Origin of the sequence: Luteibacter sp., assembly GCF_009912395.1 — a bacterium.
Lineage (GTDB): Bacteria > Pseudomonadota > Gammaproteobacteria > Xanthomonadales > Rhodanobacteraceae > Luteibacter.
In genome coordinates this window covers 110104-167774 of the sequence record NZ_WNDO01000005.1, presented here as the reverse complement: position 1 = coordinate 167774, position 57671 = coordinate 110104, and the positions used below count along the sequence as shown (strand labels likewise).

The 57671-nt window shown below is 63.4% G+C and carries 48 protein-coding genes and 1 pseudogene (2 of these 49 only partly in view); 24 read left to right on the top strand and 25 right to left on the bottom strand.

Annotation, left to right across the window (positions count from 1 at the left end; genetic code table 11):
• The 8 genes from rfbF to GAK28_RS07380 form a co-directional block, all read left to right on the top strand.
• Positions 1-427, top strand: the 3' portion of a protein-coding gene (gene rfbF, locus GAK28_RS07415; protein WP_291776685.1) for a glucose-1-phosphate cytidylyltransferase. It extends 341 nt beyond the left edge of the window; 427 of the gene's 768 nt are visible here — the last part of the coding sequence; its start codon lies beyond the left edge, outside the window; it ends in the stop codon at positions 425-427.
• A gap of 2 nt (positions 428-429) precedes the next feature.
• On the top strand, positions 430-1485 hold the full coding sequence (locus GAK28_RS07410; RefSeq protein ID WP_291776683.1) for a lysylphosphatidylglycerol synthase transmembrane domain-containing protein: 1056 nt from the start codon (positions 430-432) through the stop codon (positions 1483-1485).
• Positions 1482-2816, top strand: coding sequence for an NAD(P)/FAD-dependent oxidoreductase (locus tag GAK28_RS07405; RefSeq protein ID WP_291776681.1), 1335 nt, complete (start codon positions 1482-1484; stop codon positions 2814-2816). Before GAK28_RS07410 ends, GAK28_RS07405 begins: the two co-directional genes overlap by 4 nt.
• Positions 2817-2822: 6 nt before the next feature.
• Entirely contained in the window at positions 2823-4790 is a 1968-nt protein-coding gene (locus tag GAK28_RS07400; RefSeq protein ID WP_291776680.1) for a hypothetical protein, read from the top strand.
• A 108-nt stretch (positions 4791-4898) separates the two neighbouring features.
• A complete protein-coding gene (locus GAK28_RS07395; protein ID WP_291776679.1) occupies positions 4899-5726 on the top strand; it encodes a hypothetical protein in 828 nt (275 codons plus the stop codon).
• A gap of 88 nt (positions 5727-5814) precedes the next feature.
• Entirely contained in the window at positions 5815-6873 is a 1059-nt protein-coding gene (locus tag GAK28_RS07390) for a hypothetical protein (RefSeq protein WP_291776677.1), read from the top strand.
• A 71-nt stretch (positions 6874-6944) separates the two neighbouring features.
• Positions 6945-7829 carry a class I SAM-dependent methyltransferase gene (locus GAK28_RS07385; protein ID WP_291776674.1) on the top strand — a complete coding sequence of 295 codons (885 nt, stop codon included), beginning with the start codon at positions 6945-6947 and terminating at the stop codon, positions 7827-7829.
• A gap of 79 nt (positions 7830-7908) precedes the next feature.
• Complete coding sequence (locus GAK28_RS07380; RefSeq protein ID WP_291776672.1) at positions 7909-9321, top strand: mannose-1-phosphate guanylyltransferase/mannose-6-phosphate isomerase; 1413 nt, start codon at positions 7909-7911, stop codon at positions 9319-9321.
• Positions 9322-9378: 57 nt separating this feature from the next.
• Here the strand turns inward: GAK28_RS07380 and GAK28_RS07375 are convergent, their stop codons facing one another.
• The 8 genes from GAK28_RS07375 to GAK28_RS07340 form a co-directional block, all read right to left on the bottom strand.
• Positions 9379-10731 (bottom strand): phosphomannomutase, encoded by a 1353-nt coding sequence (locus tag GAK28_RS07375; protein WP_291776670.1) that lies wholly within the window; start codon positions 10729-10731, stop codon positions 9379-9381.
• Positions 10732-10749: 18 nt separating this feature from the next.
• Complete coding sequence (locus GAK28_RS07370) at positions 10750-11667, bottom strand: NAD-dependent epimerase/dehydratase family protein (RefSeq protein ID WP_291776669.1); 918 nt, start codon at positions 11665-11667, stop codon at positions 10750-10752.
• Entirely contained in the window at positions 11651-12685 is a 1035-nt protein-coding gene (gene gmd, locus GAK28_RS07365; protein ID WP_291776667.1) for a GDP-mannose 4,6-dehydratase, read from the bottom strand. Before gmd ends, GAK28_RS07370 begins: the two co-directional genes overlap by 17 nt.
• Before the next feature lie 97 nt (positions 12686-12782).
• On the bottom strand, positions 12783-15998 hold the full coding sequence (locus GAK28_RS07360; RefSeq protein ID WP_291776665.1) for a glycosyltransferase family 1 protein: 3216 nt from the start codon (positions 15996-15998) through the stop codon (positions 12783-12785).
• A gap of 164 nt (positions 15999-16162) precedes the next feature.
• Positions 16163-17536: an FkbM family methyltransferase gene (locus GAK28_RS07355; protein WP_291776663.1), complete on the bottom strand. Its 1374-nt coding sequence runs from the start codon at positions 17534-17536 to the stop codon at positions 16163-16165.
• Positions 17537-17571: 35 nt separating this feature from the next.
• Positions 17572-18801: an ABC transporter ATP-binding protein gene (locus GAK28_RS07350; RefSeq protein ID WP_291776662.1), complete on the bottom strand. Its 1230-nt coding sequence runs from the start codon at positions 18799-18801 to the stop codon at positions 17572-17574.
• Positions 18798-19592: an ABC transporter permease gene (locus GAK28_RS07345; protein ID WP_291776660.1), complete on the bottom strand. Its 795-nt coding sequence runs from the start codon at positions 19590-19592 to the stop codon at positions 18798-18800. Before GAK28_RS07345 ends, GAK28_RS07350 begins: the two co-directional genes overlap by 4 nt.
• Before the next feature lie 42 nt (positions 19593-19634).
• Complete coding sequence (locus GAK28_RS07340; RefSeq protein ID WP_291776658.1) at positions 19635-20804, bottom strand: PLP-dependent aspartate aminotransferase family protein; 1170 nt, start codon at positions 20802-20804, stop codon at positions 19635-19637.
• A gap of 207 nt (positions 20805-21011) precedes the next feature.
• Between GAK28_RS07340 and rfbB the strand changes: the two genes are divergently transcribed.
• Genes rfbB through rfbD form a run of 4 tightly spaced genes read left to right on the top strand, consistent with a single transcriptional unit; the run spans position 21012 to position 24386 of the window.
• Positions 21012-22055 carry a dTDP-glucose 4,6-dehydratase gene (gene rfbB, locus GAK28_RS07335; RefSeq protein ID WP_291776657.1) on the top strand — a complete coding sequence of 348 codons (1044 nt, stop codon included), beginning with the start codon at positions 21012-21014 and terminating at the stop codon, positions 22053-22055.
• On the top strand, positions 22052-22939 hold the full coding sequence (gene rfbA, locus GAK28_RS07330) for a glucose-1-phosphate thymidylyltransferase RfbA (protein ID WP_291776655.1): 888 nt from the start codon (positions 22052-22054) through the stop codon (positions 22937-22939). The genes rfbB and rfbA overlap by 4 nt, the downstream gene beginning before the upstream one ends.
• Positions 22936-23493: a dTDP-4-dehydrorhamnose 3,5-epimerase gene (gene rfbC, locus GAK28_RS07325; protein ID WP_291776653.1), complete on the top strand. Its 558-nt coding sequence runs from the start codon at positions 22936-22938 to the stop codon at positions 23491-23493. The genes rfbA and rfbC overlap by 4 nt, the downstream gene beginning before the upstream one ends.
• On the top strand, positions 23490-24386 hold the full coding sequence (gene rfbD / locus GAK28_RS07320) for a dTDP-4-dehydrorhamnose reductase (protein ID WP_291776652.1): 897 nt from the start codon (positions 23490-23492) through the stop codon (positions 24384-24386). The genes rfbC and rfbD overlap by 4 nt, the downstream gene beginning before the upstream one ends.
• Before the next feature lie 20 nt (positions 24387-24406).
• Here the strand turns inward: rfbD and glmS are convergent, their stop codons facing one another.
• The 5 genes from glmS to GAK28_RS07295 form a co-directional block, all read right to left on the bottom strand.
• A complete protein-coding gene (gene glmS / locus GAK28_RS07315) occupies positions 24407-26236 on the bottom strand; it encodes a glutamine--fructose-6-phosphate transaminase (isomerizing) (protein ID WP_291776650.1) in 1830 nt (609 codons plus the stop codon).
• A gap of 15 nt (positions 26237-26251) precedes the next feature.
• Positions 26252-27622, bottom strand: coding sequence for a pyridoxal-phosphate dependent enzyme (locus tag GAK28_RS07310; RefSeq protein ID WP_291776648.1), 1371 nt, complete (start codon positions 27620-27622; stop codon positions 26252-26254).
• Between the two features lie 216 nt (positions 27623-27838).
• A complete protein-coding gene (locus GAK28_RS07305; protein WP_291776646.1) occupies positions 27839-28186 on the bottom strand; it encodes a YdcH family protein in 348 nt (115 codons plus the stop codon).
• A gap of 215 nt (positions 28187-28401) precedes the next feature.
• On the bottom strand, positions 28402-29073 hold the full coding sequence (locus tag GAK28_RS07300; protein ID WP_291776645.1) for a DUF4398 domain-containing protein: 672 nt from the start codon (positions 29071-29073) through the stop codon (positions 28402-28404).
• A gap of 1 nt (position 29074) precedes the next feature.
• Positions 29075-29602 carry a DUF4398 domain-containing protein gene (locus GAK28_RS07295; protein WP_291776643.1) on the bottom strand — a complete coding sequence of 176 codons (528 nt, stop codon included), beginning with the start codon at positions 29600-29602 and terminating at the stop codon, positions 29075-29077.
• Between the two features lie 94 nt (positions 29603-29696).
• Here GAK28_RS07295 and GAK28_RS07290 point away from each other — a divergent pair, with 94 nt between their 5' ends.
• Complete coding sequence (locus GAK28_RS07290) at positions 29697-30806, top strand: PilT/PilU family type 4a pilus ATPase (RefSeq protein WP_291776641.1); 1110 nt, start codon at positions 29697-29699, stop codon at positions 30804-30806.
• A 33-nt stretch (positions 30807-30839) separates the two neighbouring features.
• Here the strand turns inward: GAK28_RS07290 and maiA are convergent, their stop codons facing one another.
• The gene (gene maiA, locus GAK28_RS07285) at positions 30840-31484 is read right to left on the bottom strand and encodes a maleylacetoacetate isomerase (protein ID WP_291776639.1); all 645 of its coding nucleotides are present in this window, start codon (positions 31482-31484) and stop codon (positions 30840-30842) included.
• A 141-nt stretch (positions 31485-31625) separates the two neighbouring features.
• Here maiA and GAK28_RS07280 point away from each other — a divergent pair, with 141 nt between their 5' ends.
• Both GAK28_RS07280 and GAK28_RS07275 read left to right on the top strand, forming a co-directional pair.
• A complete protein-coding gene (locus GAK28_RS07280) occupies positions 31626-32807 on the top strand; it encodes a phosphoglycerate kinase (protein WP_291776637.1) in 1182 nt (393 codons plus the stop codon).
• Positions 32807-33439: an HAD hydrolase-like protein gene (locus GAK28_RS07275; protein ID WP_291776635.1), complete on the top strand. Its 633-nt coding sequence runs from the start codon at positions 32807-32809 to the stop codon at positions 33437-33439. Before GAK28_RS07280 ends, GAK28_RS07275 begins: the two co-directional genes overlap by 1 nt.
• Before the next feature lie 24 nt (positions 33440-33463).
• Here the strand turns inward: GAK28_RS07275 and GAK28_RS07270 are convergent, their stop codons facing one another.
• Positions 33464-35533 (bottom strand): acyltransferase family protein, encoded by a 2070-nt coding sequence (locus tag GAK28_RS07270; RefSeq protein WP_291776633.1) that lies wholly within the window; start codon positions 35531-35533, stop codon positions 33464-33466.
• Between the two features lie 83 nt (positions 35534-35616).
• On the bottom strand, positions 35617-37629 hold the full coding sequence (gene tkt, locus GAK28_RS07265; RefSeq protein ID WP_291776631.1) for a transketolase: 2013 nt from the start codon (positions 37627-37629) through the stop codon (positions 35617-35619).
• A 224-nt stretch (positions 37630-37853) separates the two neighbouring features.
• Between tkt and GAK28_RS07260 the strand changes: the two genes are divergently transcribed.
• Both GAK28_RS07260 and GAK28_RS07255 read left to right on the top strand, forming a co-directional pair.
• The gene (locus GAK28_RS07260; RefSeq protein WP_291776629.1) at positions 37854-38582 is read left to right on the top strand and encodes a porin family protein; all 729 of its coding nucleotides are present in this window, start codon (positions 37854-37856) and stop codon (positions 38580-38582) included.
• A gap of 239 nt (positions 38583-38821) precedes the next feature.
• Entirely contained in the window at positions 38822-39412 is a 591-nt protein-coding gene (locus GAK28_RS07255) for a porin family protein (RefSeq protein ID WP_291776627.1), read from the top strand.
• 68 nt (positions 39413-39480) lie between these two features.
• Here the strand turns inward: GAK28_RS07255 and GAK28_RS07250 are convergent, their stop codons facing one another.
• The 4 genes and pseudogenes from GAK28_RS07250 to GAK28_RS07235 form a co-directional block, all read right to left on the bottom strand.
• Positions 39481-40914 (bottom strand): reprolysin-like metallopeptidase, encoded by a 1434-nt coding sequence (locus GAK28_RS07250; protein WP_291776624.1) that lies wholly within the window; start codon positions 40912-40914, stop codon positions 39481-39483.
• Positions 40915-41074: 160 nt separating this feature from the next.
• On the bottom strand, positions 41075-42100 hold the full coding sequence (locus GAK28_RS07245) for a class I fructose-bisphosphate aldolase (protein ID WP_291776622.1): 1026 nt from the start codon (positions 42098-42100) through the stop codon (positions 41075-41077).
• A 610-nt stretch (positions 42101-42710) separates the two neighbouring features.
• Positions 42711-44174 (bottom strand): annotated as a pseudogene (pyk, locus tag GAK28_RS07240) (pyruvate kinase); the annotation flags it as partial.
• Between the two features lie 40 nt (positions 44175-44214).
• Complete coding sequence (locus GAK28_RS07235; protein WP_291776620.1) at positions 44215-45036, bottom strand: S1/P1 nuclease; 822 nt, start codon at positions 45034-45036, stop codon at positions 44215-44217.
• A gap of 175 nt (positions 45037-45211) precedes the next feature.
• Between GAK28_RS07235 and gap the strand changes: the two genes are divergently transcribed.
• Both gap and GAK28_RS07225 read left to right on the top strand, forming a co-directional pair.
• Entirely contained in the window at positions 45212-46228 is a 1017-nt protein-coding gene (gene gap, locus GAK28_RS07230; protein ID WP_291776618.1) for a type I glyceraldehyde-3-phosphate dehydrogenase, read from the top strand.
• A gap of 86 nt (positions 46229-46314) precedes the next feature.
• Complete coding sequence (locus tag GAK28_RS07225; protein WP_291776616.1) at positions 46315-47208, top strand: hypothetical protein; 894 nt, start codon at positions 46315-46317, stop codon at positions 47206-47208.
• Positions 47209-47248: 40 nt separating this feature from the next.
• Here the strand turns inward: GAK28_RS07225 and GAK28_RS07220 are convergent, their stop codons facing one another.
• The 3 genes from GAK28_RS07220 to hppD form a co-directional block, all read right to left on the bottom strand.
• Entirely contained in the window at positions 47249-48229 is a 981-nt protein-coding gene (locus GAK28_RS07220; RefSeq protein ID WP_291776614.1) for a fumarylacetoacetate hydrolase family protein, read from the bottom strand.
• 13 nt (positions 48230-48242) lie between these two features.
• Positions 48243-49553: a homogentisate 1,2-dioxygenase gene (gene hmgA, locus GAK28_RS07215; protein ID WP_291776612.1), complete on the bottom strand. Its 1311-nt coding sequence runs from the start codon at positions 49551-49553 to the stop codon at positions 48243-48245.
• A gap of 88 nt (positions 49554-49641) precedes the next feature.
• A complete protein-coding gene (hppD, locus tag GAK28_RS07210; RefSeq protein ID WP_291776610.1) occupies positions 49642-50730 on the bottom strand; it encodes a 4-hydroxyphenylpyruvate dioxygenase in 1089 nt (362 codons plus the stop codon).
• Positions 50731-50823: 93 nt separating this feature from the next.
• On the opposite strand from hppD, the gene GAK28_RS07205 reads away from it, so the two are divergent.
• Positions 50824-51273, top strand: a complete 450-nt coding sequence (locus GAK28_RS07205; RefSeq protein ID WP_291776609.1) for a MarR family transcriptional regulator — start codon at positions 50824-50826, stop codon at positions 51271-51273.
• Positions 51274-51360: 87 nt separating this feature from the next.
• Here the strand turns inward: GAK28_RS07205 and GAK28_RS07200 are convergent, their stop codons facing one another.
• A complete protein-coding gene (locus GAK28_RS07200) occupies positions 51361-52866 on the bottom strand; it encodes an oligopeptide:H+ symporter (RefSeq protein WP_291776607.1) in 1506 nt (501 codons plus the stop codon).
• Positions 52867-52957: 91 nt separating this feature from the next.
• Positions 52958-53806 carry a tryptophan 2,3-dioxygenase family protein gene (locus GAK28_RS07195; RefSeq protein ID WP_291776605.1) on the bottom strand — a complete coding sequence of 283 codons (849 nt, stop codon included), beginning with the start codon at positions 53804-53806 and terminating at the stop codon, positions 52958-52960.
• 229 nt (positions 53807-54035) lie between these two features.
• Here GAK28_RS07195 and pdhA point away from each other — a divergent pair, with 229 nt between their 5' ends.
• The 4 genes from pdhA to GAK28_RS07175 all read left to right on the top strand — a co-directional run.
• Positions 54036-55112: a pyruvate dehydrogenase (acetyl-transferring) E1 component subunit alpha gene (pdhA, locus tag GAK28_RS07190; protein WP_291776603.1), complete on the top strand. Its 1077-nt coding sequence runs from the start codon at positions 54036-54038 to the stop codon at positions 55110-55112.
• 12 nt (positions 55113-55124) lie between these two features.
• The gene (locus tag GAK28_RS07185; protein WP_291776602.1) at positions 55125-56105 is read left to right on the top strand and encodes an alpha-ketoacid dehydrogenase subunit beta; all 981 of its coding nucleotides are present in this window, start codon (positions 55125-55127) and stop codon (positions 56103-56105) included.
• A 12-nt stretch (positions 56106-56117) separates the two neighbouring features.
• A complete protein-coding gene (locus GAK28_RS07180) occupies positions 56118-57506 on the top strand; it encodes a dihydrolipoamide acetyltransferase family protein (protein WP_291776600.1) in 1389 nt (462 codons plus the stop codon).
• A 115-nt stretch (positions 57507-57621) separates the two neighbouring features.
• Positions 57622-57671, top strand: the beginning of a protein-coding gene (locus tag GAK28_RS07175; RefSeq protein WP_291776598.1) for a DUF1456 family protein. It continues 415 nt past the right edge of the window; 50 of the gene's 465 nt are visible here — the first part of the coding sequence; the start codon lies at positions 57622-57624; the stop codon falls past the right edge of the window.

Below are 57671 nucleotides of genomic sequence, written 5' to 3'. Positions count from 1 at the left end.
CGAGTACCTCGGCGAAGAAACCTTCTGCCTCACGTATGGTGACGGCCTGTCGGACATCGATATCTCGGCCGAACTGGCCTTCCATCGAAATCATGGCAAGCTCGCAACCGTCGCGGCGGTGCAGCCGCCGGGCCGATTCGGCGTGCTCAACATGGGCGCAAGTGCCAACGTTACAAGCTTCGAAGAGAAGCCCCAGGATGAGATCGGCTGGATCAACGGCGGCTTCTTCGTCCTCGAACCTAAAGCCCTGGACTACATCGCTGGCGACGATACGTCATTTGAACGAGCGCCCTTGGCCAACCTTGCCCGGGATGGCGAACTCATGGCATTCCAGCATCACGGCTTCTGGCAGCCGTGCGACACGCTGCGCGACAAGCGGGAACTGCAATCCTTGTGGGACGCCGACAAGGCACCCTGGAAGCCCTGAGGATGTCGAGCGAAACCCTTATCGAAACCTCAGGCACCAAGAAAAAAGGCGGCTGGCTCCGCCTGGTAATTGGCTGTGCGCTTTCTGCCGTCTGCTTATACTTCGTATTCCGCAACATTCGATTCAATGAAGTCGAGCGCGCCCTGGAAACGTTCCACTGGCCGTACCTGGTGGTGGGCGTCTTATCGCTCGCCATCGGTTACACCGCACGTATCCACCGCTGGAAAATGCTGTTGGAAGCCTGCGGCCCCAAGGTAAGCACCGCGGCTTGCGCAAGCCCGTTCCTTGCGTCCATCGCCCTGAATAACGTACTACCCTTCCGCCTGGGTGACGTTGTTCGAGCGCTGGTTTTTCCAGCTGCCCTGGGTGTCACGAAAACAGGCGCGACCGCTACGCTGGTACTGGAGCGTCTTGTCGACCTGCTCACCCTGCTGATCTGCCTTGCCCTGGCCGGCTCGTTTTTCCCAAAGGGCGCCCTTCCGGCCTCGGTTGTGGATATCGTCCTTGTATTGGCGGTACTCGGCAGCATCGCACTGCTCGGGTTGATCCTGTTCACGGGCCTGGTGGTGAAATCCATCCGTTGGCTGGAAAAAAGCCTGACGAACAAGGCACCCCCAAAGGTTCTGAATCTGCTCCACGCTCTGGGAGACCTTGGCGAAGCCCTTCAGGCCATATCGCGGTTAAGGACGATTTTTGCGGCACTGGCCATTTCCTTTGTAGCCTGGGCTGGCGAGCTTGGCCTATACCTCGCCTTGATGCAGGGCATTGGCATGCCGTTCTCCCTGCCTGGCGGCCTGTTGCTGATGTCCATGGCCACCATCGCCACGCTCGTGCCTTCGTCACCTGGCTACGTGGGCCCCTATCATCTCGCGGCCTTCACGGCGGCCCATCTCATGGGTGGATCGTCCTCGCAGGCCATGACGCTCGCCGTCCTGTGCCATCTCGGCGTATGGCTTCCAACGACGATCGCAGGTGCGACCGTCATGATTTTCAACCGTAACCTGTTCAAGGCGGCGCGCACACAAGCATCGCGCGACGTCTCCGGAGACATGCCATGACGCACCCCACTACCGCATATGACACCGCTATCGTCGGTGCCGGCTTCACTGGCCTGGTCGCTGGCCTGAGGCTTGCCCAGGCGGGCAAGAAAGTCATCGTCCTCGAATCCGATTCGTCGGCAGGCGGGCTTGCGGGTACGTTCGACTTCGACGATGGCGTGCGCATCGAGAAGTTCTACCACCACTGGTTCAATAACGATGCCTTCGTTCCGAAGCTCGTCGAAGAACTGGGGTTGAGCGATCTCATCCTGACGCTCCCATCGCGTACCGGCATGTACTACAACGGTCGTCTATGGCGACTCTCGACCCCACTGGACGTCCTTCGTTTTAGCCCGCTCCCGTTCGTTGATCGCCTTCGGCTCGGCTGGCTCGTGTTCCAGGTGCGCAAGGTCAAAGACTGGAAGGAAATCGAGCACCTGACCATCCGCGAGTGGCTTGAGCCACTTTGCGGAAAGAAAGTTTTCGAACTGGTCTGGGAACCGCTGATCCGCTCGAAGTTTTCCGTGTTCGCGGAAGACATCAACGCCGTATGGTTCTGGAAGAAGTTGGTACTCCGCGGCAGCACGCGCGATACCAAGGGCGGCGAACAGCTCGCCTATTTCCGGGGCGGTTTCGGCAGACTCGCAGAAGCCATCGCCGATCGCATCGTGTCGCTGGGCGGCGAGATTCGCTACAACACGCCGGTCACGGGTGCCGTTACCGAAGGCAATCGCATCCAGGCGCTGCAGACACCTAACGACGACGTCCAGGCAAGCAATTTCCTGCTGACACCGTCGTTCAAGATCATCGCCAGGATCCTCAAGGATGCGCCGCGCGCCTGGATCGACTCGCTGGAACGGGTCAATTATCTCGGAAACGTGTGCCTGGTGATGGAGCTCACCCACAGCCTTTCCGACACGTACTGGATCAACGTCAACGATCCGGGCTTCCCCTTCGTCGGTGTTATCGAACACACCAACCTGGACGACAGCTCGCACTACGCCGGCAGGCATATCGTTTTTCTTTCTCGCTACCTCGCCACCTCCGATGCCACGTGGTCCATGTCGGATGACGAATACCTGGCCTTTGCGTTGCCGCATCTCGAGCGCATGTTCCCGAAGTTCCGCCGGGACTGGATCAAGGAATTCCGTATCTGGCGTGCGGACTATGCGCAGCCGGTGACCGAGCGAGGCTATTCGAAGTACGTCCCGGCAGAAGAAACCCCGTACGAAAATGCCTTGATCTCAACGATGGCGCAAATCTATCCGGAAGACCGTGGTACCAATTACGCCATTCGGGAAGGTCAGCGCATGGCTGAACGACTGGGCGCACCTGCTCCCGGCGGCCATTGATTACCCATGGCCACCCTCGATGGACGGCTGCGAGAGAAATTCTCGCGGGGAGGTGGATGGCTCACGGTAAGCGCCTTGCTTGCCGTGGTCGTCTTCATATTCATTCGGGCCGTACCTTACGGATATAGCTCCAGTCCGGACGTGGCGCACCATTACGCCTTGATTCGATGGCTCCACGATCACTGGGGCGTCGGATCAGGTGCCGCACCCGTCCTTGGAGAAATGGCGATCTACCCAAGGTACGCGCATGTCCTTGCGGCCTGCGTCGCCGCGTTTGTCCATTCACCATTCATTGGCATGCAGGTCGTCGCCACGATGTCCCTCGTGGCGTGCTGGGCCGCCGTGGGCGCACTGTCAAGGCTCCTGCCCGGCAAGAGTTCCTGGCTGTTCGTCGGGAGCCTGCTTGCCCTCCTGGCCGTCAATCGCGTCTATCCCAGGCTCGATCTGTTCGGCCATGAGATCGTCGTAAATTACTTTCTGCCCCAATTGGCTGGACAAGCCTTCTTCATGCTGGTCGTCGCAGGATGTGCCTTCGTAGAGCGTGCCCGTGGGAGTAGCTTCTCCCTGCCACTCATCGCCGTCCTACTGGCCATCCTCGCCGCCGGGATACACCTGCTCCCGGCCCTTGAGGGCGTCGCGTACGGGCTGATGCTTCTGGGAATGTACGCAATCTCTGATCCCGGCAAGGCATGGAAGCGCCTCCCCGCGCTCGTGATCGTTACCATCCTGGCCGGCCTGGCCATTTATTGCCACCCGGCCTTCATGGCGATGAGAACGATCAGCGACAACAACGGTTATCTCCCCCTGTCATTCCTGACATCGTTACCCCGCCTGGCCGCCATGGCGACGATCGTCGCCCTGATGTCCGCGACGCTACTCTACGTATCCTTGCCTTACAGCCGTTTGCACGCGAGCAAGGTCGCCGTCGCTGCCAGGCATGTGGGTTGCGCTGGAGGAGCCATTGCCGCTCTATGTCTCATGCAACTCGTTGCGAGCCGATTCGGTATCGGCTCCGAATACGCATGCCGTAAGTATGCATTCGGTTTATCCACCTTTCTTCTTCTCCAAATATCACTGCTGATCGTCATAATCCGGTCTGGCCGGAACGCTGCATCCCACACGACCCAGCGTCCACTCCTGGGCTGGCTACAGCCGGCAATCATTCTTGCAGCCATGTGGGTGCTGACGTTTTCGCATAGCCATCGCGAAGTGACGGCACCTGAATTCCTAGCCGTGGAGAGCGCCGCCAGCGTGGCGCGTGCCACGGGGGCCGTTGATGGCACCATGCATGCCTATGCTCGCGGTTTGGTGGTCGGAGACATGAGCAACGTCGCCAATTACCTGGTCTCGCTTGCCGTTTTCTCATCGCCCCGCGACGGCAATGGCTACGCCCCGCTTTACGACCACGACTTCCCTGAACCATCCAGGGTCGGAGCCATCTTCAGCTCCACGACTCATCCCAGCGTATGGTCGGATCCTTCATGTATCCGAACGCGATTAGGCGACGGCTTCGTCGTAAGCGACGGCCAGTGCATCATGGCCAAATTCTCGGATGTCTGTCGTCAAACCCTTGATTTTTCTTCATCAGGGCACCTTCCAGAGACCATGATGACCGGTGTCAGTTCGGCGGGCGATACCGGCCGCTGGACCGATGGCAAGCACGCGACTCTTCGTTGTCGCTATCCATCCCAAGGCATGGTGTTTCCGCGCAGCCTTCGCCTGTCTGTCTCGCCCTTCAGTCCTTCAGGCCACTCACAACACCTCGCCATCAGCGTGAACGGTGTGCCCGTCGGAACCTGGAGTCTGACGACGGCGACACAGATCGACATCGCCATTCCAGAGAGCGCTCGCAGTACGTCGGATACATTGACGCTCTCACTCGATTTGCCCGATGCCCTTTCACCCCGTGATGCCGGCATAAGTTCCGATTCGCGCAATCTCGGCGTCATGCTCGACAAGCTCGAATTCCGTTGATACCGGTTGAGAACAACCGGCGACCCTTCATGAAAATGGCTGACCATGCGACCTGGCGATACTGACTCATCCGAGAGCATCAAGGATAAAGGGCTCCGAAAGGACGCCGTGCATATTCATCCGTGGATCTCTCCCCTTGCGAATAAATGGGCGCTTATACTTGGCTTCGCCGGTCTAGCCCTGATATTTCTCACCGGTGCACTACTCAAGCCAACTCGCGTGGGAGATGGCTCGGAGTACTACGCGCTTTACTATGCCATCAAGGTTGGGCACCACCCCTTCATGACCGAGCCGGCCTATGTGGCCTACGACAAGCTCGTCGCTAGCGGCACCCTGCGTGATGCCGTTGCAACGCAAACGATGAGGGATGCCTTCCCCCCGCTTATCCAGAAAAGCGGCGCGGACTACAATCATTTCTGGTTCTATCCCGCGCTTGCCGTGGTAGCCGGCGGCTGGCTCTCTCTTTTTGGCGCCGGGGCACACCTCGCGTTCATCTTCCTCCACGCATTGCTTTTCGGAGCCCTGATCTACGTCTCGGCCCGCGCCTACGGGCGTATCGGTGCCTTCGCCGCCGCTGTTGTCACCATCGGCTCGCCGATGATCTGGTTCGTAGACAAGGTTCACACTGAGTTCCTGACGTATTGTTGCGTAGCGATTGCCGCCGTGGTGTTTTCCCGGCGATCCTATTTCGTCGCCGCGCTAATGCTGGCGATCGCCTCCACGCAGAACATCAGTATCGGCGCCACGTCGGTATTCTTGCTAGCAATCGCAGCATGGAAAGTCCGAAAGGAGCCCATAAAATTTTCGAATGTCGTCCTTGCCGTCACCACGCTGGCATTGATCGCGCTACATCCGCTGTACTTCTTTACCCGCATCGGAGTCATCGATCCCCAGCTTCTGGCGGGGGGGAGCCTCCATCGGATCGAATATCGGTAGCACACTGATTTGGGTAATCGATCCCGATGTCGGCCTTTTTCCCAACTGGCCCCTGGGCCTGGTGATACTGGCGCTCGGCGCATCGGTCATGCGCAAGTCGCGCCCCGCGCCGATCACCCTGGCATTCGTCGGCGTCTTCGTGGTGACCAATCTTTTCGCCGCGTCCTCGACCACCAACCTGAATTCCGGTGCCACTGTCCACGTAGCACGGTATGCCACCTGGTATATCGGCCTGTTCGTTCCCTTGCTTGCGTTCGCACTCTCCCGATTCCGTCCTGCCTCCAGGATCGTCCGGGGAATTGGCCTGGTGCTACTCATCCTTGCTACGACCGCCACCGCCATGCACTTCAAGCCCAGCCGGCATGAGGTGTACATGAAACCGACGGCGCTCTCCAGGCTAATCCAGGTCCGCGCGCCATACTTCTACGATCCGCCGCCGCAGATCTTCACGGACCGATTCACAGGCGAGCCCCTGTCCTATCATCCGGTTACCTTCGCCGTCATCGGCCCGGATTGCGCAAAGATCCTGGTCGTCCAGTGGCAGCACATGGCCATCACGCCGTCGGTAAACAAGCGCTGCGACTATGATTTGAGCGCGTTGCCTACTCGCGTATTCAATCCGGAGAAATGGCAGGGCCATATCCCAGACGGTCGTCGTTTCGTCTATCTGCACCTGACCACGGCCGAGCGTGAAGCAGCCCGACTGATGATTCGCCCGGGCGTGCATTACAAACTGGACGCCGCCGACTTCAATTCAGCCAACTTCCTCGGCGCAGGCTGGTTCCCCCGAGAAGAGAACGGCACATGGACCGACGGAGCCATGGCGAAATTGGCCGGTCCCGTCCCCCAATGCACCGGACATGGTTTCCGCTTCCACCTGCGATTCATCCCACATGTCACCGACCGGAATCCACAGATGCGGGTATCCATTCGTTCCGGCGCACGTCAGTTGGGCGATATGACGATTGTGAAGCCTGAGGCGTCATTGCTGGAAACGGATGTGCCCTGTGACGCGGTAGCAAACGGCCGTATCGATTTCGATATCGGCATCGAAGGCTACATGTCGCCAAAAGACGCAGGTATCTCCGGCGACGGGCGCGCCATCGGCATCCATGCGAGCGAGTTCTGGATCGACGCTCTGCCATAAGTTAGCCGCAATGGCGGCTCATACTTGCACTTGAGTTATCCGTTCCATTTTCCGTATCGAGGATAAATGCAATGGCCCTACCGCTTGAGTCTATCTTTTCGCATATCGACCGCCCCCTGTCGCTTCCGTCTTCCCAGACGGAAGCGACCCTCAGGACGTATCTCGGAGGCTTCTCACTCGACGGTGCGCCGCGATCTGAGCTGACCAACTACCTGGACGAAGATTTCAGGCGATTCGTTCATACATTGGAATTAGTTCCCGATACACGCGGTCGCCTTCTGGAGATCGGCGCGAATCCCTATTTCACGACGATCCTCCTGAAGAAGTTCCGCAAGCACGAGGTCCATTGCACGAACTACTTCGGCATCGATGGCGGTGGCGGCACCCAAACCTGCAAGCATGTCGATACAGGGGAAACCTTCGCCTTCGATTTCCTCAATGGAAACGTCGATGTCGAAGACATTCCTTTCGAAGGCTCGTTCGATGTCATTCTCTTTTGCGAGGTAATCGAACACCTCGTCTCGGACCCGCTAGGGGCACTCCGGCGCATCAAGGACAAGCTCACGCCGGGGGGAGCCCTGGTGCTGACCACGCCGAACATGAATCGCCTGGAGAACGTGGCCAAGATGCTGGCCGGGCAAAACATGTACGACCCCATCTCCGGCTACGGTGTCTACGGCCGGCACAACAGGGAGTACAATAAGCATGAACTGTTCCTCATGCTGGACCACCTTGGCTTCGACCTTGAGATCCTTTTTTCCTCGGATGTCCATGCGAACCACTCGGATCTCTACTTTCCCGTCGATCGCATTGCACCATTGATCGCCACGATCCCCAACCGGGACTACGATCTCGGGCAATACATCTTCCTACGAGCCAGAAACAACAGGCCGGCAAAGCCCGGCAAGCCACGCTGGCTGTACAGAAGCTATCCTGAGGCCGATCTTGTTGACTGAACAGCAGATTCCGGGCCACGTCCTATGGACTGGTCCCGGGATATAATTGCTGGGTTAATGTCCTCCTGGAGCGGATTTCATGATTGTCCCGGTCATACTCAGCGGCGGTAGCGGTACCCGTCTGTGGCCCATTTCGCGCAAGAACCGCCCAAAACAGTTCCTCGCTCTCGTAGGGGACGACACGCTATTCCAGCAGACGGTCAAACGTACCCGCCAGTTGGACGACGCCGGCACCCCCATCGTGGTCTGCAGCGAAGATCATCGTTTCACGGTGGCCGAACAGATCCAGGAGCTGGGCATCGACGGCGCCGCGATCCTGCTGGAGCCCGCCGCAAGAAACACGGCTCCCGCCATCGCCCTGGCGGCCATGCAGGCGGCTTCGCATGACTCCGAGGCCATCATCCTTGTGCTTCCTGCCGACCACCTCATCGGTGACGAAGGCAGCTTTGTCGACGCTGTCCGTCGTGCCACACCGCTGGCGACCGATGGATGGTTGGTCACCTTCGGTATCCGTCCGGAAGCCCCCGAGACCGGTTTCGGCTACATCAAGCGTGCGGAAGCCGTATCCGCCGACGGATACAAAGTCGCCCAGTTCGTCGAAAAACCCAACGCGGAAACCGCCCAGGCCTACGTCACCAGCGGTGATTTCGATTGGAACTCCGGCATGTTCCTATTCAAGGCGAGCCGGTACCTGGAAGAACTGCAAAAGCACTCGCCCTCGATCCACGATGCGGCACGCAAGGTCTTCACTACGGCGCAGCCGGATCTCGATTTTGTACGCTTCGACAAGGACGCCATGGTGGCCGTCCCCGAAGATTCCATTGACTATGCCGTGATGGAGAAGACCGCTCATGCAGCCGTTGTGCCGGTCAGTTGCCGCTGGAGCGACATTGGCTCATGGTCCGCTCTCTGGGAGGCCTCCGCGAAGGATGACGATGGCAACGCGACGCAAGGTGACGTCATTGCCCACGACACGCGCAACAGCCTGGTACGTTCCCATGATCGCCATCTGATAGCCACGGTGGGACTGGACGATGTGGTTGTCATTACCAGTCCCGACGCCACGCTCGTCGCTTCACGCGACAAAGTGCAGCATGTCAAGAAGATCGTGGACACGTTGAATCGTACGGGGCGTAGCGAACATCTCGCTCATCGGCAGGTCTACCGCCCGTGGGGCAGCTACGATTCCATCGACATGGGAGAGCGCTTCCAGGTCAAGCGTATCGTGGTCAAGCCGGGCTCCGTGCTCAGCCTTCAGATGCACCACCATCGCGCCGAACACTGGATCGTCGTTTCGGGTACGGCCGAAGTCACCTGCGGCGAAAAGGTATTCCTGCTCACCGAAAACCAGAGCACGTACATTCCTCTCGGCGTGACCCATCGCCTGCGCAACGTCGGCAAGGTCCCCCTCGAACTCATTGAAGTACAGTCCGGAAGCTATCTGGGCGAAGACGATATCGTGCGCTTCGAGGATGTTTACGGACGCGCCTGATTTCGGGCATAAAAAAAGGCGGCCCAACGGGCCGCCTTTTTTTCACCTCATCGGGGATCAGGCAGGCTCGCCACCGATGAGTTCCCGCAGTTCGGCGGTACGAGCACGCATGAGCTCCTCATCGCCACGCGCTTCGACATTAAGACGAAGCAATGGTTCGGTATTGGATGAGCGCAGGTTGAAACGCCACGTCCCGAACGACATGCTGACACCGTCGATGTTCTCTTCGGTCTGCGCCTGAGGACGATAGCGCTCGACGACGCGAGCCACTGTCGCCACCGCGTCCTGAACCCGGAAATTGATCTCGCCGCTGCAGGGGTAGGCAGCCATTCGTGCCGCCAGCATGGCTTCCAGCGAGACGCCCGACCTGGCGACTCGCTCCGCGACCAACAGCCAAGGAATCATTCCCGAATCGCAGTAGGCAAAATCGCGGAAGTAATGGTGGGCGCTCATTTCGCCGCCGTATACGGCGTCTTCGGCCCGCATGCGCTCCTTGATGAAGGCATGCCCGGTCTTGCTTTCCACCGCGATGCCACCGGCCGCCGCGACCATGTCCACCGTATTCCAGGTCAGTCGAGGATCGTGGATGACCCGGGCACCCGGATGCTTTTCGAGCAACTGGGCGGCCAGCAGACCGACGATATAGTAGCCCTCGATAAAGCCACCTTTCGCGTCGAAAAGGAAGCAACGATCGAAATCACCATCCCAGGCGATTCCCATGTCCGCTCCCGATGCGATGACCGCCCTTGCGGTCGCGTCGCGATTTTCCGGAAGAAGCGGATTGGGAATACCGTTGGGAAAGGTACCGTCCGGCTCGTGGTTGACCCGAACGAAAGTAAACGGCAGATGTTTCTCCAGCAGATCGACGACTGCACCGGCGCCACCGTTGCCCGCGTTCACGACGATCTTGAGGGGGCGCAGTTGCGTCGGGTCGATATATCCCAGCAAGTGCTCGATATAGGCGGTCTTGTCGTGGTCGATGCGTATCTCGCCTCGCGAGAGCGTCGGCGCCTCGAACGCGTTGTCCTCTACCATACGCTCGATATCGCGCAGACCCGAATCGCCGCTGATCGGCCGGGCGTTCTCGCGAACCAGCTTCATGCCGTTGTAGTCGATCGGATTATGGCTGGCCGTCACCATGATGCCGCCTGCCACGCCGCGATGGGCGGTCTGAAAGTAGACCTCCTCCGTTCCGCACAGGCCGATGTCGATGACGTTGCGCCCCTCGTCGGCGAGGCCCCGAGCGATTTCCGCGGCGAAGGTCGGGCTGTCGATGCGAATATCGTAGCCAACTACCACATCGCCCGCATCCACCGTCCGGGCGAAAGCGCGACCGATGCGATAGGCGATATCGGCATTCAGTTCATCGGGCACGCGACCACGGATGTCGTAGGCCTTGAAACACTTCATGGATCTATCCTTGGCGCGTCAACGCGCGGGCGAAGGGGTCGCGTACATCCACTCCAAGGTGGTACGCAGAGGAATGATGTCGAGAGGACCGATCAGGCCGCGCAGGCGACGATTGTCTCCCGTGAGTCGGGCGACCTCGTTGCCGCGAACGAACGCCGGATTCACCTTGACCTCGATCTCGTAACCCGCGATCTCCTGCATCATCTCGATCACCTGCATCAATGACACAGAGGTGCCCGAGCACAGGTTGACGGCAAGACCGGCGGCATCGGCTCCCAGAAGCCTGGCGTATGCGTCGGCGACGAAACGCACATCCTGAAAATCGCGGGCGACATCGATATTGCCCAACTCGATGACTTTCTCGCGCCGCTGGAAGTGCGAAACGATCTTCGGCAGCAGGAAGTTCTCGGCCTGACCCACACCGGTGTAGTTGAACGGACGAGCCAGCGTGATGGGGAGTCGATCCATCCACAGACGGGCCATGTACTCCATGGCGAGCTTGCTCACCGCGTAATCATTCGCCGGCGACGCCGCGACGGCTTCGTCGAGCAACTCGACGTCGCTGTTTCCGTAGATATTGGCGCTACTGGCCAACAGCACAGCTCGCGGTCGCGAGCCCTGAGCGGCCAATGCTTCCAGCAGATTGCGCGTACCCACGACGTTGGTGCGGTACATCTCTTCCGCGTCGCCGTGCGCGACGAAAGCGATGGCGGCCAGGTGGACGACGGTATCCGGCGCCACCTGGTCGATCGCTTGACGCACCGCCGCGCGATCCAGGAGATCGACGCCAGGCGCGTCGGGATCGCCGGGCCGCGTGGACAGGCCGAACACCTCGTGCCCCGCCGCCCGGAGGGCGGCGGTGACATACTTGCCGGTGAATCCCCGCTGCCCCGTGACCAGCACGCGGCCGGGGGGATGATCAGAACGAAGCGTCACGTTCGTTCCGGCGAAGATCGGCCTCGACCATCATCTGGCAAAGCTGTTCGAGTGAGGTTTCCGGCTTCCAGCCGAGCTTGGCGTGGGCCTTCGCGGGATCGCCGATCAGCAATTCCACTTCCGCGGGGCGATAGAACTTGGCGTTGATACGGACCAGGATCTTACCGGTCTGCTTGCAGGTGCCGGTTTCGTTTTCGTCCTTGCCCTTCCATTCGATTTCGATACCGGTCGCCTTGAAGGCCAGCGTCACGAAGTCGCGAACGGTTTCCGTCCGATTGGTGGCCAGCACGAACGTGTCCGGCTCATCGGCCTGCAGCATGCGCCACATGCCTTCGACGTACTCCTTGGCGAAACCCCAGTCACGCTTGGCGTCCAGATTGCCCAGTTCGAGCACGTCCTGTTTGCCCAGCTTGATCTTGGCTACCGCGTCGGTAATCTTGCGAGTCACGAACTCACGTCCGCGCAGCGGCGATTCGTGATTGAAGAGGATGCCGCTGGAACCGAAGATGCCGTAGGACTCGCGATAGTTCACGGTGATCCAGTGGGCGTAAAGCTTGGCCACGCCGTACGGGCTACGCGGATAGAACGGCGTGTCTTCCTTCTGGGGAACGGCCTGCACCTTGCCAAACATCTCGGACGTCGACGCCTGGTAGAAGCGGATTTTCGGGTTGACGATCCGAATGGCCTCGAGCAGATGCAGGGCCCCCACGCCGGTGATGGCCGCGGTAGTCGCAGGCTGATCGAACGACACGCCGACGAAGCTCTGGGCAGCGAGGTTATAAACCTCGGTGGCTCCCGTCTGTTGCAGCAGACGAATCGCCGAGCCGCCATCGGTCAGGTCGAATTCGACCAGCTCGAGGTTCGGATGGTTCTGGATACCCAGCTCTTCGATACGCCAGAAGTTGACCGAGCTCGTGCGCCGATAGGTACCGTAGACGCGGTAGCCCTTCTCGAGGAGCAGTTCCGCGAGGTAGGCGCCGTCCTGGCCCGAAATTCCGGTGATCAATGCTGTTTTCATCAGTATCCGTCGCTGCAAATAATTGATTTTTCTGAGTCACTATTGTCCATGACGGCTTTAAGCGACTCAAGTCCAGTACGTAGGTAGGTGCCGCCGATCAAGTCGCTGATATTTCAACGCTTTCGAACGTAACGGAGGCGCCTGCGTCCACCATGATCCGGATTCGAAGGTCGCGTACGTCCTCGTGAACCCCGACGGCGACGCGACCGATCAGCCCCTCCCCGGCGGTCAATGCGGCGGAGGCCATTCGCCAGGCTCCGCCATGGGCCTCGACGTCCACCCACGCCGAGCCGCCCCCTTCCCTGCTTCCCATGATGACGATTTCATAGTTGCCGGCGCTCATGGCGAACGTCGGGGTGCCATAGAGCAGCCCTGGCACCTGGCTGGAGGAACGCCGCCCCCTGGCCAAAGAACCGACCGTGGCCTCGGCTCGGTAATCGGAGGCCGCGAAACGACGCACGCTCCCTGGTGACCAGGAGTCGTGCCATTGCCCGCCGACGGCGACGTCTGCCAGTTGGCGGGCGCTTTGTGCCCAGGTCAACCAGGGTAGCCCGGAGGACTGGGGATGGGCGCCCTTGGCGAAAAGCTCCAGCCAACGCTCGATCGCATCCGCCATCGGTGCCGCGTCCGTGCCCGAGAAATAGTGGGCATGCTCGCCCGCTACTTCCTGGAAAACCGGAAGGTCGCGGGCGATGATCGGTCGCCCGTACTGGGCCGCCTCGATCAACGGCAGACCGAACCCTTCGCCCTCCGATGGCGCCAGGAGGGCGGATGCCGTCTGGTACATGGCGATGAGCTGGGAGTCGTCGGCCCGTTCGAGCCAGAAGAGCCGCCTGCCCGCCTCGTCATGCTTGCGCAGTCGGTTGACCAATTCGTCCACCCGCCAGCCAGGCTTGCCGATCAGGACCAGGTTGACCTCGTGCCCACGAGCCCAGAGCGCTTCGAAAGCCTCCACGGTCTGCGCGTGCCCTTTGCGAGGTTCGATGGTTCCCACCATGAGGAAGGTGGGCTTGCCGCCAAGATCGAAAGGCAGCACGCCATCGACATCTTCCTGCGATGCGGTCGGCACGAGGTCCGCACCGAGATGGAACCAGCCGATCCGCAATGGCCGGCCGCGCACGGGCATGGCCTGGGGCAGCCAATGCCGGAACTCCTCAGCGACTGTCCTCGAAATGCAGATGATGCCATCGGATAGCTCCGCGATGGCTTCATACCAAAGGCGAAACGTCGGCAACCCCGCTTGATCGAAGCAATCAGGGCGGAGCAGCGGCAGCAGGTCGTAAACGACGAAATGAATATCGACGCCACGGCTGCGCATCCGCACGTAGGTATCCCTGAGATAGGGCACCAGGTGAGCGGCGAGATCCAGCCCAACGAATACGTCGCCCGGTCTGAACTGGACCGGCGCATCCTCAGGCAACCTGATATCCGGATGGAATCGCTGCACGCAATACGAACGCGCGTAGCGGAACACGCCATCCGGTTGAATGTAGATCGGCTCCACCCGATAACCTTCCGGCGGAGTGGCGAGCAGCTCGGCGACGATATGCCTGACGACGCGCTGGATGCCCGTTTTCGCATCCTCCGTCACCAGGTGGGATATGTCGACATAGAGCGTGCGCAGGTGGCACCGTGGCGCTTCGTTGGCTGCGATCGCCATGGCCAGTCGGGTCACTTCCTCGGGCGACCAGCGCGACACCCCTGGCAACGACACCACGTCGGCGACCAGCGTCCCCGTCGAGCGGGTTACGCCGGACACGGCCAGGGACCATGCGACATCGCCATACCCCAGCACCTCCGAGGGAATATCGACAAACCCTGAGGTATCCGCCGCGGCGAGAACGTCCAAGGCACGATACCCACCCCATCGGTAGAGCATCGACGCCAGAAGAGCCGGCTCAGCGGAAGCCAGGGCCTTGAAGACCTGTGAGACACGATCGGAGGCCAGCACAAGCGTGGCGGGAACGTCTCGGACCATGGCCAGCAGGTCCGCACCGTCCAAGGAGTCTGAAAGATGCACGACGACATCGTCGAAGGCGGCGGCATGGAAGGCGGCCAGCGCGGCGCCACGTACACCATCGGAAGCTCCGGAGGAGCGCGATTTGCAGAACAGCTCGACGCGTCCAGGAACATAGCCCAGCGCCTGAGCGACGCAAGCCGGATCCACCGGTGATTCGGCAAGGAGCGCCACCACCGATGCGCTTCGTGTCGGAAGCTCCTGCTCCGGTGCACGGGATCGATGTCGTATCGCGTCTTCCATGGCGTCCCAGGCTTTTTCCGCCGATGCCTCCCAGGAAAAACGCGTGGCCTGGACGGATGCATGTTCGCGCATGCGCTCCCGGAACGGCTCGTCGGTGAGACCCTGCAGCACCTTCGCCGTGATCGCCGAGATGTCCCTGGGATCGAAAAGAGCTTCCTCGACGCCAATGACTTCCGGAAGACTGGTCGTGGAGGAACCGATGACTACCGCTCCACAGGCCATGGCCTCGAGTGCCGGAAGGCCGAATCCTTCATGGGTGGACGGAAAGACATAGAGCGAACAGGCATTGTAAAGACGCACCAGTTCCGCATCCGACACGAACCCCGTGAACACCAGTTCGTCGGCCGACAGACCCACCGCGTCGCGCACCCTGACCAATTCGTCGAACTCGACCGTATCGATATTGCCTACCATCACGAGCTGATGGCCGGCGCGAACGGCGGACGGAAGTGCGGCATAGGCCTTCACCAACGCCACCAGGTTCTTTCGCGGATCGAAGCCACCCGCATACATGGCAAACGATTTTCCGATGCCGTATTTATGCCCCACGGCGGACGTGGTGACGGGAACCGGCGACTTGCGGAAATCGGATCCTACGGCGGCCGAGATGTTCACCACATCGTCCGGATTGGTGTCCAACATGCGAATCGCTTCTCCGCGCGCCGATTCGGAAATCGCCAGGAGGAGATCGCAGCGACGCAGATGATCGACCTTGCGCATGTACCATGCCGACTGTCCTTCCTTCACGAGATAGGTATCGGGAAGCAATAGCGGTATGAGGTCGAACAGGATCGCGACCTGCAGCGCACCGGAGCGCTCCGCCACCGAGGTGACGACGGAGTCGACAAACCCATCGACCATGCTCGCGGTCAGGACGACGTCCGCCTGAAGCGATTCGAGGAAGGCCTCCCTCAAACGTTCGGCCACCCGCGAGCGTTCGTGGTTCTCCGCATACATCGATGCCGTCGGCGACAGTCCTTCCCAGGCGACGATCCGCTCGGGAGGCACGATCCCCGTGAACATATCGCGGATGTTGCCGACCGATTCCGGCATGGCCCCGTTTACCGCGATCCACAACTCGTGGTCCCGGCTCTGGCGAGCCAGCGCGGTGGTCAGGGAAAGGCAATAACGCCCCACACCCCGGATGCGACCATCCGGGGACTGACATGCCTGCAGATCGACTACAACTCGCATATACCTCCAAGGACGATAAGCACTTACCGACGTTGCCGGTTGATGGCTCGACGCAACATTTTTTCCACGGCGGCGGCTTCTTCCGAAGGCGCCAATGGCACGGCGACCGGGTTCGCCACCGATTGCGGAAACAGGAATATCCGGACACGGCGTCCGATGCGCGAGTCCGGATGGACAAGTACGCGTGCCGCCGATCGCACGACGGGAATATCAAGCGCCTTCCGGGCAGCCGGTCGCAAGGCACGCGCGATCCGCGCCACGGAAGGGCGGGCCACGGACCAGAGGATTCTCACGGCACGGCCGATGACGATCCGCACCCAGCGCATGGGAGCCGTGATGCGCCACGAGGTGCTGGAAATCAGCGACGCGATATGGCGGTCGCGCTCTTCGCAGGCGACCCTCAGCGCTTCCGTCGTCCTGATCAGCTCGTGTTGCCGGCGCAGCAGTTCATCGACCTGCTCATTCTCCGTCGCGGATGAGGACGAAGCGGCACGTCGGTAAGCTTCCGCGCGGCTTTGTTCCGCTTGGCGCAGGCGCGATTCCGTGTCCGCGAGAGAGGCCGCCAGCGCATCGCGTTCCTGGGTGACGGCCACCCGTTCGGCATGCTCGGTCTCTCGCCACTGCCCATGCTGCGCATCGAGGTGATTCAGGTGCTGGGCCAACGACGCGGAAGTACTACGTGCCTCCGCCGCGTCGACGAGGGCGGCCCGGAGTCTTACGTGCGCCTCGTTCAGTCCATCGTGCGCCTGGCCATCCTCGACGCGCACGAAGTCGTCGAAGACATTGGGTGGCAATGCGAAGGACGGAAGCAACTCACGTCGTTCTTCGGCAACGTAGTATCGATTCAGACCGTCGTTGTAGGCGTGAATGTAGCCACGATCCACCAGTAGCGACTCCCACTGCTCATGTACGCTGACCTGGCTGTTGGGCAGGGTCGCTTCCACGACGACGATCCAGGGGCGAACCGTTGCAAGGGAGCAGGATGCCAGCGCGGTGCGCTCCGCACCCTCGCAGTCGACCTTGAGGAAGTGCACCTCGCCGACGCGGTACTCGTCGAAGATGTGGTCGAGAGTCATCGTGGGAACGCTATGGGCGATGACCTCGCGCCCTTCACTTCGATGTCGCTCCGCAAACGCCGGGTCGGTTGTGGACAGGCCGGTGCCCTCGACTTCGAACAGGTCGAGGACACCCTCGGACTCGGCAACCGCCAGGTTGAGGTTGATATCGTGCGGCCGATCGGCGGCGAGCATGTCGAACCAGTGCTTCACCGGTTCGATATTGATGCCTCGCCAACCACGCAGCGAAAAAGCCTTGGTCACGGAATCCTTGACCGGGTGCTGCGCACCCACGTCCACATAGAAACCGTGCTCGACGTGCCCGAGGGCACGTCGAAGCATCACATCTTCGAAATTCTGGGCGTAACTCACGAATGTCATGGGCAGGGCGTCACATCGATATGGGGTGGCAGCCACGCGTTACCCACGAAATGCGGATGGGAGTGATTGGCCACGGTAAAGATCAGGGCCAGATCACGCCATTCGTAATTGTCCACCAGGTGCGTATCGGTACTGACGAGTGCCGTCGAGATCGAGTACGTACCGGGACCGAGGTTCATGGGGAATCGCGCGACATATCGGACCGCCTGCCCGGCCCGCGCGTTTTCAACAACTTGCTTCGTATGGTGCGTATTGGTTCCGAATATGGATTGTCCGAGCCGATCCTTGATCAGATACCCCATGACCAGCCTCGGGATATCCGCATGGAGTCGTACATCGATATGCAATTCGACGGGCTGCCCCACGTCGATGAATTCGATGGGCTCGCCGCTTTCCGAATGGATGCGGATCGACTCCACAACCGCCTCAAGCGTGCCGCTGGTCGTCTGCAACTGCCCGGATTCCAGGCGTTCGACCTTCATCGTGCTGTTTTCGCGCTCGGCGATGAGCGCGTTATAGGCATCCATGACCTCGACCGGATCACCGTCCTTCAAGACACGACCGGACTGCAGGAGAATGGCGCGATCGCACATGTTCTGGATCGCGCCGCTGTCGTGGGACACGATCATCAGACTCGTGCCCTGCTCACGAAATTCCTTGATGCGCTTGAAACATTTATGCTGGAAATAGGCGTCGCCCACCGACAACGCCTCGTCGACGATCAGGATATCGGGACGAAATGCCGTAGCCACACTGAACGCCACGCGCATCTGCATGCCGCTGGAATACGTGCGAACGTACTCGTCGAAGTAATCGCCGATTTCCGCGAACGCCTCGATCTCGGGCATCGCCCGATCGATCTGCTCGCGGGTGAACCCCATGAGTCCGGCGGCGTGGTACACATTCTGACGACCGGTGAGATCCGGGCTGAATCCCATGCCAAGTTCGAGAATGGCCGCGATACGCCCATGCACCGATACCGTGCCCTCGCTGGGCATGAGCGTGCGAGTGATCAGTTTCAGCAGGGTGCTCTTGCCCGCGCCGTTCTGGCCGACGATGCCGATAGCTTCACCGCGGCCCACCGAAAACGAGATGTCCCGGATGACCCAATGCTCTGCCTTCGGTGTTACGTGGGCGCCGAACCAGGAGGCGAAACGCTTTAATTCGCTACCGTAGTCGCGAAAGGCCTTGCCGAGCGACTTAACTTCAAGAACGGCATCGATCATAGAACGTCGACCATCTCAGGAGCGGCCTTGCGGAACATCATGAACGCCAGGGCCAACAGCACCAACGAGCCCAGGGCCGTCCAGCCGAGCGCCACCAGATCGGGCGTGCGGTCGAAGAGCATGACGTCCTGGAAGCCGCCCACGATGTAATACATCGGATTCGCCGCGATGATTTGGCCGAACCCATGAGGGAGGATGCTGGGCATATAGACGATGGGCGTAATCCAGAACCACAGCTGCAGCACCACGGCCATGACTTGGCCGACGTCGCGAACAAATACGTTGATCACGCCCAGCAATAAACCGAGGCCCAGTGAAAAAGCCACGTTAACCGCCACGAGCAGCGGCAGCCACAACAGGCCGGACGACGGAAAATGACCGACCAGGGCGAAAATGGCCACGGTCGCCACGAAGAGCAAAGCGTTGCTGACCAAGGCCGACCCTATGGCGATGAACGGCAAACAGGCACGCGGGAAGAATATCTTCTTCATCAGGTTGCCGTTGTCCACGAACAGGGTGAGCGACCGCTGCACGACTTCGACAAACAACGACCACGCCAGCATGCCCGACATCAGGTAGATGGAATAGGCGTACTGATTGGTGATGCCAGGCAGTTTGGCGCCCATGACGCGGGACAGCACCAGCGAGTAGATCGCTACCTGGGCCAGCGGCTGCAGGACCATCCATGCCGCACCCAACCGGCTCCGGGCAAAGCGTGCCTTGAGGTCGTTCTTCACCGACGACAGGATGAAATGGCGGTATCGCCATACAGAACGCAGCAATTCGTTCATGCCTGTCCTCCCGGCAGGACCATGCCGTCCATAACCGGGAGATCAGCGAGCAAGCGCATGAGTGAGTTCCGTCCTCAAGTCCTCGATATCCTCCACGCCCACCGACAGACGGATCAGCCCGTCGCTGATGCCCAGACGTTTGCGCGTAGCGGGAGGGATCGACGCATGCGTCATGATCCCCGGGTGTTCGATCAGGCTTTCGACACCGCCCAGGGATTCCGCGAGAGCGAAGATCTCGCAGCGCTCGAGCATCTTGCGAGCAGCACGAATGCCGCCCTTCACTTCGGCGGAAATGATGCCGCCAAAACCGTCCATCTGTCGGCGAGCCAGGGCGTGCTGGGGGTGGGACTTCAGGCCCGGGTAGATCACCCGCTCGATGGCCGAGTGCTTCTCGAGCCAGCGCGCGATGTCCAGCGCCGACTCGCAGTGGGCCTTCATGCGCAGGTGCAGGGTCTTCAGGCCGCGCATGGCCAGGAACGAGTCGAACGGGCCGGCGACGGCACCCACGGAATTCTGCAGAAATGCCATGCGCTCGGCCATGTCGGCATTCGCGGCCACGACGATGCCACCGACCATATCGGAATGGCCGTTGAGGTACTTGGTGGCCGAATGCAGCACGAGATCCGCGCCGAATTCGATCGGGCGCTGGAGCATCGGCGAGCAGAAGGTGTTGTCCACCACCAGGATCAGGCCATGCTTCTTCGCAAACGCCGACAGCTTCGCCAGATCCACCAGCTTGAGCATCGGGTTGGTGGGCGTCTCGGCCCAGATCATCCGCGTGTTCGGCTTCAACGCGGCCTTGAGGGCCGCGGTGTCATTCAGATCGACGAAGGAGAAATCCAGCCCTGCCGACTGTCGGCGCACCCGCTCGAACAGCCGATAGGTACCGCCGTAGAGGTCGTCCATGGCGATGACGTGGCTGCCGGTCTCCAGCATGTCCAACACCGTGGCGGCGCCTGCCAGGCCAGAACCGAACGCAAAGCCCGCCACGCCGCCTTCCAGATCGGCGACGCAACGCTCGTAGGCCATGCGCGTCGGATTTTGCGTGCGCGAGTACTCGTACCCCTTGTGCTTGCCGGGACTGGCCTGCACATACGTCGACGTGGCATAAATCGGGGTCATGATGGCCCCCGTCGAAGGATCGGGATGCTGGCCCGCGTGAATGGCTCGGGTACCGAGACCCATGACTCGCGCAGCTTTCTTGGAAGTCATTGATTTACCTTTAATTAGGTCCACCGACCCAAGAAGGATTCGGCGATAAAGCGCCCATATTAGCGCCTTGCGTCATTTCCGGCTCCGGCGACTGAAAATGCTGTTCATAATGCTCTTCCGCACACATGTACGGTGCCCGAGGCTCTTGGCCCATAATGAACGGATCGCCCGCGGCCTCCAGAGGCACCGGGCATGCCAAGGCCCATCATGTCGACATTACTGGTTACCGGCGGAGCCGGATTCATTGGCGGCAACTTCGTCCTTCGGGCGATTGCCGCAGGTCAACGCGTCATCAATCTCGATAAGCTGACCTACGCCGGGAACTTGGCCACCCTGGCGCCCGTGGCCGGACATCGGCAGCACGTCTTCGTGCATGGCGATATCGGTGACCGCGATACCTTGCGCGGCCTGTTCGACAGCCATCGACCCGACGCCGTAGTGAATTTTGCCGCCGAATCCCACGTGGATCGCTCCATCGACGGGCCGGCCGCATTCATACAGACCAACGTCAGCGGCACCCTGGGCCTGCTCGAGGAGGCCCGCGACTACTGGCGCACCCTGGAAGGTAAGGCAGCCACGACGTTTCGCTTCCTGCACGTGTCCACCGACGAAGTCTACGGATCGCTCGGCGCCGAAGGCCGGTTCTCGGAAACCACGCCCTACGCGCCCAACTCGCCCTATTCGGCATCCAAGGCCGCGTCCGACCACCTCGTGCGTGCCTTTCACCATACCTATGGGCTGCCGACGGTCACCACGAACTGCTCGAACAACTACGGCCCTTATCAGTTTCCCGAGAAGCTCATCCCACTCGTGATCCAGAAGGCCCTCGCCGGCGAGGAACTGCCGGTGTATGGCGACGGCCAGAACGTTCGCGACTGGCTGTTCGTCGAGGATCACTGCGAGGCCATCGAGCACGCCCTTGCCAGGGGCATACCCGGCGAGACCTACTGCGTCGGTGGCGACAGCGAACGCAGCAACATCGATGTGGTCCGTACGCTGTGCGCGCTCATCGACGAACGGGTTCCCACGAACACGCCGCGCGAGACCCTGATCCGCTTCGTCCGCGACCGCCCCGGACACGACCGGCGCTACGCCATCGACGCCGGCAAGGCTCGTCGCGAACTGGGTTGGGCACCTCGCCACGACTTCACGGGCGGACTGGCCCGTACCGTCGACTGGTACCTGGACAACCAATCCTGGGTAAACGGCATCCTCGACGGCAGTTACCGACTGGAGCGACTGGGTCAATGAAGCAACGCAAGGGCATCATCCTCGCAGGCGGTTCGGGGACCCGGCTGTATCCCATCACGCAGGGCATCAGCAAGCAGCTTTTGCCCGTCTACGACAAGCCGATGATCTACTACCCGCTGGGCACGCTCATGCTGGCGGGCATCCGGGACATCCTGGTCATCAACACCCCCCATGAGCAGCCGATGTTCCAGCGCCTGCTCGGCGATGGATCGCAGTGGGGCATCCACATCACCTACGCCGTGCAGCCATCGCCCGATGGCCTGGCCCAGGCCTTCATCATCGGCAGGGATTTTCTCGACGGCGCGCCGAGCTGCCTGGTACTGGGTGACAACATCTTTTACGGCGAGGGCCTTACCGAGCGCATGCGCCATGCCGATGCGCGCGCCTTGGGCTCCACTGTCTTCGGCTACTGGGTGCGCGACCCCCAGCGCTACGGTGTAGCCAGCTTCGATGCGAACGGAAAAGTCGTGGACATCGAGGAAAAGCCCGCCGTTCCACGTTCGAACTATGCCGTGACCGGCCTCTACTTCTATGACGGCCACGCGCCGTCCTATGCCGCCGAACTGTCACCCTCAGCACGCGGCGAACTGGAAATCACCGACCTCAACCGACGCTACCTCGGCATGGGGCAATTGCACCTGGAACAGTTGGGTCGTGGCCACGCGTGGCTCGACACGGGCACCCACGAATCGCTCATGGAAGCCGGTAACTTCATCCAGACCATCGAGAACCGTCAGGGCCTGAAGGTCTGCTGTCCCGAGGAAATCGCCTTCGATCATGGCTGGATCGACCGTGAGCAGTTGCTCCGCCTCGCCGCACCGTTGTCCAAGGTCGGCTACGGTCAATACCTCCTGCGCCTTGCCCAAGCATCTTCCTCCACATGAAATTCATACCCACCGATCTGCCCGATATCGTCATCGTCGAACCCACCGTCCACGGTGACGATCGCGGCTATTTCTACGAAAGCTTCCACCAGGCAAAATTCGCTGCGCATGGCATCCACGCAAGCTTCGTTCAGACCAATGTCTCGCGCTCCCGGCGCGGGGTGCTTCGTGGCCTCCACTACCAGTGGCCGAATCCGCAAGGCAAGCTCGTCAGCGTATCCGAAGGCGAGGTCTACGACGTCGCCGTAGACATCAGGGCCGGCTCGCCGACCCTTGGCCGGCATGTCGCCGTGATGCTATCCGCCGCGAACAGGCGTCACCTCTGGATTCCGCCGGGCTATGCACACGGATTCTGCGTCATGTCCGAGATGGCGACCTTTTCCTACCAGTGCACCACCCTCTACGACCATTCGGCAGATGTCGCCATTCGCTGGAATGACGCCACCTTCGCCATCGACTGGCCGGTGTCCGCGCCGGAACTTTCGGCAAAGGATCGGGGCGCCCCGCTCCTTGCGGAACTGCCGCCCGACCGCCTGCCCATCTGGCAACCATGACGATCCTGCTACTCGGCGCCGACGGACAGCTTGGCTGGCATCTGAGGACCGAGCTCGCGTCGCTCGGGCCCCTCCGAGCCGTGACCCGACAGGGACGGGGCGACGATCTCGCATGCGATCTCTCCCTGCCCGGGGAGGTGACCGCCCTGCTCCAGGCACACCGTCCATCGCTCATCGTGAACGCGGCGGCTTATACCGCCGTCGATGCCGCCGAAACGGACGAGGCGACGGCGACGCAGGTGAACGGTGAGCTTCCCGGGCTACTGGGTCGCCTCGCCGCAGGCTGGGGCGGGAGAGTGATCCACTACTCGACCGACTACGTTTTCGATGGCCAATCCCGCAGGCCCTATCGCGAAAGCGATCCGGTGGCTCCCCTCAATGCCTACGGCCGGAGCAAACTGGCCGGCGAGCAGGCCCTCGCTTCCAGTGGTGCGGACCATGTCATCCTGCGGACCGCCTGGGTTTACAGCCTGCGTGGACGCAATTTCCTGACCACCATGTTGCGCCTTGCCGGCGAACGCGATCACTTGCGCGTGGTGGATGACCAGTTCGGATGCCCCACCAGCGCCTCGTTCATCGCACGGGCGACGCGTCGCGTCGCGGAAAACGAAATGCACGGCAAGGCCGACGCCAGTGGCGTTTACCACCTCGTTTGCGGCAACCAAACCACATGGCATGGGTTTGCCAGCGCCATCATGGAAGGAGCCGCACGGAGAAACCTGCTTACCGCGATGCCTCGCGTCGAACGCGTCGCTACGAGCGTCTATCCGACGCCAGCGCGGCGCCCCCCCTATTCGGTGCTCGATTCCCATCGCTTCACGAGCACCTTCGATTTTCAGATGCCCGACTGGCGCGATGAACTCGACCGGGTGCTGGATGCCGCGGAGCGCTGAACGCGCTCCGCGGCCCTCACTTATTCCACCGTCACCGACTTCGCGAGGTTGCGCGGCTGATCGACATCCGTGCCGCGCTGCACGGCAACGTGGTACGCCAGCAACTGAAGCGGGATGGTGAAAACGGCAGGTGCGATGAGGTCGCCACCGCCGTCCACGCGAACCATGGCGACATGCTGCGTGCCATCGTCCATCTCTGCCCGCTCGTCGGCGAACACAATGAGCTCACCGCCGCGCGCACGAACCTCCTGGAGATTCGACTTCAGCTTGTCGAGCAACGGACCATTCGGCGCCACCGCGACGATCGGCATGTTCTCGTCCACCAGCGCCAAGGGGCCATGCTTGAGCTCACCCGCCGGATAGGCCTCGGCATGGATATAGGAGATTTCCTTCAACTTGAGGGAACCTTCCAAGGCCACCGGATACTGCGCGCCACGCCCAAGGAACAGGGCATGCGCCTTGCTGATGAAGTGGTCGGCGATGGCCAGGATCTGCGGTTCGCTCTTCAGGGCGTTCTCGATGTAGCGCGGGAGCGACTGGAGCTCCTGGCAGTGCTCCAGGTACTTCGCATGATCAAGACCACGACGACGACCAAGATCCAGCGCCAGCAGCGCGAAAGCGGCAAGCTGGGTCGTGAAAGCCTTGGTCGACGCCACACCGATTTCCGGACCCGCCCGCGTCATGAGACGAAGGTCGGATTCACGCACCACCGAGGATTCGGGCACGTTGCAGATCGCGAAGGTCGCGAGGTAACCGCGACGACGCGACTCACGCATGGCCGCCAGCGTGTCGGCCGTTTCGCCCGATTGCGATACCGCTACAAATAGCGTGTTTTCCGGGACCACCACCTCGCGATAGCGATATTCGCTGGCCACTTCGACCACGACCGGAATCCGGGCAAGCTCCTCGATCCAGTATTTGGCGACCATGCCTGCGTGATAGCTCGTGCCGCAGGCCACGATATGGATGCCACGAGTCTTGTCCAGGATCGGATCGGCGTCGATACCGAAGATGTTCGGCAGCACGCCATGGGGACCGATGCGCCCTTCCAGCGTGTCCGCAACGGCGCGCGGCTGCTCGAAGATTTCCTTCTGCATGTAGTGGCGATACTCGCCGCGCTCGACGGAGTCGGCGCTGATCTCGCTTTCGTGGGCCGCACGATCGACCGGGGTGCCATGGATATCGAACACCTCGACACCGTTACGGGTGATCTCGACGATGTCGTCTTCTTCCAGGTACATCATCCGGTTGGTCACCTTGATGAGCGCCTGGGCGTCGGAACCGAGGAAGTGCTCGCCGATACCGATGCCGACCAGAAGCGGACAACCGCGCCGCGCACCGACAATGCGCTCGGGCTCGTCAAGGCTCATCACGGCGATGGCATAGGCGCCTTCCAATTCGCGCACGGCGGCGGTCACCGTCTCGCGCAACGACTTGCCGGCCTGGACATGCTCATCGATGACGGCGCCCATCACCTCGGTATCGGTTTCCGAATGGAAGGTGCGTCCCTTGGCCTTCAGCGCGTCGCGCAAGGAAGCGTGGTTTTCGATGATGCCGTTGTGGACGATGGCGATGCGGCCCTGCACATGTGGGTGCGCGTTCGCCTCGCTGGGCACGCCATGGGTCGCCCAGCGGGTGTGGGCGATGCCGGTGCCGCCCGGCACCGGATCGGCGTCGTAGAGCGCTTCCATCTCGCGGACCTTGCCCTTGGCCCGCACGCGACGGATCTCGCCGCCATCGGCGATGGCCATGCCGGCCGAGTCGTAGCCCCGGTACTCCAGGGCCTTGAGACCGGCGATCAGGATGGGCGCGATGTCACGCTGCGCGACGGCGGCGACGATTCCACACATGGCGATGTGTCCTTTTTAGTTGACTTTGCGGCGCAGGTAATTGAGCAGGTCGATACGCGTAATGAGACCCAGGAACTGCTCGCCGTCGACGACGATGGCGACATGCCCCTTCTCGAAGACGGGCAGGAGGGACTCGATGGGCGACGTGACCTGGAGCATTTCCGGCGAGGCGATCATCGCCGTGGACACCGGATCGCGGAACCTCGCCTCGTCGGCGTGCACATGCAGCAGCACGTCGGATTCGTCGAGGATGCCGACGATACGATCGCCCTCCATGACCGGAAGCTGCGACACGTCATAAAGCTTCATGCGGTTATAAGCCGTGACGAGCATGTCATCCGGCTTGATCACGACGGTGTCGCGTTGGGCATAGGGGCGCAGGATGAGATCGCGAAGATCGCCATAACGCTCGCGCTCAAGGAAGCCGTTGTCGAGCATCCAGTAGTCGTTGTACATCTTCGACAAGTACTTGTTGCCCGTATCGCAAACCAGCGTCACCACGCGCTTGGGCGTGGTCTGCTCCTTGCAGTACTTCAGCGCGGCGGCCAGCAGGGTGCCCGTGGACGAGCCACCGAGCACGCCTTCCTTGCCGAGCAACTCGCGCGCAGCCATGAAGCTCTCCTTGTCGGAGATCGCATAGGCCTTCTTCACGAGCGAGAAGTCGCTGATCGACGGCAGGAAGTCCTCGCCGATGCCCTCGACCATCCACGATCCCGACTTCTCGGAAAGGATGCCCTCGTTGATGTACTGGGCGAGGATCGACCCCACCGGATCGGCGAGCACGATTTCCGTGTTGGGCGAATGCTGCTTCAGGTACGCCGTGAGTCCGCTCATGGTGCCGGACGAACCGCAACCCACCACGATCGCATCGACCTTGCCGTCGAGCTGTTCGAGAATCTCCGGACCCGTCGTGAGTACATGGGCCAGGGGGTTGTCCGGGTTGCCGAACTGGTTGATGAAATAGGCACCCGGCGTTTCGCGCGCGATACGCTCGGCCATGTCCTGGTAATACTCCGGATGACCCTTGGCCACGTCGGAACGAGTAAGCACCACTTCGGCACCCATCGCCTTGAGGTTGAAGATCTTCTCGCGACTCATCTTGTCGGGCACGACGAGGATGAGGCGGTAGCCCTTCTGCTGCGCAACCAAGGCGAGGCCCAGACCGGTGTTGCCGGCGGTGCCTTCGACGAGCGTGTCGCCCGGCTTGATCTTTCCGGCGCGCTCTGCGCCCTCGATCATCGACATGCCGATGCGATCCTTCACCGAACCGCCCGGATTGGCGCTTTCCAGTTTCAGGAACAGTTCGCAACAGCCGGTATCCAGGCGCTGGGCGCGCACCATCGGGGTGCGACCGATCAGGTCGAGGATGCTGTCATGAACACTCATGGATACTCCATTGCTTGGTTTGTCGGGGCCCCTTCGACCCCGCGCTCAGGGCGCACATGATAAGCGGTCGCGCGTCCTTGCGATGCCGGGCTTCCGGCCGAAGCGAAAAGCCCTAGCAAAGACCGCGATACCCCCGTCAGGTTCCTGCTGCGCACGCACAATAAAAAGGGCGCGTTTCCGCGCCCTTTCCTCGCATTGCTGTACTGCGGAATACATTCAGTGTCGCGGTGCGCTCCAGGAATCCCACATTCTCTGGAGTTGATTCTTCGCCTGCAGCTTCTCCAGCTTCATCCGCGTCAGTTCCTCGTCGCCGAGGGCTAGACACCCCCGACCTGCGTTATCGAGCTTGTCGTTGAGTTCCTGGTGACGGAAATAGAGACGACGGGTGTCCGGATCCTTGTGGATGAACTTTTCGACGTCGTCACGCTGCTGGTTTTCGAACATAGCCATGCTCCTCGCGGTGGGGCCGGCCCGGACGGGCCGGTCGTGAGGGGAGCCATGCGGGCACGGCTGCGCATCGGATGCAGGTTGGATCGCGATGCGGTGTGCCTGGGTGAACGTCACGCATGCTCCGAAAGACCCGTCACATGTTTTTTCGGTGACGGGGGATCGAAGCTACTCCGCTCATTGAGGGCGCGCAAGAGCGAAATTTCGTAGAGCCTCGCCCAAAAAACAGTTTCTTAAGCAATCACTTACACAACATCAAACAAGTACGCCCCGCGTGCGACCACCTGTCAGGCGGCCGCACGCGGGGCGCATGGGTCCGAAAGAGCCGGCGGTCAGTTGCCGCCGGATTTCTTCGACTTCTTGGGGGTGCTAGTAGCCGGGGTGTTCGCCGGGGCGCCACCGTCGGACGAGTTCAGGTCACGCATCGCGCGGGCGGCGGCCTCGGCCACGGCGGCCTGCTTCTTGGCCGCGTTGGCCACCTTTGCCTGGGCGGCGGCGACCTGGCGGGCCTTTTCGCCCTCGGCCTTGGCCTGGTCCAGCGCCTGCGAGTACTCGACGCCCTGCTGCTGCAGGCGAGCGGCCTCTTCCTGGATCATCTGGTTCTGCATGCGCTGCTGCTCGAGCTGGCGGCGCGCCATCTCGGCATCGAGGCGGCTGGCCTCCAGGAGGATGGCGTCGTGCTCGCGATCGAGCTGGGAGCTCTTCGACTGGGCGTCCTGGAGCTGGGCGGCCGCCTTGGCGATGTCCACGCGGCGCTCCGCGAGGTACAGGTAATGCGGGTGCTGCTTGTCCTTGGGTTTGAACTGGGCCAGCTGGTTGATGGCCTCGCGGGCGCGGGCCTGCTCGGACTGCGCATAGCCGCCCAGGGTCGGGTCGCTGGAGAGCTGGTCGAGGCTGGAATTCAGCCGACGGACGTCGAGGTCGTCGGTGGCGGCGAACGCCGGGGCGGCCGAGAAGGCCAGGGCCAGGGCCAGGGCGGAAAACAGGATGGTCGATCGCTTCATGTCAGCGGCCTCCCTGGTCGTTCAGGGGCTGGGTCTCGCCACCGGCAGCCGGCGGCGGGGCGTTGTTGGTCGCTTCGGGCAGGACCGTCTCGGATTCCTGCACGCTGCTGGGAATCGGCACGGTGTCGTTCGCGTGGTTGTCGATCATCTCGACGCGCATGCGCGAGTTTTCCTTGCTCTTGGACTGGTTCTGGGCCCGGGCGGCGCCCAGGCGGGCCTTGGCGCGGGCAAGTTCGCTGTCCACGCTGGATTCGTCGGCCAACAGGGCCGCATCGTCGTACTTGCGGTTCGCCATGGCCTTCTGGGCCTGGGAGAACTTGCCCTGCGCATAGTCGAGGTCGACCGGCGCGTAATCGGCCGCCCCGGCGTCGCGGGCGGCCTGGAGCTGGGCCAGGGCCTGGTTCATGGTGCCGTTGGGCGGCGGTGTACTGGCGCAACCGGCCAGCGTGGCGAAAGCAAGGCCTAGCGTAGCCGTGGCAAGGAGCCGGCGGCCCCGATACAGGGTGTTCGACGGCAAGATGTGCACCATCACTCGTTCCTCTTACAGATTTGCGAGATATTGTCGATATACAGGGTCTGGAGAGACTTCGTCTCGATTGTAATGCGAACACCCGGGGGTTTAGGTGGACATTGGTTATTTCCTCAAGCTTATGGTGGACAAGGGCGCGTCGGACATGTTCCTGACGACCGGCGCCCCGGTGAACATCAAGGTGGAGGGCAAGCTCTATCCGCTCGGCAATACCGGCTTGCCGGCGGGCATGGTCAAGAAGATCGCCTACTCCCTGATGGACGAAGGCCAGGTGCCCCAGTTCGAGCGGGATCTGGAGCTGAACATGGCCCTGGCCGTGAAGGAAGCCGGGCGTTTCCGCATCAACGTGTTCAAGCAGCGCGGCGAGATCGGCATGGTGATCCGCGCCATCAAGAGCGAGATCCCCTCGCTGGAAGAGCTGCGCCTGCCGTCGATCTTCCGCGAGCTCGTCTTGGAGCCGCGCGGCCTGATCCTGGTCGTGGGCGCCACCGGTTCGGGCAAGTCCACCACCCTGGCGGCGATGATCGACCACCGCAACCAGAACACCTCCGGCCACATCCTCACCATCGAGGACCCGATCGAATACCTGCACCGTCACAAGCGGTCGATCGTGAACCAGCGCGAGGTGGGCCTGGACACCCACAGCTACCACGAGGCGCTGAAGAACGCGATGCGTGAGGCGCCGGACGTCATCATGATCGGCGAGATCCGCGACACGGAGACCATGGAGGCCGCCATCGCCTTCTCCGAGACCGGCCACCTCTGCCTGGCCACCCTGCACTCGAACAACGCCGACCAGACCCTGGAACGCATCCTCAACTTTTTCCCGGAATCGGCACACAAGAACGTGCTGATGAATCTGGCCCTGAACCTGCGCGCGGTGATAAGCCAGCGCCTGGTGATCGGCAAGGATGGCCGTCGCGTGCCCGCGGTGGAAGTGCTGCTCAATACGCCGCTGATCCGCGACATGATCCGCCGCGGCCAGATCCACGAGGTGAAGGACGCCATGGACCGCAGCCTCCAGGAAGGCATGCAGACCTTCGACCAGTCGCTCTACCGCCTCTACAAGGACGGCCAGATCACGCTGGACGAATGCCTGGCCAAGGCCGACTCCCGCGATGGCCTGGCGCTGAAGATCCGCTTGTCCGAAGGCGCCTCGGGCAACGAATTCGCCTCGAGCGACCCCTACGGGATCGGTGTCTGAAGATGCGGGACCGCGCTTGCGCGCGGTCGCCCCTCAGGTCGCGTCCGGCTGCATCTCCGGCGCGGCCTTCCTGAAGGCTTCCAGTGCCTGGCAGGCCTCGACCACCCGGCAGATGTTCGGGTACGGCGCCAGGTCCAGCTCCCAGCGCACTGCGTTGTAGTACTGCGGCACAAGGCAGCAGTCCGCGATGGTCGGTGTGTCGCCGTAGCTGTAGCGTCCTTTGGGACCTCGCTCCAGCAAGACCTCGATACCGTCGAAACCGTTGCCGATCCAGCGCCGGCACCAGGCCGCTTTGCCGGCCGCATCGGCGCCGTAGCGCGATTCCAGCTCCTTCAGTACCCGCAGGTTGCCCAGCGGATGGATGTCGGTGCCCACGGCCAGCGCAAGTTCGCGCACGCGTGCCCTGCCCTGCGTATCGGCCGGCAGCAGCGCCGGCGTGGGCCGGGTCTCTTCCAGGTATTCCAGGATCGCCATCGACTGCCGGACGGTCACATCGCCATCGATCAGGGTCGGCAACTGAGCCTGGGGGGAGATGTCCCTGTAGGCGGATTTCAGGTGCTCGCCGCCGTCGTTGACCAGATGGACCGGACGGGCTTCGTAGTCCAACCCCTTGAGGTTCAGGGCGATACGGATGCGGTAGGCGGCGCTGGAGCGCCAGTAGGTATAGAGGGCGAGCATGGGCGTTCCCGAGTGCGGCCCTTGATTCTATGTAGGAGCACGCTTGCGCGCGACCCGTCGAGCGAAGAGACCTGATTTGCACCCACCGATGCAGGCCGAGGACAATTACCGCTTCTCCTACACCTGAAGCTGGAGTTCCTCGTGTCCGTCACCCGTATGCAAGACCTCGACCTGCGCGGCAAGCGCGTGCTCATCCGCGAAGACCTGAACGTCCCGGTCGAGAACGGCAGGATCACCTCGACCCAGCGCCTCGATGCCGCCGTCCCCACCATCATCGCCGCCCGCGATGCCGGCGCGAAGGTGATGGTGATCTCGCATCTGGGTCGCCCGAAGGAAGGCGAATTCGACGAGGCATCCTCGCTGAAGCCGGTCGCCGAGTGGCTCGGCCAGAAGCTCGGCAAGGACGTGCGCCTGGTCCGCGACTACCTCGACGGCGTCGATGTCGCCGATGGCGAGGTCGTGGTGCTGGAGAACTGCCGCATGAACGTCGGCGAAGGCAAGGACGACGAGGCCCTGTCGAAGAAGTACGCCGCGCTCTGCGATGTCTTCGTCATGGATGCCTTCGGCACCGCCCACCGCGCCCAGGCCTCCACGCATGGTGCGATCCGCTTCGCCCCCGTGGCCGCCGCCGGCCCGCTGCTGGCGAAGGAACTGGACGCCCTCGGCAAGGCGCTCGAGCATCCGGCCAAGCCGCTGCTGGCGATCGTCGCCGGTTCCAAGGTGTCGACCAAGCTCGACCTGTTGCAGAACCTCGTCGGCAAGGTCGAACAGCTGATCGTGGGCGGCGGCATCGCCAACACCTTCATCCTTGCTGCCGGCCATAAGGTAGGCAAGTCGCTGGTGGAGGCCGACCTGCTCGACACCGCGAAGAAGATCATGGCCGATGCGAAGGCCCGCGGTGCCGACGTGCCGGTGCCGACCGACGTCGTCGTCGCCACCGAATTCTCAGCCACTGCCCAGGCCACGGTGAAGGCCGTCGATCAGGTCGGCGACGACGAGATGATCCTCGACATCGGTCCCGAGACCGCGAAGCGCTACGCGGAGCTGATCGCCAAGGCCGGTACCGTGGTGTGGAACGGCCCCGTGGGCGTGTTCGAGTTCGACGCCTTCGGCAAGGGCACCGAGATGCTGGCGCGCGCCATCGCCGCCTCGAAGGCCTTCTCGATCGCCGGTGGTGGCGACACACTCGCCGCTGTCGACAAGTACGGCATCGAAAGCGGCGTGTCCTACATCTCCACCGGCGGCGGCGCCTTCCTCGAATTCCTCGAAGGCAAGGAACTGCCGGCCGTGACGGCGCTCAAGGCGCGCGGGGAGACGAAGTAATGCTTTTCCTCTTCGACCTCGATGGAACGCTCATCGACTCGGAAATCGGCATCCTCTCCGGCGTGCGTCATTCGCTCGCCAGCGTGGGTGCCGAAGCGCCGCATGAGTCCGTGCTGCGCTCCTGGATCGGACCTCCCCTGCGCGTAAGTTTCGCGCAGGTGCTGGGCGACGACCGCGATCGCATCGAAGCCGCCGTGGCCGCCTACAGCGAGCGATTCCAGGACGTGGGCTGGTCGGAACACACCGTCTATGACGGCATCCCCGAAGCCATCGCCGCGCTAGCCGAGGCGGGCCACCAGCTTGCCGTGGTCACGAGCAAGACGCGGACCCATGCCGCGCGCATCATTCCGCACCTGCCGTTCGGCGCCGCGTTCGAACGCGTCTACGCGCCGGGACCGGACACGGCGCACAGCGAGAAGGCGGAGATGATCGCCGCCGCCCTCGCCGACTTCGGCCATCCGAAGGACCAGGTGTTCATGATCGGTGATCGCCGCTTTGACATCGAAGGCGCGGTCGCCAACGACGTGCGCGGTGTCGGTGTGCTCTGGGGCTTTGGCGACCAGGATGAACTGGAAAAAGCCGGCGCCTGGAAGACGCTCGCGGCACCGTCGGATCTCCCCGGTATCGCCTGATAGGGTGTTCTCGATGCGACGGGGCTATCTGACCGCCCGTCGCATCGCCTCCTCGAAGGCAGGCAGCAGCACTTGATTGCCGTAGCCACTGACGTGGTCGCCATCGAAGAACAATGGGCGGCCGTCCTTGAAGCCCGTGCACTCCACACCTTCCGCGCATAGCGAGGGCAGTGGATCGAAAAGACGCGTCCCTGGCACGGCATGTGCCACGGCTTGCTCTGTGTCCAGCATGGGTTGGCGAAGGCGAAGAATGACGGCGCGATCGATAGCGATACCAGGCGTGCACATAGGGTTGCTGCGTGTCCACCAGTCCGCGCAACGGTAGGCTGGCGCGTTGAGCAGGACATTGGGTGCTTCGAGCACCACATGTGCGCCCTTCGCGCTGAACCGCGAAACGACATCGATCGCCTGCTGTTCGGCACCACTCGCTTTCGCCAATCGGCCCGCATCCAGCGCCTGGGCAATCACGGCGTCGCGCGGGTATCGAATCCACTGGTCGACGAAGCGCGGCATGCGCAACGAAGGCAGGAACACCACGTCCCCCGGTTTCACCCGGGCAAGGATATCGCGCTCGGAAATGGCCGATACCGTCTTGCATCGATCATCCGTTGCGCCCTCGGGACGCAGGCTGAGGAAGGCGCAGCCTGAATTGTTGTAGAGCGTGACATGCGCACCCGTGTTCGCCACATAGGCCTCGAACAGCGTGCCGAACGCCATCGCGTGGGAGTCGCCCACCACGAAGACGTCAGGGGCATCCACCGGATGCTCGCAAGCCGTCCTGGCATAGCTGATGCGCTTGCCGTGCTCCAGCTCCTCGACGGTCGGCTCCGGCACGCCGCAAGGCGGCACCGTCTTCGCCCGGACGGTCGTGGGGTACCAGTCGTCGGCGTGCCTGGCCACGGTACTCAGCGACCAGCGCGGCTGCCGATGATCGATGAAACGATGCAGGGAAGCACCGATCACCAGAGTCAACACCCCACATCCCACAATGGCCCACCGCGGGAGGTGGCGGATACGTTGCGAGCGGCGCACGGGCTGTTCGACCCACCGCCAGGAGAGCCATGCCAGCGTAAAGGTCAGGGCGAGCGCTGCGAGAAGCCACGGCCAGTCACCCAGGCCGACGGTCCAGCGAAACAGGACGAATACTGGCCAATGCCATAGGTAGAGCGAGTACGACATGCCGCCAATCAGGCGCATCGGCGACGACGTGAGCAGGCGAACGGGCCAGACCGTCGCTGGCTGACCGTGAAGCGCACCCAGTATGAGGGCGGAACCGACGACCGCCCATAGGGCACCCGGCACGGGAAATTGCTCGGGTTGGGAAAACCAAAAGCCGATGCCCATCGACACGAAACCAAGGATCGCGAGCGCTCCTTTCCAGCGCGTCACCGGATCCGCTGTCGACGTGTCGAATCGACGACCCATGCAGGCCATCGCCTGGTACAGGGCCACGCCCACCGCCAGTTCCCAGAATCGCGATGCCAGCAGATAGAAGGCGGCAAGACTGTCCGTGCTCCGGATATCCCACGCATGGACGAAGGAAGCGATACCCAGCAGGACAAAGAGCCCCAATGTCAGGCGACGCCAGCGACCGCCAAAGCTCCACGCCCAGAACAACAGGGGGAACAGCAAGTAGAACTGCTCTTCCACGCCCAGCGACCAGGTGTGGGTGTAAGGATTGAATTCGGTGATGGGCGAGAAATAACTGTTGTCGTTACCCGCCAGTACGAGGTTGCTGAAACCGAAGAAGGCGAAGCGGCCCGTCTTCTGGTTGTGCTCGCTCAGCCACGCCTCGGGAATGAAGAGCGTCGCGGCGAGCGTCGTCGCCAGCAGGCAGACCAGCAACGCAGGCGCGATACGCTGGAAACGACGGGCCAGGAAATAACCCCAGAACGAGGCGAGCGACGATCGCTCCCGCAAGCCCACGGATGCGCTCACCACGAAACCCGAGATCACGAAGAACACGTCCACGCCGGCGAAACCGCCCGGCAGCCAGCTCCCATGCAGGTGGTACAGCACGACGGAAAGGACGGCGATGGCCCGCAATCCATCGATATAGGGAAAGTAGGCGTGAGGCGACCGTGCTGGAGTCATCGTGACCAATGGTTCATCCGGAAAACAGGGGTTCAAAACGCAAGAAGGCCCCCTTGCGGGGGCCTTCGCTGGAACGGCATCGATTACTTGATGACGCCCTTGACCGCATCGACCACGGCGGTGGTGGTGATGCCGAAGTGCTCGTACAGCTTGTCGATTGGGGCCGAGGCGCCAAACGTGCTCATGCCGATCGCCTTGCCGTCCAGACCGATGTACTTGGCCCAGAAATCGACGCTGGCGGCTTCCACGGCCACGCGGGCGCGGCACCAGGACGGCAGCACGCCTTCGCGGTACTCGGAAGGCTGGGCATCGAATTCCTCGGTGCAGGGCATCGAGACCACACGGACCGGCACGCCCTGGTCACCCAGCGCCTGCGCGGCTTCCACCGCGATGCCGACTTCCGAACCCGTGGCGATGATGATGGCCTTGAACTTCTCGGAGGGCTCGAACAGCACGTAGCCGCCCTTCTCGATGTTCGCCACCTGCTCGTCGGTGCGCGGATTGTGCTTGAGGTTCTGGCGCGAGAAGACCAGGCACGACGGGTTGCCGGCGCGTTCGATCGCCTTCTTCCACGACACCGCCGACTCCACGGCATCGGCCGGACGCCACACGCGGTTGTTCGGGATCAGGCGCAGCGAACCCAGATGCTCCACCGGCTGGTGGGTCGGGCCGTCTTCACCCAGGCCGATCGAGTCGTGGGTGTAGACGTGAATCGCGTGCGCCGGAATCAGCGCCGACATGCGCACCGCGTTGCGGGCGTAGTCGGAGAACACCAGGAACGTGGCGTCGTACGGAATGAAGCCGCCATGCAGCGCGATGCCGTTGGCGATGGCCGACATGCCGAACTCGCGCACGCCGTAGTGGATGTAGTTGCCTTCCGCACCGCCCGTGGCGATGTTCTTGGAACCCTTCCAGATGGTGAGGTTCGACGGGGCCAGGTCGGCGGAGCCGCCCATCAGTTCCGGCAGCAGCGGGCCGAACGCGTCGAGGGTCATCTGCGAGGCCTTGCGCGAAGCGACGACCGGGCCTTCGACCTGCAGCTTCTTCACGTAGGCGGCGGCGCCGTCATGCCAGCTCTTCGGCAGCTCGCCGGCGATGCGACGCTTGAACTCCTCCGCCAGCTCCGGATAGGCCTTGGCGTAGGCGTCGAACGCCTCGTTCCAGGCCTTCTCGGACTTGGCACCGGTGTCCTTGGCGTTCCAGGAGGCGTAGATGTCGTCCGGGATCTCGAATGGACCGTACTTCCAGCCCAACTGCTCGCGAGCCAGCTTGACCTCGTCCGGACCCAGCGGGGAGCCATGCGAGGACTCCTTGCCTTCCTTGTTCGGCGAGCCGAAGCCGATGATGGTCTTGCAGATCACCAGGCCGGGCTTGTCGCTCTGCGCGGTGGCGGAAGCGATGGCGGCCTTGATCGCCTCGCCATCATGGCCGTCGACCGGCTTGCCGTCCTTGCCCACCACGACGTTCCAGCCGTAGGCCTTGAAGCGCTCGGCAGTGTTGTCGGTGAACCAATCGTGCACCTCGCCGTCGATGGAGATGCCGTTGTCGTCGTAGATCGCGACGAGCTTGCCGAGCTTGAGCGTGCCGGCGAGCGAGGAGACTTCGTGCGAAATGCCTTCCATCAGGCAGCCATCGCCCACGAAGACGAAGGTGTGGTGGTCGACGATGTCGTGGCCGGGCTTGTTGAAGCGGGCGGCGAGCACCTTTTCGGCGATGGCGAAGCCCACGGCGTTGGCGAGGCCCTGGCCGAGCGGACCAGTGGTGGTCTCCACGCCCGGGGTGTGGCCGTATTCCGGATGACCCGCGGTGTGGTGGTTGAGCTGGCGGAAGTTCTTCAGGTCTTCGATCGGCAGGTTGTAGCCGGTCAGGTGCAGCAGCGCGTACTGCAGCATCGAGCCGTGGCCGTTCGAGAGGACGAAGCGATCGCGGTTGGGCCAATGCGGATTCGACGGGTTGTGGTGGAGGAAGTCACCCCAGACCACTTCGGCGATATCGGCCATGCCCATGGGCATGCCCGGATGGCCCGACTTTGCAGCTTCCACACCATCCATGGCCAGGGCGCGGATCGCATTGGCGCGTTCGCGGCGTGTCGTCATCGGCGTTCTCCAGTTAGCAGGCGGCTGAAAAAACGCCATTGTCGCGCATTGCGTATCACGTTGTCGTGGAGGTTCAGCCCAGAGCCGGGAAGTTAACCCCGGCTTAATCTTTTCATCCGCATTTCTGAATTTCTTCAGGTTCGAGGCGTTCTAATCGTCCACAGGCCACCCAAGCTCCCCCACCCCAAGCCGGTGGCCGCCCCGACAATAAGAGGAACATTCCCATGAAAAAGGCAGCTCTTGCCCTTGCGGTTTCTTGCGCTTCGTTCGCGGCCATCCCGGCCTTCGCCCAGGACAGCAACTCGGCTGTTTCGGGCAATTACCAGCCCAGCCAGGCCGTCGGTAGCGGCAACTGGTTCATCGGCGCCAACGTCGGCCGTACCAACGGCAGCGACACCGGCGGCTTCGGCAGCAATGCCAGCGGCTTCAACTTCCTGCACGGCGAACAGGGCCGTCGCACCGGTTACGGCGTCCTCGGCGGTTACCGCTGGAAGGCCGGCCAGGATCTGGGCCTCGGCCTCGAAGCCGGCTACACCGACCTGGGCAACTACCGTGTGAAGAACATCTTCAACGATAACGACGTCAACCAGCGCAAGTCGCGTAACGCCCTGCGCGGCTGGATGGTCGGTATCAACGGCAAGCTGAACCTCGTGCCGCAGTGGTACATCAGCGCGCACGGCGGCTACTTCCGCGCCAACGACAACAGCAACAACTACAACAACAGCGTGGGCCAGGACATCGGCTTCTCCAACGGCGGCCGTCCGGGCCGTGGCAGCTGGTACGCCGGTATCGGTACCGGTTGGGACATCAACGAGCACTTCGGCGTGGGCGTCACCTACGACTACTTCCACGCCAATGCCGGCAAGGTCCGCAACAACGCCACCGGCGATGTCAGCACCGGCCTGAAGCGCTCCACCGGCATCGTCTCGCTGGCTGGCGAATACCGCTTCTAAGTCGTCAAACCCCGGTTTTTCCGGAGTTTCCTCGAGCCGCGACGGGCAACCGTCGCGGCTCGTTCGTTTCTAGACTTAACCGATTCTAAATATTGAACTTGACGGTATTGAATCGTAACGAAGCTGCCACATCTAAGTAACGACGCGCGGCGCCCCCACGACCGCGCGCAGGTAGCGCGGACGACATTCCCCCCATGGTCGCCGACGCTCACAAGAACAAAAAGCAGGAGAGATTCACCATGAAGAAGACCCTTTTCGCCCTCGCCCTTGTCGCTGCCAGCGCGGTCACCGCCCCGGCGTTCGCCCAGGATGCCAACGGCGCAGGCTGGTTCGTCAACGGCAACGTCGGCCGTACCTCGATCGACAAGAACGCCTACAACGGTCACGACACCGGTTACGCGCTGAACGGCGGTTACCGTTGGGCCGTCGCCCCGTGGGCTGCCCTCGGTGTCGAAGTCGGTTACAACGATCTCGGCAACATCCACGCCAAGAACTTCTTCAACGGCAACCGCGTCGTCGACCGCCGCAAGTCGGAGCTGCATGGTTGGACCGCCGGCGTGAACGGCCACTTCAACATCACCCAGCAGTGGTACATCAGCGCTCGTGGCGGTATCTACGGCTGGAAGGGCCACGGCCTGAGCAACGACGATGTCGACCTCACGAGCCGTCGCGGCATCGACAAGACCAGCTGGTACGCCGGTGCGGGCGTGGGCTACGACTTCAATCGCAATTGGAGCCTTGGCATCAACTACGACCATTACGATGCCGACAAGCACGGCGTCGACCTGTCGACCAACATGGCTTCGATCAGCGCCGAATATCGCTTCTGATCGCTATCGCCAGATACAAAGAAAAGCCGGTGCCGCGAGGCACCGGCTTTTTTTATGGGCGCGACGGATCAACGTGTCTTGCTGGCGCGGAATCCTGCCGCGATGGGCATCGTCAGGCGTAGCGTGCGCGCAACGTCCGCGTAGTCGGCAAGGCCGCACGGCAGGCCCTTGCACTGCACCTGCGGGTTGGAGAACGTCCAGAAGCGCTGGTTCGCATCGGGGCCATAGGCCATCACGTCGTAGAACTGCGCGGAGAAATTGCGATAGCCATAGGAGTACGGGAACAGGCCGCCCGTCGCGTCCTGTTCGTGGTTGTGCTGTGCGCCGAGGTTGTGGCCCAGCTCATGCGCGAGCGTGGTGGCCTCGCAGTAGTAACCGGTCGGCAGGCTGCCGTCGCTGACCACGGAATACATCAGGTCGCCCGCGGCGGCGTAGTTGCCCGGCGGGATATAGGCCACACCGCAGCTGTTGTTGCCGGCGTTGTACTGGCGCACAAAGGTCACCAGATCGGCACCCACTTGATCGCGCAGGGTCTGCACCCAGGGCGTGCTGGTGCGGATCGCATCCAGCATCTGCGTGTTGTCCGTATCGTCGGGCGCTTGCGCTTCCTGGGCGCGTACCATGCGGAACGACGCGTTGACCTGCGAGTTCAACAACACCTGGTTGGCCACGTCGAAGCGGTTGGTCAATTCGGTGATTGCCGCGGCGGTGGAGCCCTTCGCCTGGCGGAAACCGCTGGAATAGATGGCAAGCACGTCGACCGTGGTCGGCCCGGCCGCGCTCGGTGCTTTCAGGCCGTTGGCATCCTGGCCCGAGGCGAGCGGAACCCCCAGCGTGTTGTCGAGCGCTCCCGTGCTGGCCAGGCCGGCACCCGGCACACCGACGGGCTTGATGGTGTCGCCTAGCGGGTTCACCCCGACATGCAGGCTGGAGAGGGGGGCGCTGACGAGGTAGGTCTGACCGCCCTGGATGGTGAGCTTGCGCTGCTGGCCATCGGCATCGGGCAGGGTCGCCGCCGTGGCGTCAGGACCGAAGGTGATGACAGCACGCTGGGTATTGTCCTGGCCGTCGAGACGACCGACCCAGGTCCAGTTTCCGTTCCCATGCTCCACGGCGTGTTCGAACGCCAGATCGAGGCGCGAACCGTCGGGTGTCGGAATGGACAGGCGGCCGCCCTTCATCGCGGCACGCGCCTGCTTCTCATCGATACGGACGGGGTAATAGGTGAAGACGCCATCCCGGCGCGGTGGCTCGGAGCCCGTGATGACAAGCAAGGGAAGCGTCGGCCCCGGATCGTTCGCCCCTGAGGACCGGTGCCGGGCGGGCGCATCGATCGCCAGCCGCGGCGACGATGTCGCGGATGCCGACGTGGCAGCCGCCGCAGGACGGGCCGCCTCCACGGCAAACATTGCGCCGGATCCATTCCCCTCACGCAGCAAGGCCGCTCCGGCCGCCACGCAAGCCAACGAGGCCGCCAGGGCGACCCAAGCACGCTGCTTCATTCCCTTCACCCTCAAGCCCGTGGGCGCGAGCGCGCCCCACGGGTGATTGGAGCGCTCCGCCGTGGCCGGAGCAACCGAGAACCGCGGAAAACGGCGAATCGGTCACAAGAAAAAGGCGCCGACGGAGCGGCGCCTTTTTCGGTCTAGACGGCGGAAACCGTCAGGCGCGCTTCTTCCAGTTGCCCTTGGCGGCGTCGCTGTTTTCCTTGGCGCGCTCGACCACGGTCTCCTGACCGGCACCCCAGTTGGCCTTCTGGTCCTTCGACCAGACGTCCAGGGCCTTGGAGACCAGGGCGCGACCGTAGGAGAAGCTGATCGGCCACGGGTGCGGACCGAGCTTGTTGATGGCGTCGAGGTGGGCCGTGGCCTGCTCGTCGTCCTGGCCGCCCGAGAGGAACACGATGCCCGCCACGGAGGCCGGCACGGCGTTCAGGAACACGTCTACCGTGGCCTGGGCCACGTCTTCGATGTCCACCTGCTCGTCGGCCGGGGCGTACTTGCCCGGGATGACCATGCTGACCTTGAGGATCAGGCCGCGGAGATTGACGTTGTACAGCGCCAGCGCACCGAACAGGGCACGCAGGACTTCCTCGTGCACCATGTAGCTGGTGTCGAGATCGTGGACGCTTTCCTTGTCGTCCATGAGGATTTCCGGCTCGACCATCGGCACGAGGCCGGCTTCCTGGCAGAGCGCCGCATAGCGGGCCAGCGCGTGCACGTTGGCATCGATGGCAGCCGAGGTCGGGGTGCCGTCGGTGATCTTGATCACGGCGCGCCACTTGGCGAACTTGGCGCCGAGGCTCGCGTATTCCTGCAGGCGCTCACGGAGGCCGTCGAGGCCTTCGGTGACCACTTCGTCCGGGAAACCGGCCAGCGGGTGCGTGCCCTTGTCGACCTTGATGCCCGGGAGGATGCCGGCGGCTTCCATGGCCTGGACCATGGTGCGGCCGTCGCCCGTCTTCTGGCGGATCGTCTCGTCGAACAGGATGGCGCCCGAGATGTAGTTACCAAGGTTCGGGGCGGTGAGCAGCAGCTCACGGTAGGCGCGACGGTTTTCCTCGTTATTCTCGAGCTTGACGGCTTCGAGACGCTTCTTGATGGTCGAGGTCGATTCGTCGACGGCGATGATGCCCTTGCCGGGGGCGACCATCGCCTGCGCGATCTGTTCGAGGTTTTCGATGCTCATGAGGACTCCGTGGACGTAGTGGTATGCCCCTTGGAACGAGGCGGGGCTAGTGCGAAAACCGGCGGAGTATAGGGGAATACCCCGCGAAAGCCGTTGTGCGGCGCGATCAAGTGGTCTGGTAGCCCGGCAGCGCGCACTGTTTCACGATCGCCGCCTTGCGGGCCGGGTCCTCGGGAAGGTTGAAGCCGACCACGTAGTAGGTGTTGACCGGTTCGGCGGCGCGATTCACGCCGGAAGGACCGTAGCGGAAATCCTTGACGGCGCTAACGCCGACCTTGTCGAGATCGCCCTGGGGCACCGTCTTGGCGGCCACCACGTTCTGCGTGCGTCCGTCGGAACCGATCATGTAGGTCACGGCGACGCAACCGGGCTTGTCGAGGTTGCTGCCGATGTTCGGCACATCGGCGCTGACCGAGGTATTGGTCAGGGTCCAGTAATAGGGAAGACGGTCCGGTGCGACCTTTCGAATGGTCTGAGCCGCGGCAGGGCCTGCGACCAGGAGGACGGCGGCGACGATGGCGCCGGTGCGGAGAGGATTGCGGATCATGACGCCCTCGTTGGTTAGCCAGTGCGTCGAGTTTACTCCGAGGGGGCGTGGATGGCGTGTCTGGTCGCGCAGGCTATCCGCGATGCCGTCTTCACCGATCACCAGCAGCTTCAGCGTGTTGGTGCCGCCGTGGCTGCCGATATGGTCTCCGTGGGTCAGGATCACGCGGTCGCCCTTGACCAGCTTGCCCAGCGAGAACAGATGCTGGAGCGCGGCGCGGGCCGTGTGGGCCGGGTCGAGCTTGCCGGTTTCGAAGGCCACCGGCTGCACGTCGCGCAGCATGAGCATGCGGCGGCGGGCCACGTCGGACGGCGACATCGCATAGATGGGAACGGCGAAGCGATAGCGCGACAGCCACTGGGCGGTGGCACCGGATTCGGTCAGCGAGACGATCGCGCGCACGCCGATCTGCGAGGCCAGCACCATCGCGGCCAGGGCGATGGCCTGGTCGGAGCGGTCGAGCGAATGCGTGCTCGGACGCAGGTCGTCGCGCGGCTCGAACTGGCGCTCGGCGCCGAGGCAGATGCGGCGCATGGCGGCCACGGCCTTGTCCGGATGGGCACCGGCGGCGCTCTCTTCCGAAAGCATCACGGCGTCGGTGCCGTCGATGACCGCGTTGGCCACGTCGAGCACTTCGGCGCGGGTCGGGATCGGTGCGCGCACCATCGACTGCAGCATCTGCGTCGCGGTGATCACCGAACGGTTGCGCATCACCGACTCGCGGATGATCTTCTTCTGCAGGCCCGGCAGCTCGGCGTCGCCGATCTCCACGCCCAGGTCACCACGGGCCACCATCACCACGTCGGACGCGTCGATGATCTCGCCGAGCACGGGAATGGCGTCGGCGCATTCGATCTTGGAGACGATGCCCGCATCGCCGCCGGCCTCACGAAGCAGGCGACGCGCCTCGTGGAGATCCGCCGCCGAACGCACGAACGACACGGCCAGGAAGTCCGCGCCCATTTCGGCGGCCAGCTTGATGTCGTTGCGGTCCTTGTCCGACAGCGCCGAGACGCTGAGGCCGCCGCCCTGGCGGTTGAGGCCCTTGCGATTGGACAGGCGGCCGCCGATGGCCACCGTGCAACGCACTTCGGCGCCGACCACCTCGTTGACGGCCAGGGCGATCAGGCCGTCGTCGAGCAGGAGGATGTCGCCCGCCTTCACGTCGTTCGGCAGGTCATAGTAGCTGACGCCCACGCGGGTCTGGTCGCCGAGCGGCGCATCCGGACGGCAGTCGAGAACGAAGCTGTCGCCGACCATGAGGTCGACCGGGCCGTCCGCGAACTTCTCGACGCGGATCTTCGGGCCCTGCAGGTCGGCGAGGATGCCGACCTCGCGGCCCACCGTCTCGGCGGCGGCGCGCACGGCGGCGGCGCGGGCGCGATGGTCGTCCGGCGTGCCGTGCGACAGGTTAAGGCGAACGATATCCACGCCCTCCTCCAGGATCTTCTCGAGCATGCCCGGCGCGTCCGTGGCGGGTCCGAGGGTGGCAACGATCTTGGTACGGCGGATCTGGATATCGGTCATCTGTGCTTACCTTGGTGTCGAATGGAGTCGGGACGGTGGATCAGTCCAGCGTCTTGTTGAGCAGGTCGGCCAGGCGCTTGCCGGCTTCGCGCAGGCGGGTCTCGGCCACGGGGAGGTTCGCCGTGACGTAGGCGTCGTCGATTTTGTGGCCGTCAGGATAGAAGCCCGGCTTGGCGACGATCTGGCACGATTCCTCCGCCCACTGGGCATACGGGTTGTCGAGCGGCGGGATCGGCTTGGGCAGCGTCACCGGGCCTTCGGCCGCGAGCTTGTCGGCATAGGCCTGCCACTTCAGGTCGGTGGTGTAGAGCATCTGGGAGTCCCAGACCCGGTGCAGGTTGGTGCCCTTGCCCTGGAACTGGACCTGGTACTCGTTGCCGCCCTTGTCGTCGCGGTTGCCGGCATGCAGCGGCTGGTGGACGTCGCCCACGAAATGGACCACGAACTTCAGGGCCTCGGCGCGCTCGGCGTTGGACTTGCTGCGGTCCTTGAGGATGGCCACGTACTTCTGCAGGCCACCGACGACGTTGCGCTCGGCGGCGCCGTCGCCCTGCGGCTTGTAGACGCAGCTGGAGGGGAAGTTGATGTAGTGCAGCGGGCCGGTGGCCTTGCCCAGGTCTTCCTTGCCCGGCATGTCGCGGAGCTTGTCCGGCCAGCTGGCCACGTCGGCCAGGGAATCGGAGCCATCGGCCTTGAGCAGGCGCTCCACCTCGGCCTTGGCGGAGGGGTCGAGCTGGCGCCAGGCCAGGTCGGCGACGATGCGGTGGCCGATGTCGCCCCAGGCCGAGGCGGTGCCTGCGGCGGCGGTGACGGCGAGGGCCAGCAGGGTGGCGATGGTGCGGCGCTTATGGAGGGTCTTCATGGGACAGTAAACGTTTCCGTCGCGGGCGAACGGCCAAGTGTGCCACAGCACGGCTGAGGCACGAATGACAAATCGCGGCATTGCAGCAAGCCCCCCACGGGGGGCTTCCGCTACCATGGAGGTTTACGACACCCGTCCTTATCTACGTTCGCAAGTCCATTCCCGGAGGCTGCACATGACCATCAAGGTCGCCATCAACGGTTACGGTCGCATCGGTCGCAACATTCTGCGTTCGCTCTATGAGTCGAAGAAGAATGGCCAGGACATCCAGATCGTCGCGATCAACGATCTCGGCAACGCCGAGACCAACGCGCACCTGACCCAGTACGACACGGCCCACGGCCGCTTCCCCGGCGACGTGTCGGTCGACGGCGGTGACCTCATCGTCAACGGCGACCGCATCAAGGTGTTCGCCGAGCGCGATCCGTCCAAGCTGCCCTGGGGCGACCACGGCGTCGACGTGGTGCTGGAATCCACCGGCTTCTTTACCTCCAAGGCCAAGGCCAGCGCGCACATCGCGGGCGGCGCCAAGAAGGTGATCATCTCGGCACCCGGCGACAAGGACGTGGACGGCACGTTCGTCATGGGCGTCAACGACGACAAGCTCACCTCGAAGCTCGAAGTCATCTCCAACGCCTCCTGCACCACCAACTGCCTCGCGCCGTTGGCCAAGGTGCTGCACGAAAAGATCGGCATCGTGCACGGCCTGATGACCACCATCCACGCCTACACCAACGACCAGGTGCTGACGGACGTCTACCACTCCGACCTGCGTCGCGCCCGTAGCGCCACGCACAGCCAGATCCCGACCAAGACCGGCGCCGCCGCCGCGGTGGGTCTGGTGCTGCCGGAACTCAACGGCAAGCTCGACGGTTTCGCCATGCGCGTGCCGACCATCAACGTCTCGGTGGTCGACCTCACCTTCACCGCCTCGCGCGAAACCACCAAGGAAGAAATCGACGCCGCCATCAACGAAGCCGCCAACGGCAGGTTGAAGGGCATCCTCGCGGTGAACACGCAGCCGCTGGTCTCGATCGACTTCAACCACAACCCGCACTCGTCGATCTACGACGCCACCCAGACGCGCGTCATGGGCGGCACGCTGGTGAAGGTGCTCTCGTGGTACGACAACGAGTGGGGCTTCTCCAACCGCATGCTCGACATGACCAAGGCGCTGATGGCGGCGAAGTAACGCCTCCGTTTCGCCACAATGCGGTAGCAAAATCGAGCGGCCCGCACATTTCGTGCGGGCCGCTTTCTTTTCAGGGGATGAAACGAATGACACGACGTCTTGCCGCCCTCGCCTGCGTGGCCCTCGCTACCCAGGTTGCATTCGGTGCGGATTGCCCAGCCGACCTGCCGCCCACCGGCGCACTTATCGGCCAGGGCCTGCTCGATACGAACACGCCCGACGCGAAGCGTCAGGAGCTGGCCCACCTGCTGCTTTGCTCAGCCGTGGCCGGCAACGACAACAGCATGGAGGTCGCCGGCTCGCTCTATCGCTGGGGACCGCGACACCCGGCGCATGTGTTCGAAGAGGACCATGACAAGGCACGCGACCTGCTCAATGGTGCGGCGGCCCAGGGGCGACTGAGCGCGATGCTGAAGCTGGCGGAGCTGGAGTTGGCGGACGGTCACGCCCGCGAAGCCATGATCTGGGTGCAGGTCGAGCGTGCCTATTACCTGCAACGCGCCAATGCGACGAAGGACGGCGGCGATACCGTCGCCGGGGCCGGCTACTTCACCATGCTGCTCAAGCGCGTGAACGATGCACTGGGGCCTGTCGACGACCAGAAACTGATCGTCGATGTGAATGCCCGCCTGGCTGGATTGGAAAAACTCGCCGCGGCCCATCCACGAACCCGACGGGAAGGCCCGGGCCTTGGGCAGCTCCATCGTCCGGCCCGGTTCCAACTGGCCGCGATCACCAACACCGAGCGTGACGAGGGCTCATACGCCCAGTACTTCGTCGAGGTGGCGCCCAACGGAGATATCGCCCGCCGCTGGCTCATCGATGCGTATCCGGAGCCCAGCAGCGGCGTTCGGCTGGCACGCGCCGTCGAACAGATGCACTGGGATCCCTTGAAGCCCGGGGAGACCGGTATGCGTTACGTCATCTTCCCCATCTCCATGAGCAGCATCCGCCACGGCTACAAGGTGGAAGGCTCCTGATCCGTGCGCCGCGCCCCTCGCGAGGGGCGCGGCCGCAGCATCAGAGCTTGCGCATGACCTGCTCGATCGCACCGAAGATCGACACGCCGGTCTTGTCGGTAACGTCGATCTTCACGGTATCGCCAAAGCACAGGAACGGCGTGGACGGCTTGCCGTCGCGCAGGGTTTCCACCGTGCGCTGCTCGGCCAGGCACGACGCACCCTTCGAGGTGTCCTCGTTGGCGATGGTGCCCGAGCCAACGATGGTGCCGGCAGTGAGCGGCCGGGTCCTGGCCGCATGGGCCACCAGTTGCGAGAAGTCGAACTGCATGTCGACGCCACACTCGGCCTCGCCGAACCACTTACCGTTGATCCAGGTGCGCATCGGCAGGTGGAGCTTGTCGCCCTGCCATGCATCGCCCAGTTCGTCCGGCGTGACGAACACGGGGGACAGCGCCGAGCGCGGCTTGGACTGGAGGAAACCGAAGCCCTTCGCCAGCTCGTTGGGGATCAGGCCACGCAGCGAGACGTCGTTGATCAGACCGACCAGCTGGATATGACCCGATGCCTGCGCCGGCGTCGCCGCCATCGGCACGTCGTCGGTGATCACCACCACCTCGGCTTCGAGGTCGATGCCGTAGTCTTCGCTCGGCACCACCACCGGATCACGGGGACCAAGGAACCCGGCGCTGGTCGCCTGGTACATGAGCGGGTCCGTGTAGAACGATTCCGGGACCTCGGCACCACGCGCGCGGCGCACGCGCTCGACGTGCGGCAGGTAGGCGCTGCCGTCCACGAACTCGAACGCGCGCGGCAACGGCGCGGCAAGCTGGGTCATGTCGAGGTCGAAAGCACCCTCGGCCCGGCCCTCGTTCACGTCTTCCGACAGCGCGTTCAGGCGCGGCGCGATGGCGTGCCAGTCGTCCAGCGCGGCCTGCATCGTGCTGGCGATGCCCTTGGCCTTCACGGCGCGGGATAGGTCGCGGCTGACGACGACGAGGGTGCCGTCACGGCCGCCTTCCTTCAATGAAGCGAGTTTCATGCGTGTCCTTGGATCAGGCGGCGTTCGGGTCGAAGTGCTTCTTCAGGCCGCGCCAGCATTCGTAATAGTTACCCTGCAACGCCGGCGACGCGAGCGCCTGGCGGCTGGGCCGGATGACCTTGCGCGTTTCGAACATGAAGGCCATGGTACCGACGATGTGATCGGGCTTCGTGGTGTCGGCATGCGACGCCTTCTCGAAGCTCGCCCCATCCGGACCGTGACCGCTCATGCAATTGTGCAGGCTGGAGCCGCCCGGGACGAAGCCCCCCACCTTGGCGTCGTACGCACCGTCGATCAGGCCCATGAACTCACTGGCCACGTTGCGGTGGAAGTACGGCGGACGGAAGGTGTGCTCGGCCACGAGCCAGCGCGGCGGGAAGATCACGAAATCCATGTTCGCCGTACCCGGCGTATCGCTGGCCGAGGTGAGCACGGTGAAGATGGACGGGTCCGGATGATCCACCGCGATGGAGCCGATGGTGTTGAAGCGGCGCAGGTCGTATTTGTACGGGGCGTAGTTGCCATGCCACGCCACCACGTCGAGTGGCGAGTGGTCGATCGAGGCCTGCCACAAGGCGCCCTGGAACTTGGCGACGAGGGCAAAATCGCCATCGAGGTCCTCGTACGCCGCCACGGGCGTCAGGAAGTCGCGCGGATGCGCCAGACCATTGGCACCGATCGGGCCAAGGTCCGGCAGGTGCAGCGATGCGCCGAAATTCTCGGCGATGTAGCCACGCGCCTGTCCGTCAGGCAGTTCGACGAGGAAGCGCACGCCACGCGGCACCACCGCGATTTCCAACGGCTCCACGTCCAGCACGCCCAGTTCGGTGCGGATGCGCAGGCGCCCCTGCTGCGGAACGATCAGCAGCTCGCCATCGGCATCGTAGAAGTAACGCCCTTCCATGGAGCGGTTGGCAAGGTACTGGTGGATGCCCACGCCCGCCTGCTCGGCCGGGCCGCCGTTGCCGCCCATGGTGTACAGGCCATCCAGGAAATCGGTCGGCGCCTCCGGCATCGGCAACGGATCCCAACGCATCTGGTTGGGCGTGGCCGGCGCCTCGTCGAAGCGGTTGTGGAAGCTGTCGTGTGCCAGTTCCCGGAACGGCGAGTGCTGCGCGGCCGGACGGATGCGGTAGAGCCAGCTGCGCAGGTTGCGATGGCGCGGCGCGGTGAACGCGCTGCCGGACAGCTGCTCGGCGTAGAGGCCCTTCGCCACGCGCTGCGGCGAGTTCTGGCCCGTGGGCAACACGCCCGGCACCGCCTCGGTGGCGAATTCGTTGGCGAAGCCGGTCTGGTAGCCGCGGGTGTCGTCGGTGTGGGTCATCGAAAGTGTCCTGAGGCGATGGCTACCTGGCATTGTAGGAGCGCGCTTGCGCGCGATCACGCGCAAGCGTGCCCCCACAACCTCAGGGTCAGATCACGCCGCGGCGCATCTGGTCGCGTTCGATCGACTCGAACAGGGCCTGGAAGTTACCGTTGCCGAAGCCTTCGTTGCCCTTGCGCTGGATGATCTCGAAGAAGATCGGACCGATGTTGTTCTGCGTGAAGATCTGCAGCAGCAGCTTCTTGTGCGTCTCCGGATCAGCGTCGATCAGCAGCTTGTTCTTCTGCAGGCGCGGCACGTCTTCGCTGTGGCCCGGGATGCGTACGTCGATGACTTCGAAGTACGTATCCGGCGTATCGAGGAAGGCCACGTCCTTCTCGCGCATGGCTTCGACGGTTTCGTAGATGTTGTCCGTGAACAGCGCGATATGCTGGATACCTTCGCCGTTGTACTCGCGGATGTACTCGTTGATCTGCGAGCCGTGGTCCGAGCTTTCGTTCAGCGGGATGCGCACCATGCCGTCCGGCGCGGTCATCGCCTTCGAGACGAGGCCGGTCTTCGCGCCCTTGATGTCGAAATAGCGGATCTCGCGGAAGTTGAACAGGCGCTCGTAGTAGTCCGACCACTTCTGCATGTTGCCGAAGTGCAGGTTATGCGTCAGGTGGTCGATGAAGGTGAGGCCGAAGCCCTTCGGGTGACGCTCCACACCGGGGAAGAAATCGTATTCGGCGTCGAAGCAGTCACCTTTGGCGCCATAGGTGTCGATCAGGTACAGGCAGGCGTCGCCGATGCCCTTGATGGTGGGCACGTCCAGGGCGAGCGTGTCGGTGAACGCGGTCAGCATCTCGGCGCCGTTGGACAGGGCCGTGGCCTGCACGTCGGTGGCCGGGCGGTTGAAGCGGATGGCGAAGCCGCAGGCGCAGGGGCCGTGCTTGGCGACGAAATCCGTGGCGAAGGAGTTGGGCTCCTCGTTCACGAGGAAGTTGCATTCACCCTGGCGATACAGGGTGATGTTTTTCGACTTGTGCTTTGCCACGGCGATAAAACCGAGCTTCGGGAACAGGTCGTGGAGCAGCTTGGCGTCGGGAGCCGCGAATTCGACGAACTCGAAGCCATCGACACCCTGGGGGTTTTCGAAGGTGGTGACTTCCATACCGATGTTGGGCTGGGCGCTCATGGGCGATACTCCTGGCAGGCGTGGGCGCGGCTTGCGCCCTATGAATCGAACTTATAGTTTCACTTGTAACCAATTGCAAGGACTGGCGCAGCAATGTCCATAGAGATCGTCCCCGCCCACGCACCCCTCGAGCTAGAACGTTTCCTGCCTTATCGGCTGTCCATTTTGTCGAACACGGTCAGCCAGGCCATCGCGGCCGAGTATCAGGACAAATTCGACCTCAGCATGACGGAATGGCGCGTGATGACGATCCTGGCGCGCTTTCCGGAGGTATCCGCACGGGAGGTGGTCGACCGGTCGCGGATGGACAAGGTGGCCGTGAGCCGCGCCGTAGCGCGGCTGGTGGAGGCCGGCCGGGTGGACAAGGGCATCCACGACGACGATAAGCGGCGCTCGGTGCTGAAGCTGTCCGAGGCCGGCTGGGCGATCCACGACGAGGTGGCGCCGAGGGCACGGGCCCATGAGCGCGCGCTACTGGCCAAGCTGGACGACGAGGAAACCGCCTGGCTGGGCCGCATCCTCGACAAGCTGATGGTTGGATAAGACTCGCGACAACCGCCGAAACCTGCGGCCACCGCCGTTGTAGGAGCGCGCTTGCGCGCGATCGCGCGCAAGCGCGCTCCTACAGGATCACTTGATGCCGTGCATCAGGCGATTGATCAGCGGGGCGATCAGGAACAGCACGATACCGGCGCCCAGCAGCAGTTCGAAGCTGAAGGTGAAGCCAGACAGCGCCGACGCCACGGTCATGCCGTTCTCGCCGCTGATGTGGCCGGCCAGCAGGCCGGACAGGTTGTTGCCGATGGCCGTGGAGAGGAACCAGCCACCCATGGCGAGGCCGACCACGCGTATCGGGGCCAGCTTGGTCACCATCGACAGGCCGATCGGCGACAGGCACAGCTCGCCGATGGTCTGCGCCACGTAGCAGGCGGCCAGCGGCCAGAACGGGATCAGGCCGCGAACGTCCACCAGGTCCTTCAGCGCGTACATCAGGATCAGGAAGGCCACCGCGTTGAACAGCAGGCCCAGGCCGAACTTGCGCGGGATCGACGGCTCCTTGCGGGCCTTGGCCAGCAGGGCCCAGGCGAGCGCCACCGGCGGGGCGAAGACCAGGATCGCCGCCGAGTTCACCGACTGGAACCAGCCGGTGGGGAATTCCCAGCCGAACATCTGGCGATCGACGATGTTCTGCGCGAGGAAGTTGAACGAGCTGCCGGCCTGTTCGAAGAACATCCAGAACAGCACGTTGAAGGCGAACAGCACGAGCATCGCGATGACGCGGTGGATCTGGATGCGATCGTGGCGCACGGCTTCGAGCACCAGCATCACCGCGACGCCGACGAACAGCGCGCCGAGCAGCCACGCGACGAAGATCGCACCGGCCTGGGCCATCAGGAGATAAACCAGCGGCACCGCCACGAGGATGCCGACGACCACGCCCACCAGGCTTTTCATCGCGTGACGTTCCGGCGGCGGCGCGCCCACGCCCTTGAGCTGGCGCTTGCCGATCAGGAACCAGATGAAGCAGATGACCATGCCGATGCCGGTGGAAAGGAACACGGCACGGTAGTTCTGCTGCAGAGGCGTATCGGTGAGCACCGAGGCGATCCAGCCGGTGACCAGCGGGGCGAGGAAGCCGCCCATGTTGATGCCCATGTAAAAGATGGTGAAGCCGCGGTCGCGACGCTCGTCGCCGACCGGATAGATCTGGCCCACCAGCGACGAAATGTTCGGTTTGAACAGACCGTTGCCGACGATCACCGTGGACAGGCCGATGAGGAAGATGTCCTTGTCGGGCACCATTACCATGAACAGGCCCGCGCCCATGACGATCGCGCCGACCAGGATCGAACGCTGGTAACCGAGGACGCGGTCGGCAACGTAGCCGCCGAAGATCGCCGAGGCATAGACCAGCGCGAGATAGGCGCCGTAGGTGCGGCTGGCGTAGCCCTGTCCGGACTGATCGCCGGAGAAGAATTCGGCCACGATGTAGAGCGTCAGGGCCCAACGCATGCCGTAGAAGGCGAAGCGCTCCCAGAACTCGGTCATGAACAGCATCCACAGGGGACGCGGGTGTCCCATGGTCTGCGGATAGTCGGGCACGGGCCGGGCGTCGGCTGGGGCGGTCGGTGTCATGGCTTCCCTTGGCGGTACGAAGGCGGACGCAAGCGTCCGCGCGAAAATCTGCGATGTGCGTGTGTACCCGCCCGGGCGCGATCCGTCAAATTCAGGTACCCAGGACGGTACGCACCTCGATCAGTTCAGGAAAGAAACTCTGTTCCAGCGCCTTGCGCAGGAAGGCGACACCCGACGAGCCGCCCGTACCCGCACGGAAACCGATGATTCGTTCCACCGTTTTCATGTGGCGGAAGCGCCAGAGCTGGAAGGCTTCCTCGATATCCACCATCTGCTCGCTGAGGTGGTACTCGGGCCAATGCCGCCCCGTATCTTCGTAGATGCGCCGCAACACCGGCAGCAACGACGGCTGCGACGTCCATGGCTGGGTCACGTCGCGCGAGACGATCTCCGCCGGCACGAGATGCCCCCGGCGCGCGAGGAAACGCAGGTATTCGTCATACAGGCCCGGCGCATCGAACACCGCGCGCAGGCGACCGTACGCGACCGCATCGTGCTCAAACACGCGCAGCATGTCGGCGTGCTTGTTGCCGAGCATGAATTCCACCATGCGGTATTGCAGCGACTGGAATCCCGACGACGGCCCCAGCACGTCGCGGAACTGCAGGTACTCCGCGGGGGTCAACGTTTCCAGTACGCCCCACTGCTCGTACAGCTGGTGCTGGATTTGCTTGACCCGGGCAAGGATCTTCTGCGCGCCCTCCAGGTCGTCGGCGCGCAGGCGCGCCAGCGCGGCATCCAGCTCGTGGATCATCAGCTTCAGCCACAGCTCGGACGTCTGGTGCTGGATGATGAAAAGCATCTCGTCGTGATGCGCCGGTTCGCTGCGCGGCTGCTGCGCCGAGAGCAGCTGGTCGAGCTTCAGGTACTGCCCGTAGGTAAGGCGCCCGTCGAGATCGGTGCGGATACCGGCTTCGAGGTCGCGCTGCGGATTGGCCATGGAGGTCTTCACATTGAGGGGGTTGACAGCCGCCACAAGCCGCCGGAAACCCCCTTCCCGGGGGCCTTAACGGAGGTTTGATGCTGCGCCGTGCCTTGCCGGGTGATAATACCCCTGATATCTAGTCCGGCTCGCAAGACCTGATAAGCCGTGTCGCGCCCCGCTGGATGGGCTTGGCCGCTTCCCCCTTTCGTGCGTGTCGTTTCTAACCTTCCCCTGGGAGCGAGTCGTGTCCATCGCCGCCAAGTTCGAAATCGAATACCTGCAATACCTTGACCAGGACGGCAAGGAAACCGGCAAGGAACTGCCAGAATTCGCCAAGGATCTCGACCACATGGTCGAGCTCTACAAGCTCATGGTTTCCACCCGCGTGTTCGATACCAAGTCGATCGCGCTCCAGCGTACCGGCAAGCTCGGCACCTACGCGTCCTGCCTGGGCCACGAAGCCGCTCATGTCGGCATCGGTAGCGCCATGCGTCGCGAGGATTCGCTGGCCGTGTCGTACCGCGAGTACGGCGCGCAGCTGTACCGTGGCGTGAAGCCGCGCGAGGTCTACACCTACTGGGGTGGCGACGAGCGCGGCAACGACTTCTCCGAAGCCCCGGCGCACGACTTCGCCTGGTGCGTGCCCATCGGTACGCAGTGCCTGCACGCCGCCGGTTCGGCGCTGGCCTTCAAGATCCGCAAGGAGCCGCGCGTCGCCGTGTGCACCATCGGTGACGGCGGCTCGTCGAAGGGCGACTTCTACGGCGCCATCAACGTCGCCGGCGCGCAGAACCTGCCGCTGGTCGCCGTGATCGTGAACAACCAGTGGGCCATCTCGGTACCCCGCCGCATCCAGAGCGGTTCCGGCACGCTGGCCCAGAAGGGCATCGCCGCCGGCCTGCACTGCATCCAGGTGGACGGCAACGACATCATCGCCGTGCGCAAGGCCATGGAAGACGCGCTCGAGCGCGCCCGTTCCGGCCAGGGTGGCTCGGTCATCGAAGCGGTGACCTACCGCCTCGGCGACCACACCACCGCCGACGACGCCCGTCGCTACCGTGGCGAGCAGGAAGTGAAGGACGCCTGGCAGCGCGATCCCGTGCCGCGCCTGCGCAAGTGGCTCGAAGCCAAGGGCAAGTGGGACGACGCGAAGGAAGAAGCCTGGAAGGCCGAGTGCGACGACTGGATGGACAACGAGGTCAACGCGTACCTCGAATCGAAGGTGCAGCCGGCGACGGCCATGTTCGACTACCTGTACGCCGAACTCCCGGCCGACCTCGAACCGCAGCGCGACCTCGTCGCCTCGCTCGATCGCAAGTAAGGATTCCTTCCCATGGCACAGATCACTCTTATCGAAGCGGTGACCCAGGCGCTCGCCTATGAAATGCGCAACGACGAAAGCGTCGTGGTGCTCGGCGAAGACGTCGGCGTCAATGGCGGCGTGTTCCGCGCAACGCAGGGCCTGCAGGAGCAGTTCGGCGAAGAGCGCGTTATCGACACGCCGCTGGACGAAGGCACCATCGCCGGCCTCACCGTCGGTCTCGCGGTGCAGGGCATGAAGCCCGTCGCCGAAGCACAGTTCGAAGGCTTCATCTACCCGATGATGGAGCACATCGCCTGCCACGCCGCCCGCATGCGCAACCGCACCCGCGGCCGCATGACCGTGCCGGCCGTGTGGCGCGCCCCCTGGGGCGGCGGCATCCGCGCCCCGGAGCACCACTCCGAGGCCAACGAGCACCTGTTCACCAACATCCCCGGTCTGCGCGTGGTGATGCCCTCGTCGCCGGCGCGCGCCTACGGCCTGCTGCTGGCCGCCATCCGCGATCCGGATCCGGTCATCTTCTTCGAGCCCAAGCGCATCTACCGCCAGTACAAGGAAGAAGTGCCCGACGACGGCGAGGCCCTGCCGCTCGACGTGTGCTTCGTGCTGCGCGACGGCACCGACGTCACCCTGGTCACCTGGGGCGCCCAGGTGAAGGAATGCCTCGAAGCCGCCGACGAGCTGGCCGAGAAGGGCATCAGCGCCGAGGTGATCGACGTCGCCACGCTGACCCCGCTCGACTTCGACACCATCGCCGAGTCGGTCACCAAGACCGGCCGCTGCGTCATCGTGCACGAAGCGCCGAAGACCGCCGGCTTCGGCGCCGAGATCGCCGCGCGCCTGTCGGAGGAATGCCTCTACAGCCTGCTCGCCCCGGTCGAGCGCGTGACCGGCTTCGATACCCACATCCCGCTGTTCCGCCTGGAAATGAAGTACCTCCCCAGCGTCGAACGCATTGTCGAGGCCGCCGAGCGTACGCTCGCGGCGTCCTGAGGAATCCAGCACATGGCCGACATCAAGACCTTTTACCTGCCGGACCTCGGCGAAGGCCTCCCCGACGCGACCGTCGTGGAATGGCACGTCAAGGAAGGCGACACCATCAAGCTCGACGCCCCGCTGGTGTCGATGGAAACCGCGAAGGCCGTCGTCGACGTGCCCTCGCCGTACTCCGGCACCGTGAAGAAGCTGCACGGCGCCGCCGGCGACATCATCGAGACCGGTTCGGCCCTGGCCGACTTCGAGATCGACCCGAATGCCCGCCAGCGTGCCGAGGCCGAATCCACCGGTCACCACCACGGCCCGAAGAAGGGCGTCGGCAGCCCCGCCGCCGATGACGCCTCCAAGGTCGTCGCCTCCGACGACGGCGGCGAGATCGACCCGCCCAAGGCCAAGGCCGACCGCGAGGACGAAGGCACCGTCGTGGGCGCCATGGTCAGCGGCAATGCCGTGCACACCGAGCAGGTCTCCAGCGCCGGTGGCGTGAAGGCCGTGCCGGCCGTGCGCGCCGCCGCCAAGAAGCTCAAGGTCGACCTCGCCCGCGTGCAAGCGACCGGCGCCGGTGGCGTCATCACCATGCAGGACGTCAAGAACGCCGCCGCCAACGGCAGCGCGCAGCTTGGCGCCGCCCCGGCCCGTCCGGCCTCGGCCCAGCACCTCGCCCCCACCCTGCCCGAGCCGGGCCCGGCCCCGCAGCAGCGCACCGCCGTGTCGCTGGCCGGCAAGCCGGTCCGTACCGCCCCTCCGGGCGCGGACACGATGGGCCAGCCGGAGCAGCTCAAGGGCGTCCGCCGCAACATGGCCCGCGTGATGGCCGAGGCCCACGCCAACGTCGTGCCGACCAGCATCGTCGACGACGCCGACCTGCACGCCTGGATCGGCAAGCAGGACATCACCGCCCGCCTCGTGCGCGCGATCGTGGTGGCCTGCAAGACGGTGCCGGCGCTCAATGCCTGGTTCGACGGCAAGAACCTCACCCGCACGCTGCACCCGCACGTGGACATCGGCATCGCCGTGGACACCGAGGACGGCCTGTTCGTGCCGGCCCTGCGCAACGCCGACGTGCTCGACGGTGCCGGCGTTCGCGCCGCCATCAAGCGCCTGCGCACGGCGGTGGAAGACCGCAGCATCCCGGCCTCGGAGCTCTCGGGCTACACGATCAGCCTGTCGAACTTCGGCATGTTCGCCGGTCGCTACGCCACCCCGGTGGTTGTGCCGCCGACCGTCGCCATCATCGGCGCCGGCAAGCTCAGCCACGACGTGGTCGCCGTGATGGGCGGCATCGAAGTGCACCGCCGCATGCCGCTGTCGCTCACCTTCGACCACCGCGCCGCCACCGGCGGCGAGGCCGCGCGCTTCCTGAAGGCGATGATCGACGATCTGGGCTTGCCGAACTAAGCACGTGTGAGAACCTGCGAACGCCGCCTCGTGCCAACGGGGCGGCGTTCGCTTTTGTAGGAGCGCGCTTGCGCGCGATCGCGCGCAAGCGCGCTCCTACAGGTATCCTTTCGCCATGCAGAACAACGACACCCTCCGCAGCATCCGCTACATGCTCGACCTCGG

Bases quoted from the DNA above. Each gene is read 5' to 3' on its own strand.
- GAK28_RS07410 (WP_291776683.1), top strand. From the start codon at position 430: ATGTCGAGCGAAACCCTTATCGAAACCTCAGGCACCAAGAAAAAAGGC.
- GAK28_RS07405 (WP_291776681.1), top strand. From the start codon at position 1,482: ATGACGCACCCCACTACCGCATATGACACCGCTATCGTCGGTGCCGGC.
- GAK28_RS07400 (WP_291776680.1), top strand. From the start codon at position 2,823: ATGGCCACCCTCGATGGACGGCTGCGAGAGAAATTCTCGCGGGGAGGT.
- GAK28_RS07390 (WP_291776677.1), top strand. From the start codon at position 5,815: ATGCGCAAGTCGCGCCCCGCGCCGATCACCCTGGCATTCGTCGGCGTC.
- GAK28_RS07385 (WP_291776674.1), top strand. From the start codon at position 6,945: ATGGCCCTACCGCTTGAGTCTATCTTTTCGCATATCGACCGCCCCCTG.
- GAK28_RS07380 (WP_291776672.1), top strand. From the start codon at position 7,909: ATGATTGTCCCGGTCATACTCAGCGGCGGTAGCGGTACCCGTCTGTGG.
- GAK28_RS07375 (WP_291776670.1), bottom strand. From the start codon at position 10,731: ATGAAGTGTTTCAAGGCCTACGACATCCGTGGTCGCGTGCCCGATGAA.
- gmd (WP_291776667.1), bottom strand. From the start codon at position 12,685: ATGAAAACAGCATTGATCACCGGAATTTCGGGCCAGGACGGCGCCTAC.
- GAK28_RS07360 (WP_291776665.1), bottom strand. From the start codon at position 15,998: ATGCCGGAATCGGTCGGCAACATCCGCGATATGTTCACGGGGATCGTG.
- GAK28_RS07355 (WP_291776663.1), bottom strand. From the start codon at position 17,536: ATGCTTCGACGTGCCCTCGGGCACGTCGAGCACGGTTTCTATGTGGAC.
- GAK28_RS07350 (WP_291776662.1), bottom strand. From the start codon at position 18,801: ATGATCGATGCCGTTCTTGAAGTTAAGTCGCTCGGCAAGGCCTTTCGC.
- GAK28_RS07345 (WP_291776660.1), bottom strand. From the start codon at position 19,592: ATGAACGAATTGCTGCGTTCTGTATGGCGATACCGCCATTTCATCCTG.
- GAK28_RS07340 (WP_291776658.1), bottom strand. From the start codon at position 20,804: ATGACTTCCAAGAAAGCTGCGCGAGTCATGGGTCTCGGTACCCGAGCC.
- rfbB (WP_291776657.1), top strand. From the start codon at position 21,012: ATGTCGACATTACTGGTTACCGGCGGAGCCGGATTCATTGGCGGCAAC.
- rfbA (WP_291776655.1), top strand. From the start codon at position 22,052: ATGAAGCAACGCAAGGGCATCATCCTCGCAGGCGGTTCGGGGACCCGG.
- rfbC (WP_291776653.1), top strand. From the start codon at position 22,936: ATGAAATTCATACCCACCGATCTGCCCGATATCGTCATCGTCGAACCC.
- rfbD (WP_291776652.1), top strand. From the start codon at position 23,490: ATGACGATCCTGCTACTCGGCGCCGACGGACAGCTTGGCTGGCATCTG.
- glmS (WP_291776650.1), bottom strand. From the start codon at position 26,236: ATGTGTGGAATCGTCGCCGCCGTCGCGCAGCGTGACATCGCGCCCATC.
- GAK28_RS07310 (WP_291776648.1), bottom strand. From the start codon at position 27,622: ATGAGTGTTCATGACAGCATCCTCGACCTGATCGGTCGCACCCCGATG.
- GAK28_RS07300 (WP_291776645.1), bottom strand. From the start codon at position 29,073: ATGAAGCGATCGACCATCCTGTTTTCCGCCCTGGCCCTGGCCCTGGCC.
- GAK28_RS07295 (WP_291776643.1), bottom strand. From the start codon at position 29,602: ATGGTGCACATCTTGCCGTCGAACACCCTGTATCGGGGCCGCCGGCTC.
- maiA (WP_291776639.1), bottom strand. From the start codon at position 31,484: ATGCTCGCCCTCTATACCTACTGGCGCTCCAGCGCCGCCTACCGCATC.
- GAK28_RS07275 (WP_291776635.1), top strand. From the start codon at position 32,807: ATGCTTTTCCTCTTCGACCTCGATGGAACGCTCATCGACTCGGAAATC.
- GAK28_RS07270 (WP_291776633.1), bottom strand. From the start codon at position 35,533: ATGACTCCAGCACGGTCGCCTCACGCCTACTTTCCCTATATCGATGGA.
- tkt (WP_291776631.1), bottom strand. From the start codon at position 37,629: ATGACGACACGCCGCGAACGCGCCAATGCGATCCGCGCCCTGGCCATG.
- GAK28_RS07260 (WP_291776629.1), top strand. From the start codon at position 37,854: ATGAAAAAGGCAGCTCTTGCCCTTGCGGTTTCTTGCGCTTCGTTCGCG.
- GAK28_RS07255 (WP_291776627.1), top strand. From the start codon at position 38,822: ATGAAGAAGACCCTTTTCGCCCTCGCCCTTGTCGCTGCCAGCGCGGTC.
- GAK28_RS07250 (WP_291776624.1), bottom strand. From the start codon at position 40,914: ATGAAGCAGCGTGCTTGGGTCGCCCTGGCGGCCTCGTTGGCTTGCGTG.
- GAK28_RS07245 (WP_291776622.1), bottom strand. From the start codon at position 42,100: ATGAGCATCGAAAACCTCGAACAGATCGCGCAGGCGATGGTCGCCCCC.
- GAK28_RS07235 (WP_291776620.1), bottom strand. From the start codon at position 45,036: ATGAAGACCCTCCATAAGCGCCGCACCATCGCCACCCTGCTGGCCCTC.
- gap (WP_291776618.1), top strand. From the start codon at position 45,212: ATGACCATCAAGGTCGCCATCAACGGTTACGGTCGCATCGGTCGCAAC.
- GAK28_RS07225 (WP_291776616.1), top strand. From the start codon at position 46,315: ATGACACGACGTCTTGCCGCCCTCGCCTGCGTGGCCCTCGCTACCCAG.
- GAK28_RS07220 (WP_291776614.1), bottom strand. From the start codon at position 48,229: ATGAAACTCGCTTCATTGAAGGAAGGCGGCCGTGACGGCACCCTCGTC.
- hmgA (WP_291776612.1), bottom strand. From the start codon at position 49,553: ATGACCCACACCGACGACACCCGCGGCTACCAGACCGGCTTCGCCAAC.
- hppD (WP_291776610.1), bottom strand. From the start codon at position 50,730: ATGAGCGCCCAGCCCAACATCGGTATGGAAGTCACCACCTTCGAAAAC.
- GAK28_RS07205 (WP_291776609.1), top strand. From the start codon at position 50,824: ATGTCCATAGAGATCGTCCCCGCCCACGCACCCCTCGAGCTAGAACGT.
- GAK28_RS07200 (WP_291776607.1), bottom strand. From the start codon at position 52,866: ATGACACCGACCGCCCCAGCCGACGCCCGGCCCGTGCCCGACTATCCG.
- GAK28_RS07195 (WP_291776605.1), bottom strand. From the start codon at position 53,806: ATGGCCAATCCGCAGCGCGACCTCGAAGCCGGTATCCGCACCGATCTC.
- GAK28_RS07185 (WP_291776602.1), top strand. From the start codon at position 55,125: ATGGCACAGATCACTCTTATCGAAGCGGTGACCCAGGCGCTCGCCTAT.
- GAK28_RS07180 (WP_291776600.1), top strand. From the start codon at position 56,118: ATGGCCGACATCAAGACCTTTTACCTGCCGGACCTCGGCGAAGGCCTC.